The 44,900-nt window shown below is 27.0% G+C and carries 35 protein-coding genes and 1 pseudogene (1 of these 36 only partly in view); 32 read left to right on the forward strand and 4 right to left on the reverse strand.

From position 1 onward, the window contains the following. Positions 1 to 344: the start of a CPBP family intramembrane glutamic endopeptidase gene (locus tag KYD98_RS15740; RefSeq protein WP_219781003.1), read on the reverse strand. Its footprint begins 505 nt before the window's first position; the window shows 344 of its 849 coding nt (coding positions 1-344); the start codon lies at positions 342 to 344; its stop codon lies beyond the left edge, outside the window. A 211-nt stretch (positions 345 to 555) separates the two neighbouring features. After that, entirely contained in the window at positions 556 to 1,053 is a 498-nt protein-coding gene (locus tag KYD98_RS15745; protein WP_219781004.1) for a MogA/MoaB family molybdenum cofactor biosynthesis protein, read from the reverse strand. A gap of 433 nt (positions 1,054 to 1,486) precedes the next feature. Between KYD98_RS15745 and KYD98_RS15750 the strand changes: the two genes are divergently transcribed. From KYD98_RS15750 to KYD98_RS15835, 17 genes are all read left to right on the forward strand, one after another. Further along, on the forward strand, positions 1,487 to 2,701 hold the full coding sequence (locus KYD98_RS15750; protein ID WP_219781005.1) for a molybdopterin molybdotransferase MoeA: 1,215 nt from the start codon (positions 1,487 to 1,489) through the stop codon (positions 2,699 to 2,701). A 409-nt stretch (positions 2,702 to 3,110) separates the two neighbouring features. Beyond that, positions 3,111 to 3,461, forward strand: coding sequence for a Na-translocating system protein MpsC family protein (locus KYD98_RS15755; protein ID WP_219781006.1), 351 nt, complete (start codon positions 3,111 to 3,113; stop codon positions 3,459 to 3,461). Between the two features lie 134 nt (positions 3,462 to 3,595). Continuing rightward, positions 3,596 to 5,731, forward strand: a complete 2,136-nt coding sequence (fdhF, locus tag KYD98_RS15760; RefSeq protein WP_219781007.1) for a formate dehydrogenase subunit alpha — start codon at positions 3,596 to 3,598, stop codon at positions 5,729 to 5,731. Between the two features lie 241 nt (positions 5,732 to 5,972). Then, positions 5,973 to 7,187, forward strand: coding sequence for a molybdopterin molybdotransferase MoeA (locus KYD98_RS15765; RefSeq protein ID WP_219781008.1), 1,215 nt, complete (start codon positions 5,973 to 5,975; stop codon positions 7,185 to 7,187). Then, entirely contained in the window at positions 7,162 to 8,514 is a 1,353-nt protein-coding gene (fdhD, locus tag KYD98_RS18455; RefSeq protein ID WP_308462466.1) for a formate dehydrogenase accessory sulfurtransferase FdhD, read from the forward strand. The genes KYD98_RS15765 and fdhD overlap by 26 nt, the downstream gene beginning before the upstream one ends. 32 nt (positions 8,515 to 8,546) lie before the next feature. Continuing rightward, the gene (locus tag KYD98_RS15780) at positions 8,547 to 9,131 is read left to right on the forward strand and encodes a 4Fe-4S dicluster domain-containing protein (RefSeq protein WP_219781009.1); all 585 of its coding nucleotides are present in this window, start codon (positions 8,547 to 8,549) and stop codon (positions 9,129 to 9,131) included. Between the two features lie 34 nt (positions 9,132 to 9,165). Beyond that, on the forward strand, positions 9,166 to 10,548 hold the full coding sequence (locus tag KYD98_RS15785) for a [FeFe] hydrogenase, group A (protein WP_219781010.1): 1,383 nt from the start codon (positions 9,166 to 9,168) through the stop codon (positions 10,546 to 10,548). A gap of 43 nt (positions 10,549 to 10,591) precedes the next feature. Beyond that, on the forward strand, positions 10,592 to 11,164 hold the full coding sequence (locus tag KYD98_RS15790) for a 4Fe-4S dicluster domain-containing protein (RefSeq protein WP_219781011.1): 573 nt from the start codon (positions 10,592 to 10,594) through the stop codon (positions 11,162 to 11,164). A 225-nt stretch (positions 11,165 to 11,389) separates the two neighbouring features. Next, on the forward strand, positions 11,390 to 11,983 hold the full coding sequence (mobA, locus tag KYD98_RS15795) for a molybdenum cofactor guanylyltransferase (RefSeq protein WP_219781012.1): 594 nt from the start codon (positions 11,390 to 11,392) through the stop codon (positions 11,981 to 11,983). A gap of 7 nt (positions 11,984 to 11,990) precedes the next feature. Then, complete coding sequence (gene moaA, locus KYD98_RS15800) at positions 11,991 to 12,947, forward strand: GTP 3',8-cyclase MoaA (RefSeq protein ID WP_219781013.1); 957 nt, start codon at positions 11,991 to 11,993, stop codon at positions 12,945 to 12,947. 2 nt (positions 12,948 to 12,949) lie between these two features. Next, a complete protein-coding gene (moaC, locus tag KYD98_RS15805; protein ID WP_219781014.1) occupies positions 12,950 to 13,417 on the forward strand; it encodes a cyclic pyranopterin monophosphate synthase MoaC in 468 nt (155 codons plus the stop codon). 162 nt (positions 13,418 to 13,579) lie between these two features. Then, positions 13,580 to 14,020, forward strand: a complete 441-nt coding sequence (locus KYD98_RS15810) for an MOSC domain-containing protein (protein ID WP_219781015.1) — start codon at positions 13,580 to 13,582, stop codon at positions 14,018 to 14,020. A gap of 242 nt (positions 14,021 to 14,262) precedes the next feature. Beyond that, on the forward strand, positions 14,263 to 15,075 hold the full coding sequence (gene modA / locus KYD98_RS15815; RefSeq protein WP_219781016.1) for a molybdate ABC transporter substrate-binding protein: 813 nt from the start codon (positions 14,263 to 14,265) through the stop codon (positions 15,073 to 15,075). Positions 15,076 to 15,330: 255 nt separating this feature from the next. Next, positions 15,331 to 16,176 (forward strand): ABC transporter permease, encoded by an 846-nt coding sequence (locus KYD98_RS15820; protein WP_219781017.1) that lies wholly within the window; start codon positions 15,331 to 15,333, stop codon positions 16,174 to 16,176. A gap of 450 nt (positions 16,177 to 16,626) precedes the next feature. Then, positions 16,627 to 21,912, forward strand: a complete 5,286-nt coding sequence (locus KYD98_RS15825; protein ID WP_258049871.1) for a CehA/McbA family metallohydrolase — start codon at positions 16,627 to 16,629, stop codon at positions 21,910 to 21,912. 248 nt (positions 21,913 to 22,160) lie between these two features. Further along, positions 22,161 to 23,366 carry a YibE/F family protein gene (locus tag KYD98_RS15830; protein WP_219781018.1) on the forward strand — a complete coding sequence of 402 codons (1,206 nt, stop codon included), beginning with the start codon at positions 22,161 to 22,163 and terminating at the stop codon, positions 23,364 to 23,366. A gap of 211 nt (positions 23,367 to 23,577) precedes the next feature. Then, on the forward strand, positions 23,578 to 25,017 hold the full coding sequence (locus KYD98_RS15835; protein ID WP_219781019.1) for a cell wall-binding repeat-containing protein: 1,440 nt from the start codon (positions 23,578 to 23,580) through the stop codon (positions 25,015 to 25,017). A 342-nt stretch (positions 25,018 to 25,359) separates the two neighbouring features. On the opposite strand, the gene KYD98_RS15840 is transcribed toward KYD98_RS15835, so the two are convergent. Further along, positions 25,360 to 26,052: a 5'-methylthioadenosine/adenosylhomocysteine nucleosidase gene (locus tag KYD98_RS15840; protein WP_219781020.1), complete on the reverse strand. Its 693-nt coding sequence runs from the start codon at positions 26,050 to 26,052 to the stop codon at positions 25,360 to 25,362. A 650-nt stretch (positions 26,053 to 26,702) separates the two neighbouring features. Between KYD98_RS15840 and KYD98_RS15845 the strand changes: the two genes are divergently transcribed. From KYD98_RS15845 to KYD98_RS15915, 15 genes and pseudogenes are all read left to right on the forward strand, one after another. Further along, entirely contained in the window at positions 26,703 to 27,461 is a 759-nt protein-coding gene (locus KYD98_RS15845; protein WP_219781021.1) for a tRNA threonylcarbamoyladenosine dehydratase, read from the forward strand. A 623-nt stretch (positions 27,462 to 28,084) separates the two neighbouring features. After that, on the forward strand, positions 28,085 to 28,246 hold the full coding sequence (locus KYD98_RS15850) for a carbon storage regulator (RefSeq protein WP_219781022.1): 162 nt from the start codon (positions 28,085 to 28,087) through the stop codon (positions 28,244 to 28,246). 241 nt (positions 28,247 to 28,487) lie between these two features. Then, entirely contained in the window at positions 28,488 to 29,915 is a 1,428-nt protein-coding gene (locus KYD98_RS15855) for a flagellin N-terminal helical domain-containing protein (RefSeq protein ID WP_219781023.1), read from the forward strand. Between the two features lie 344 nt (positions 29,916 to 30,259). Beyond that, the gene (locus KYD98_RS15860; RefSeq protein ID WP_258049872.1) at positions 30,260 to 30,589 is read left to right on the forward strand and encodes a hypothetical protein; all 330 of its coding nucleotides are present in this window, start codon (positions 30,260 to 30,262) and stop codon (positions 30,587 to 30,589) included. A 190-nt stretch (positions 30,590 to 30,779) separates the two neighbouring features. After that, complete coding sequence (locus tag KYD98_RS15865; RefSeq protein WP_219781024.1) at positions 30,780 to 30,950, forward strand: hypothetical protein; 171 nt, start codon at positions 30,780 to 30,782, stop codon at positions 30,948 to 30,950. Positions 30,951 to 31,619: 669 nt separating this feature from the next. Then, positions 31,620 to 31,956: pseudogene (locus tag KYD98_RS18515) on the forward strand (phage replisome organizer N-terminal domain-containing protein); the annotation flags it as partial. A 1,194-nt stretch (positions 31,957 to 33,150) separates the two neighbouring features. After that, entirely contained in the window at positions 33,151 to 33,369 is a 219-nt protein-coding gene (locus tag KYD98_RS15875; protein ID WP_219781039.1) for a hypothetical protein, read from the forward strand. Positions 33,370 to 33,479: 110 nt separating this feature from the next. Beyond that, the gene (locus tag KYD98_RS15880) at positions 33,480 to 33,971 is read left to right on the forward strand and encodes a hypothetical protein (RefSeq protein ID WP_219781026.1); all 492 of its coding nucleotides are present in this window, start codon (positions 33,480 to 33,482) and stop codon (positions 33,969 to 33,971) included. Positions 33,972 to 33,988: 17 nt separating this feature from the next. After that, complete coding sequence (locus tag KYD98_RS15885) at positions 33,989 to 34,282, forward strand: hypothetical protein (RefSeq protein WP_219781040.1); 294 nt, start codon at positions 33,989 to 33,991, stop codon at positions 34,280 to 34,282. Positions 34,283 to 34,601: 319 nt separating this feature from the next. Beyond that, complete coding sequence (locus tag KYD98_RS15890; protein ID WP_219781027.1) at positions 34,602 to 36,185, forward strand: AAA family ATPase; 1,584 nt, start codon at positions 34,602 to 34,604, stop codon at positions 36,183 to 36,185. 204 nt (positions 36,186 to 36,389) lie between these two features. Continuing rightward, positions 36,390 to 37,826: a tetratricopeptide repeat protein gene (locus tag KYD98_RS15895; RefSeq protein WP_219781028.1), complete on the forward strand. Its 1,437-nt coding sequence runs from the start codon at positions 36,390 to 36,392 to the stop codon at positions 37,824 to 37,826. A gap of 351 nt (positions 37,827 to 38,177) precedes the next feature. Further along, on the forward strand, positions 38,178 to 38,582 hold the full coding sequence (locus KYD98_RS15900) for a universal stress protein (RefSeq protein WP_219781029.1): 405 nt from the start codon (positions 38,178 to 38,180) through the stop codon (positions 38,580 to 38,582). Positions 38,583 to 38,985: 403 nt separating this feature from the next. Continuing rightward, a complete protein-coding gene (locus tag KYD98_RS15905; RefSeq protein WP_219781030.1) occupies positions 38,986 to 39,933 on the forward strand; it encodes a GNAT family N-acetyltransferase in 948 nt (315 codons plus the stop codon). 297 nt (positions 39,934 to 40,230) lie between these two features. Continuing rightward, positions 40,231 to 41,082, forward strand: coding sequence for a BglG family transcription antiterminator (locus KYD98_RS15910; protein WP_219781031.1), 852 nt, complete (start codon positions 40,231 to 40,233; stop codon positions 41,080 to 41,082). Between the two features lie 240 nt (positions 41,083 to 41,322). Further along, a complete protein-coding gene (locus KYD98_RS15915) occupies positions 41,323 to 42,972 on the forward strand; it encodes a PTS transporter subunit EIIC (protein WP_219781032.1) in 1,650 nt (549 codons plus the stop codon). Between the two features lie 508 nt (positions 42,973 to 43,480). On the opposite strand, the gene KYD98_RS15920 is transcribed toward KYD98_RS15915, so the two are convergent. Continuing rightward, positions 43,481 to 43,981 (reverse strand): PTS sugar transporter subunit IIA, encoded by a 501-nt coding sequence (locus tag KYD98_RS15920; protein WP_219781033.1) that lies wholly within the window; start codon positions 43,979 to 43,981, stop codon positions 43,481 to 43,483. Positions 43,982 to 44,900: the final 919 nt, after the last annotated feature.

The following is a 44,900-nucleotide window of genomic DNA, read 5'->3' on the forward strand; positions in this document are numbered from 1 at the left end:
TCAAAAAATATCCTATATCCTAAAATTAATAAAGCTATAAACATAAAATCTCTTTTTGAAAATTTAAATTTACTATTTTGTGTATTAGTAGGATAAGAAAATATTTTATTCATTATAAGTATTGATATTGATGTAACTACTATAGATAAAATTATTTTTATTAATGAATAAATACCACCGTTAAGTTCTTTTAACTTAAATATAGGGATAGAAATTATATCGTTTATTATAATGAAGAAAAGTACAATTGATAGACCTTTGAAAAAGCCTGATTCATAAAAAGAAATTTTGTCGTATTCTAAATTGGTTATGGGTTTAAAGAAATTAAGTTTTGAAAAGTTCATAGTTATTCTCCTAATTTTAATAGTATATTTAATATAATATATTTAAATAAAGTTAAATTTTATTAAAAATAAATCTAAGAATGCAATATTAGGCACATGAAATAAAATAGACCAGCATACTGGTCTATTATTTTTTTTGAACGTGCCTTAATATTAAAAAATTAATTATGCTGTAAAGAATCAAATAGTAAAGCAAAAAATTTTGTTCTTCTTATTTTTTAGGTGTTGCACATTCAGTTGCATGTCCTGTTAGTATATCAATGCCATGAGGAATAGCATCTAAAATTACTTCTAAATTTTCAGAAGCACCTTTAGGACTACCAGGTAAATTTATAATTAATGTTTCATTTCTTATACCAGAAATACCCCTTGATAACATAGCTTTAGGTGTTATTTTTAAAGAGGCAGCTCTCATTGCTTCACCAAATCCAGGGACTAATTTTTCAGATACTTTCAATGTTGCTTCAGGCGTTACATCTCTTTTAGAAAATCCAGTACCACCATTTGTAAGAATCAAGTTAACTTTTAAATCATCACAAAGATAAATTAATTCTTTACTTATCAAATCAATGTCATCAGGTAGTACTTTGTAATAAGTTATAGAATATTTATCTTTTGGAAGAATATTTTTAATAGTTGGTCCTGTAATATCTTCACGTTCACCAACATGTCCTTTATCACTCATAGTAAGTATAGCTGTTTTTATCATAATCATATCTCCTATCAACAATTTTCATATATATTTTAATACACAAGCTATAATCATTTTACATCTAAATAATATTTAAATTAAAACTTACTATTATGTAGAATAATAGAGCAAATAATACCTAATTAGAGTTATACATTTCTACAATACAAATATGGTAAAAAATTAAGAATTATTAAATTAAATTGTTAGATTAGATTCTCTTTTAAAGATATTAATAAATTTAAAATTATATAGTAAAGAGCATTATAGAATTAATTAAAAGGATTTCAATAATATAGGTTGAATATATACATTAGTAAATATATAGAAAAATATGTATTATAAAGTATATATTTAGCAATAAATAATGTTCGAATAAAAAAGTTTATTGCAATATAACTTATAAAAATTTGATCTTATTTATTAATATTTAATAAGAAGGGGATTTGAGATGATTAATATAGAAGAAGCACTAAATATAATTAATAAGGAAACAAAAATACTTGGAATAGAAAAGAGGGATTTATTAGATAGTGTTAATAGAGTTTTAGCAGAAGATATATACTCTAAGGATAATTTACCACCATTTAATAAGTCCTCAAAGGATGGATATGCTATAAAAAGTAGTGATACATTTAACTGTAGTAGAGAGAATAGCTGTAAACTTAAGATAAAAGGTATTATAAAAGCAGGGGATTTTATTGAAGATACTTTAAAAAATGGAGAAGCTTATAAAATAATGACAGGGGCACCAGTACCTAAAGGGGCAGATGCAGTTATAAAAATTGAAGATATTGAAACAGAAGATAATAATCTTTTAATTTTTGAGGAAATAGAAAAGGATAATAATATAATCAAATTTGGTGAAGAAATTAAACTTGGTGATTTAGCAATTAAGAAAGATTGTGTTATAAGACCAGTAGAAATAGGAGCATTAGCATCACTTGGGTACAGTAATATTAATGTTTACAAAGCTCCAACTGTAGCATTAATTATTACTGGTGATGAACTTGTTGATATAAATTCAAATATTGAAAAGGGCCAAATAAGAAATAGTAATGAATATTCATTGAAAGCATTAGTGACAGGTTTAAATGCAGAAGTTTTATCTTTAGGTATTGTTTCTGATGATAAAGAGAATTTAAAAGAAAAAATGAAATATGCATTAGAAAATTCAGATATTGTTATTACTTCAGGAGGAGCATCTGTTGGGGATTATGATTTTGTTAAAGATATTTTAAAAGAAATAGGAGCTGATATTAAATTTTCAAAAATAGCAATCAAACCAGGAAAACCAGTAACATTTGCTACATTTAAGGAAAAATTATTTTTTGCACTTCCAGGGAACCCATCATCTATAATAACAACATTCCAAAAATTTGTTAAACCAAGTATTGAAAAAATGATGGGAAAAGATAATTTTGATTCAGAAGAATTTCCTGTTAAATTAATGTATGATTTTCATGATGAAGTGGGTAGAGAAAAATATGTGTATGTTCAAATAAAAAAGGTAGATGGAAGTTATTGTGCATATAAAGTAGGATCACAGTGTTCTAATCATCTAATGACTATGAGTAGAGCCAATGGAATAGTTATTGTTCCTAAAGAAATTGGAGATGTAAAAGCAGGACAAGTACTTAATGGAAAATTTATATTTAGAAAATAATAAAGAGATATTCTTTCAAAATTATGAATAAGTGTTGAATTTTTAAATAATCACAAAGATAAATTCACTCTCTACTATACAAATTAATATCATCAATTAAGTACTTTATAATAAGTTATATAATATTTATAAATGGTATAACCAACTAGTTTAGTAAGGAACTTATATATTTTAAATAATTTGTCTGTTAAAATTATAGTACAATTAAATAGTTTTTTGAAATAGGTCGTATTTATATTTAAAAATTATCATTATATAGAATGATAAAGAAAATCATGTGCTATTATAATAATATAGTGGAAAATTACAGAATATAGTCGAAAAAGATAAAATATTTATTTGACTATTAAATTTTGTCGGGTTAAAATGGTATTTATAAATACCATTATTATGGCATTGAGGTGTAAGTTTGCTTAGTGAAGAGTTAGAATTACAAGAGAAAATAAGAAAACTATCGATAAAGATTGTTAAATATTATAGAGGAAAAGGTCCTGATAATGTTAAAGTAAATATAAAGGGAAATCTTATAATTATACACATTAAAGGAATACTTTCTAATTTATCTGAAATTTTAGTTAATCAAGGGGCTTGCAATGAAGTGAAAAAATATTGGAAATATATAAAGCCACATCTTGAAGAGGAATTTTTAGATGAAGTTCATAATATTATTGGAAAAGATTTTGATTATGATTGGGAAATATATAATTTAGAAAATAGAGATAGGGAAATAGTAATAAAAATTAATAGAAAAATGGTTTGATTGAAGAGAAAGAAATATCTTAGCTTTTTGATAAGCCAGTACTTTGTGTTAGTAGACACTTTGTACTGGCTTTTTTTATTTTTACAAATATAGTTAAAAAAACAAATATTTTAAATTAAAGGAGAATTTTTTATATGGAAAAGAAAGTGTTAACGGTATGTCCATACTGTGGAAGCGGATGTCAGCTTTATTTAGTAGTAAAAGATGGTGAAATTGTTAGAGCGGAGCCAGCTAATGGAAGAACTAATGAAGGTAAATTATGTTTAAAAGGTCATTATGGTTGGGACTTTTTAAATGATCCTAAAATATTGACTGCTAGAATTAAGCAACCAATGATAAGAAAGAACGGTTTATTAGAAGAAGTATCATGGGAAGAGGCAACTAAGTTTGTTGCAGAAAAGTTAACAGCTATAAAAGAAAAATATGGTCCAGATGCTATTATGGGAACAGGGGCAGCAAGAGGTCCAGGAAATGAAGCTAATTATATAATGCAAAAATTTATGAGAGCTGTAATTGGAACTAACAATGTTGATCATTGTGCAAGAGTTTGTCATGGTCCATCAGTAGCAGGATTATCTTATTCACTAGGTGATGGAGCAATGTCTAATTCTATTGAGGAAATAGAAGATACAGATTTAGTATTTATTTTTGGATATAATGCAGCAGATACTCATCCAATTGTAGCAAGAAGAATAGTTAAAGCAAAAGAAAAAGGAGCAAAAATAATTGTTACAGATCCAAGAATAACTGAAACTTCAAAGTTTGCTGATCTACATTTACCTATAAAAGGTGGAACTAATATGGTATTAGTAAATGCTTTTGGTAATGTATTAATAAATGAAGAGTTATATGATAAAGAATACGTTAGAAATTATACAGAAGGATTTGAAGAATATAAAGAAAATGTTAAAAAGTATACTCCAGAATATGCAGAAAAAATCACTGGTGTTAAAGCTGATGATATAAGAAAGGCTATGAGAGAATATTCAAAAGCAAAAACTGCAACTATTCTTTATGGAATGGGAGTATGCCAATTCTCACAAGCTGTAGATGTGGTAAAAGGATTAGCTTCATTAGCACTTTTAACAGGAAATTTTGGAAAACTTAATGTAGGAATTGGCCCTGTTCGTGGTCAAAATAATGTTCAAGGTTCTTGTGATATGGGAGCTTTACCTAATGTATATCCAGGATATCAAAAAGTTACAGATAAAAAAGTTAAAGAAAAATTTGAGAAAGCTTGGGGCGTTAAGTTATCTGATAAGGTTGGATATTTCTTAACAGAAGTACCTCATCTAGTATTAAAAGAAAATAAATTAAAGGCTTATTACATATTTGGAGAAGATCCAGTACAAAGTGATCCAAATGCAGCTGAATTAAGAGAAGCTTTAGATGAAATGGAATTAGTAATAGTTCAAGATATTTTTATGAATAAAACTGCACTTCATGCTGATGTAGTTTTGCCAGCAACTAGTTGGGGTGAACATGATGGAGTTTATTCATCAGCAGATCGTGGATTCCAAAGAATTAGAAAAGCTGTTGAACCAAAAGGCAATGTAAAAACAGATTGGGAAATTATATGTGATATAGCAACAGCCATGGGATATGAAATGAGTTATAAGAATACAGAAGAAATATGGGATGAAATGAGAAGTTTATGTCCAGATTTTGCAGGAGCAAGTTATAAAAAACTTGATGAACTAGGTGGAGTTCAATGGCCATGTCCTAATGAACAACACAAAGGAACTAAATATTTATATTCAGGAAATAAATTTTCAACTGATAATGGAAAAGGAAAGTTATTTGCTTGCGAATGGAGACAACCTATGGAAGTTCCTGATAAAGACTATCCATTAAGTTTATCTACAGTTAGAGAAGTAGGACATTATTCAGTTAGAACAATGACTGGAAATTGTAGAGCATTAAGAAGTTTAGCAGATGAACCAGGTTTTATTAGTATGAGTATTGAAGATGGTGAAAATCTTGGAATAAAAGATGGAGAGCTAGTTAGAGTAACTTCAAGAAGAGGTAGTGTTATATCTAGAGCATCAATAAACGAAAGAACGAAGAAAGGATCTACATTTATGACATATCATTGGTGGATAGGGGCTTGTAATGAGTTAACTAATGATTCTTTAGATCCAATATGTAAAACTCCTGAATTTAAATATTGTGCAGTTAAAGTAGAAAAAATTGATGATCAAGATTGGGCAGAATCATATGTAAAAGATGAGTATGAAAAAATAAGAAGAAAAATGAATATAAAAGAATAGAAATTTTATACACATTTATACACGAAAGAAAATAATATAGGAAAAATGTGTGTTATCAAGTAAATATCAGTTGAGAGTGGAGAGTTAAGGGAAAAATTCCCTAATGGAATTTTAAAATATATATTTTTAGAAAGTCTTTAAGACTTTCAACTAAAACTCTAAACTCTCAATTATCAACTCTCAACTAAAAAAAGTGTGGTGTAGCCACTTTGTTCTATTATTGTTTGAAAGGAATTTTAATATGATTAATATAGATGATGCACTAAATATAATTTGTAAAGAAACAAAAATACTTGGAATAGAAAATAAAGATTTATTAAGTAGTATTAATAGAGTTTTGGCAGAAGATATTCATTCTAAAGATAATTTGCCACCATTTAATAAATCAGCTATGGATGGATACGCTATAAAAAGTAATGATACATTTAACTGTAGTAAAGAAAATATTTGTGAGCTTAAGATAAAAGGAATAGTAAAAGCAGGAGATTTTATTAATGATACTTTAAAAAATGGAGAAGCTTATAAGATAATGACAGGGGCTCCAATTCCTAATGGAGCAGATGCAGTTATAGAAATTGAAAAAGTTGAAAGAAAAGAAGATAAACTTTTTATTTTTGAACAGGTAAAGGAAAGTAATAACATAATTAAATTTGGAGAAGAAATTAAAATAGGTGATTTAGCAATTAATAAAAATACTGTTATAAGACCAGTAGAAATAGGAGTATTAGCATCACTTGGATATAGCAGCGTTAAGGTCTATAAGGTACCAACTGTAGCACTTATTATTACTGGTGATGAACTTGTTGATATAAATTCTAAAATCCAAAATGGACAAATAAGAAATAGTAATGAATATTCATTAAAAGCGTTAGTAACAAATTTAAATGCAGAAGCTTTATCTTTAGGGATTGTTTCTGATGATAAAGAAATTTTAAAAGAAAAAATTAAGTATGCTTTAGAAAAAGCAGATATTGTTATTACTTCAGGGGGAGCATCTGTTGGAGACTATGATTTTGTTAAAGATACTTTAAAAGAAATAGGAGCAGATATTAAATTTTCAAAAATAGCAATTAAGCCAGGAAAACCAGTAACTTTTGCTACATTTAATGAAAAATTATTTTTTGCACTTCCAGGAAACCCATCATCATTAATAACTAGCTTTGAAAATTTTGTAAAGCCAACTATTGAAAAAGTTATGGGAAAAGAAAATTGTAATTCAGAAGAATTTCCTGTTATTTTAATGGATGATTTTAAAGGAAAACCAGGCAGACAAAAATATGTGTATGTTGAAATAAAAAAGAAAGATGGCGTTTATTATGCATATAATATTGGTTCTCAATGTTCTAATCATTTAATGACAATGAGTAGAGCTAATGGATTAATAATTATACCTAAAGAATTTGGAAATGCTAAAGCAGGAGAAGTTTTTAATGGAAAATTTATATTTAAAAAATAATAATCCTTTCATTATTTCAATAGTTGCTACTAAGTCTGGAACAGGAAAAACAACACTGATTGAACAATTAATAAAAATTTTCAAGCTTAGAAAATATAAGGTTGGAGTTTTGAAACATGATGCACATAAGTTTGAAATAGATAAAGAAGGTAAAGATAGTTATAAATTTAGTAAGGCTGGAGCAGATAATGTAATTATTTCATCTTATGAAAAATTAGCTATGATTCAAATTCAAAAAGAGGAAAAGAACATAGAGGATATTATAAAATTTTTTGAAAACATAGATATTGTTATTTTAGAGGGATTTAAAAGTAATAAATATCCGAAAATAGAGGTTCATAGAAAAGAAATTGATAATAAATTACTTTATGAAGATATGAGTTTCAATAAAGAGACTTTTTTAGCTGTGGCAAGCAATGAGACATTAAATTTAGATATTCCTATTCTAAATTTAGATGATGCATATTCTATAGCTAATTTTATTGAGAGAAAAATTCTTGAAAAGGCAGAAAAAAAAGAAAATTATACTGAGTTGTTATTTCCTAAAAGCAAAACAACAATAGATAAAGTTTTAAATTGTAATATTACTAAAATAAAGCAAGATGAAGTATTTGAACTAAATGAAATATTAGTTCGTGAATATGCTTTAAGTATTTTTTTAAATTCAAAGAAATTAACAACATTATTTTGCAGTCCAGAAAAGTTTAAAGAATTGACAATTGGTTTTTTAAGAACAGAGGGAATTATCAATTCTAAGAAGGATATAATTAATCTTAATATAGATGAAACAAATGGAACTGCAAATGTAGAAATAAAAAATCAAGATAATATTAAAGAAAGTTTTCATTCAAAAAAAGTTAAATTACAAGATAATAATATAGATTTTTTTGATGATATAAACTGTAAACCAGTAGATAGCAACATAACTTTAAAATTTAATAAGGTCTTTGAATTCATGAAGAAAAATCTTGATTATTCAGAAGTATTTAAGACAACAGGGGGAGTACATTGCGTATCATTATGCGATACAGAGGATATAAGGGTTATTTCAGAAGATGTAGCAAGACATAATGCACTAGATAAAGTTATAGGAGAAGCTATTATAAAAGACATATCCTTAAAAGATAAAATATTAATATTAAGTGGAAGAGTATCATTAGAAATGATACTAAAAGCAGCAAAATTGCAAATACCAATTATTATATCAAAATCAGCTCCTACAAGTTTATCTTTAGAACTAGCTAAAAGGCTTAATATTACCTTAATAGGTTTTGTTAGAGGTAATAAGATGAACATATATGCAAATAAGCAAAGAATTTTATTTTAGATAGATTAAATTAAGAGAGGCGTGAAGAAGTTTTGAAGTCAAGCGGTAATTCTTTTGTTATAAGTGATAATAGTAAGTGTATAGGTTGTAAAGCTTGCGAATTAGCTTGTTTTGCAGTACATAACAAAGATAATAACGTTGGATTAACAGTAGGAACTGTAAAAGTCCCTGTTATACCAAGATTACATATTGTTAAGGTTAATAAAAAAACAGCACCAATTCAATGTAGACAATGTGAAGATGCTCCATGTGGAAATGTATGCCCAGTAGGAGCTATAAGAAAACAAGATAATATTATTTTTATAGATGAAAAAACTTGTATAGGATGTAAGTCTTGTGTATTAGCTTGTCCTTTTGGAGCAATAGAAGTATTGCCATCATATCAAGATGGAAAATCACTAATGCAAAAAGGTTTAAAAGAAAAATCTGATAATGAATTAAAAAATAAATCAAAGGTTACTGCATATAAATGTGATTTATGTATAGAAACTGGAACTCCTGCTTGTATAAAAGCATGTCCTAAGGATGCTTTAAGTTTGGTTAATACATCAGAAGAAAAGCAAAATAAAAAAATTTCAGCGGCTTTAGGATTAAATAGTTTGGTTAATAAGTTCTAGGCACATTCAAAAAAATAGTGAAGGAGATTTTTTGATGTTACAAAATGTAAATGTAATTAATATAGACGAAGAATTATGTACAGGTTGTAGGCAATGTGCAGAAGTTTGCCCTGTTAATGCAATAGAAGGTGAGTTTGGTAATCCACAAAGAATAAATAATGATATTTGTGTTATGTGTGGACAATGTGTTCAAGCTTGTAGTTCTTATGAACAAATTTTTAATGTTAATGATATTAAAGTCCAAGAAAAGCTTAAAAAGAGAGGGATGTTAGAACAAACAACAGAACCACTTTTTGCAGCTTATAATATGGGACAAGTAAGAAAAGTAAAAGAAATATTAAATGATAGTAGTATACATAAGATAGTACAATGTGCACCAGCAGTTAGGGTTGCATTAGCAGAAGAATTTGGACTACCATTTGGTACATTAACACCAGGAAAAATGGCATCAGCACTTAGAGGCTTAAAGTTTGATAAAATTTATGATACGAATTTTGCAGCTGATTTAACTATAATCGAAGAAGGAAATGAACTTATAAAAAGGATTTTAAAGAAAGAAAAGTTACCTATGTTTACATCTTGTTGTCCAGCATGGGTAAAATTTGCTGAACAAGAATATCCAGAATTATTAAGTCATTTATCAACTTGTAAGTCACCTCAACAGATGGCAGGGGCTATATTTAAAACTTATGGAGCAAAAATTGAAGATATAGATCCAGCTAAAATTTTTACTGTAGCTATTATGCCATGCACATGCAAGGGATATGAAAGTGACAGAAAATATATGGATTCAAGTAGATTTAAGGATGTAGATCTTGTAATAACTACTAGAGAGTTAGCTTACTTAATAAAGGATAAAGGAATTGATTTTAGAAATTTACCAGAAGAAGATTTTGATAAACCTTTAGGAAATTATAGTGGTGCTGGTACTATATTTGGAGTTACTGGCGGAGTTATGGAAGCTGCTATAAGAACAGGATATGAGCTAATAACAAAAGAAGAAATTCCAAAGATAGATTTAGAATTTATTAGAGGGGAAGAAGGAATAAGAGATGCAGTAGTTAATGTAGGAGAGTTACAATTAAAAATTGCTGTAGTTTCAGGCTTAAAGAATGTTATTCCAATACTTGAAAAAGTAAAACAAGGTAAGTGCGAGTATGACTTTATTGAAGTTATGACATGTCCTCAAGGATGTATTAGTGGTGGAGGTCAACCTAAGATTTTATTAAAGGAAAATACACAATTAGCTTATAAAAGTAGGAGAGAAGCAATATATAAACACGATTGTGATATTGAAATTAGAAAATCTCATAAAAATCCTGATATTAAAAAATTATATGATGATTTTTTAAATGAACCTTTGGGACACATTTCTCATGAGTTATTACATACCAAATATACGGTGAGAAAAAAATAAAAAAATATATTAATGCTTTAAATATAGATAGGAGAGTTTAATAATGAATAGTTTTGTTATAGGAGATTCTAATAAATGTATAGGTTGTAAAACATGCCAAGTAGCTTGTGTGGCAGCCCATACAAAAGAAAATATGTTTCTAGGTGATCCAAATGATATGGAATTTAATCCACGTTTAACTGTTGTAAAAAAAGCAAATATTACTGTAGCGGTTCAATGTAGACAATGTGAGAATGCACCTTGTGCAAATGCATGTCCAAACGGTTCTATTACTAATGAAAATGGTGTTATTGTAATTAATAAGGAAACATGTGTTGGATGTAAAACATGTTTAATAGCATGTCCTTTTGGAGCTATTGATATGGTAGTGGAATATAAAGATGGAGAAAAGGTAATGCAAAAAGGGTTAAAATCTATGGATTCTGGGAAGTTAAAGTCTATAGAAAAATTAGTAGCTAATAAATGTGATTTATGCATTGGCAGAGAAAATGGACCAGCTTGCGTGGAAATTTGCCCAACAGCAGCATTAAGAGTTGTTAGCGAAGAAGATTTTAAAGAGTCTGTTAATAAAAAAAGAGTAAATGCACTTAAAGATTTAGCAAATTTAAATAGATAAAATATTTTATTTAAAAGTATATAATTTTTAATAAAATTTATTAATTAGCCAACTACTATAAATAGGAATTTATAGATTACTTAAAAGATTTATATTATAGTTGTTATTCATAATTTAATGTAGAAATCTAAAAATTATGAGTAGCACTATTTTAATGTAAAGACATGTTAATATATTATTTTCTTTTATGTATTTAGAATTTAATTTATTTTAAAGAGGTGCAGTATGGAAAAATTTAAAACAGCAGTGATACTCGCAGGTGGCAAAAGTTCAAGAATGGGTTTTGATAAACAATTTTTAAAGATAAATGAGAAGAGATTAATTAATATTTTAATAGATAATTTAAAAAAAGAATTTGAAGAAATTATTATAGTTACCAACAAGAAAGATGAGTATAAAGATTTTTTATGCAAAATAGTTTGTGATGAAATCAAAGGAAACGGTCCGTTAAGTGGAATTCATGTTGGGCTTAAGGAAAGTAGTTCAAAATATGTTTATTTTATAGCTTGTGATATGCCTAATATAAATTTAAATTATATAAAATTTATGAAAGAAAAAATAAAAAATAAAGATGTAGATGCTTGTATAACTAAAATAAACAATAATTTACAACCTTTTAATGGCTTTTATTCAAAAAATGTAATAAAATATATAAAAAAGGTAATTTTTACCGACAAGAAATCTTTGTTTTATTTAGTTAATAACATAAATACCTTGTATATACAGGAAGATGAGGCTAGGAGATATGATAAAAATTTAGATATGTTTATTAATTTAAACAATTATGAGGATTTAAATAATTTTACAGCAGAGAGGTGAATACTAAATGATAGATTCATATGGACGAAGGATAAATTATTTAAGAATATCTGTTACTGAACTTTGTAATTTGAGATGTAAATATTGTATGCCAGAAAAAGGAATAAATAAATGTAGCCATAAGGAAATTTTGAGAATAGAAGAATTTCTTAAAATAGCTAAATCTTTTGTAAATAATGGAATAGATAAGATACGTATAACAGGGGGAGAACCTCTGGTTAGAAAAGGTGTATTAACTTTAATAAAAGGAATATCTAGAATTGAAGGTGTAAAAGATTTAGCAATGACAACTAATGGTCTACTTTTAAAGGAATATGCAAAAGATTTAAAAGAAGCTGGTCTTAATAGAGTTAATATAAGTCTAGATACACTAAATGAAAGTAAATATAAAGAAATAACAAATGGTGGAGATCTTAATAAAGTTCTAGAAGGAATAGAAGAAGCTAAAAAGGTAGGACTTACACCTATAAAGTTAAATGTAGTTTTAGTTAAAGATTTTAATGAAGATGAGATTGAAGATTTTATTAATTTAACTAAAGATCATGAAATAGATGTTAGATTTATAGAGCTGATGCCTATAGGAGATCTTAAATATTGGGCATTAAATAAATATTTATCAAACGATATTGTGTTAGAAAAGAATAAAGAATTGATAAAAATAGAAAATGAGGATAAGTCATCACCAGCAAAATATTATAAGTTACCTAATGGAAAAGGAAGAGTTGGAATTATAAATCCTATTTCATGTAAGTTTTGTGAAAATTGCAATAGGCTTAGATTAACTGCGGATGGAAAAGTTAAAACTTGCCTTCACTCAGATGATGAGATAGATATAGGAAAAGTTTTAAGAAATGGTGAGAATATAGATGATGCAATTGTTGAAATAATAAAAAATAAACCTAAAGAACATAATTTAGAACAAGGTAATTATATAAATAGAACTATGACGGCTATAGGAGGGTAATTATGAAATTCACACATTTTAATGAAGATGGACGAGCTCACATGGTAAATGTTAATGAAAAGAATGACACAAATAGAGTTGCAATAGCAACAGGTAGTATAAAACTGAAAAAAGAAACTGTAGTTTTAATAAAGAATGGAAAAATGAAAAAAGGTGATGTATTATCAGTTGCTCAAGTGGCAGGAATTATGGGTGCAAAAAAGACTTCGGATTTAATACCTATGTGTCATAACATTTTTATAACTGGAGCGGATATTAAATTTGAAATCTTGGAAGATGAAATTAAAATACAGGCGGAAGTATCCACTGTAGGAAAAACGGGAGTTGAAATGGAAGCTCTAACAGCAGTTTCTACAGCGGCACTTACTATATATGATATGTGCAAAGCAGTAGATAAAGAAATGGAAATAGGAAATATAACTCTTATTAAAAAGACTGGTGGAAAAAGTGGAGATTATATTAAAAAATAATAGAATTTATTATTAATAAGGCTATGTTTTTTTTATAGCAATAAATATTGTAGTATAAAGCAAATTTCAATGCCAATTAGCCCTTATACTACAATATTATCGCTTACTTAAAACATATAGTTATCAATAAAAAGTTTAATGAACTTAGGGGGGAATAATTTTATGAGTATAACAGGAAAAGTTGTTGCTGTTAATATTAGCAGCACAAAAGGTGTTATAAAAAAACCTATAGAAAAAGGAATATTTATAGAGGAATTTGGATTAGAAAATGATGCACATGCAGGTAAATGGCATAGACAAGTAAGTTTGTTAGCAAAAGAAAGTATAGAAAAAATGAATAGTTTAGGAGCAAAAGATCTTACATATGGAAATTTTGCAGAGAATATAACTACAGAAGGGATAGTACTTTTTGAATTGCCTGTTGGATCTAGGTTAAAAATAGGTGAAACGTTGCAAGAAGTAACACAAATAGGCAAAGAGTGTCATAAAGGATGCCAAATAAAAAAACTAGTTGGTGATTGTGTTATGCCAAGAGAGGGCATATTTACAAGAGTAATTAAGGGTGGAACAATAAAGCCAGGGGACAAAATAGTAGTTTTATAATATTTTGAATGAATATTAATATTATAGTATAAAGTTCATGGACAGAGGAATTTGTTTTCATAACTCCAAAAATAAATATTAGTCCAATTAATGCATGTTCCCAATCAAAGATTGATGACAAGCAATTAATTGTACAAATATTCATTAGGAGATTATAGAAAACAAATTCCAATGCCAGTTCACCCTTATACGATAATATTAATATTATATTAAAACATAGTATTAGATAGGGGGAATAATAGATGAATAAAATATTAACAAGAAAAAGTATAAAAAATATATGTATTTGTATGATTATTGGTATGTTTTCATTTGGATTAAATGGATGTGCTGCTCAAAAAACTAATGAAAAGTCAGTAACTGTATTTGCAGCAGCTAGTCTTACAGAATGCTTTAATGAGGTTGGAAAAGAAATAAAAAATGACAAAAATATTGATGCTGTATTTAATTTTGCTGGAAGTCAATCATTAGTTACATCAATTGAACAAGGAACTAAAGCTGATGTATTTGCATCTGCTAATATTAAGTATATGGATAAGTTAAAAGAAGAGGATTATGTTTCTGAAAGTGATATATTTGCAGCAAACAACCTTGTATTATGTAAGAACAAGAAGAGTAATGTTGTTATAGATAAATTTGAAGATTTATCTAAGCCTGAAGTTAAAATAATAGCTGGAGATAAATCTGTACCAGTAGGAAATTATTTTCATAAAGCTTTAGATAGTCAATTATCAGATAAAAAAATAAGTCAAGATACTTATACAAATATAATGAATAATATAAAAAGTAATGAATTAGATGTAAAAAGTGTTGTAAGTAAGGTCGCTTTAGGTGAAGGTGATATAGGGATAGTTTATAAAACTGATATAAATGAAAATAATAAACAAGACTTAGACATTATAGAGTTAAAGGAATTTGAAAATTTAAAGGTGCAATATCCTATAGGTGCAATTAATAAATCTGAAAATAGTGAAGTTGCTAAGGAATTTATTGATTATTTAACAAGTGATAAAGGTAAAGAAATATTAAAAAAATATGGATTTAAAGTAGATTAAATATGTTTTGAATGGACAATGGACGATTGACAATTTAGGATGAAATCACTTTGTGATTTCTAAAATATATAGTTTTCAGAAAGCCTGTGGCTTTCAACCACAATTGAGCATTTTCAACTGTCAATTGTCAATTAAAACGTGGTGTAGCCACTTTATTTCGTACCTAAAGGAGAAAATAACAAGTTAAAAATCCACGTAAAATGGACTAGTATTAACTTGTTATTTTTTGACTTATATTATATTTAGGAGAAATTTATGATAGAAAGCAATTGTAGAGAAAGATATATTGTAGATAAACAAAAGTGTAAAATATTTAAAAATCTTAAAATATCAAATTATATATTTTTAATATTAATATTTTTATATGTATGTTTCTTAATAGTGCCTGTAATAGGGTTAATTAAATATTCAGGAATAACAAAATTATTAGAAACTATTAGGAATGTAGATAATATTTATTGTTTAAAATTAAGCATGAAAACGTCATCAATATCAGTATTATTAACATTTGTATTTGGAACGCCTACAGCTTTTTATTTAGCTAAAGTGTCTAAAAATAAAATCACTAAAATTGTAGATATCTTAGTTGAGCTTCCAATAGTGTTACCACCAGCAGTAGTAGGAATAGGATTACTTTTAGCATTTGGAGACAATGGATTTATAGGTAAAATATTTTCAAATTTAGGATACAGTATTACATTTACACCAATAGCAGTAATAATATCTCAATTATTTGTATCTTCTTCACTTTATATAAAGTTTTTAAAAAATTCTATAGAGGATGTACCTAAAGAAATTTTTGAAGTAAGTTATGTATTAGGTGCAAGTAAAATTAAGACTAATATAAAGATAATAATACCTATGCTGAAAAAAACAATAATATCTGCACTTATACTATGTTGGGTAAGAGCTTTAGGAGAGTTTGGTGCTACTTTAATGTTTGCAGGAAATGTTATGAATAAAACAAGAACAATTCCACTTCAAATATATACATATATGCAAACAGACATTAGAATGGCAACAGCATTTGCGGGGATTTTATACGTTTTATCTTTTGCTATGATTTTAATTATTAGAATTTTATTGAGAGATAAAGATTAATATGATTAGCTATGTTTTAAAACCATGTTGATATTGTAGTATAAAGCTCATGGACAGAGGAATTTACTTAAAACATAGTGATTTAATTAGTATATATTTCTAATAAAAAAGTGTAACAAATTCGCTAATATATATTTAGAAGATTATATGTTGTGATAAATAAAAAGAAGAAATAAAATAGATTAAATTTCATTTTATTTCTTCTTTTTTGTAATTATATAAATATTTAAATTCAAAGTATATTAGTATTTTATTTAAGTAAAATGAATTTAATTTAGAGAATATTAATTATAATATATTATTTTTAATTATTTTATAAAAAATAATACGTATTAGTAATAAATAGATCAATTATCTGAAAGTTCTAAATAATGATTTTAATAACATATATTGTATGGTAAACTATAATATGTAAAAGTAAATATTTTACAAGTGGTGGGAGGGGAAATAATGTTAAAGAAAAACAAAAAAATAATTGCTTTACTAATTTCGGTGTCAGTTTTAAGTACATCAGTTGTATTACCTAGTCAAAATACATTTGCTTTAGACAATATAGTTGATTCTATATTAAATGATAGTAAACAAGAAGAAACTAAACAGGATATAACTAATGATAGTACTAATATTACCAAAAATGAAACCGTTAACACAGAGGGAGTTAACACAGGTAAAGAGGAAATAGTAAATAAAGAAGAGTCTAAAAATGATGCGACAATAAAAGATGATCTTAAAGTAGATGAAAAAAATGAGACAAATGAAAATGACAATAAAGATAATTCAGAAAAAAAAGAAGAAAAAGTTGAAAATACAGAAACAGAAAAACCAAAAGATAATATATCAGAAGAAAAACCTATAGGTGATATAACTGAAAAACCAATTGAGGTTCCTGAAGATAAGCCTAATGAAAAGGTAGAAGAAGAAGTTAAAGATGCAGTTAGTGATGCCATAAGTATTGAAGAAGCTAGAAATTTAGAAAAAGGTAAGGAAACTACAGTTTGTGGAGTTGTTTCTTTTAATGATAAAGGTAATACTTTGCATATTCAAGATCAGACTGGAGCAATAGCAATTTATAAGAGTAAAGAATTAAATTTTAAAGAAATAAAAAAAGGTAATTTAGTTAAGGTAACAGGAACAACTGCTGAATTTAATAATTTAAAACAGTTAGAAGTAAAATCTATAGAAGTTATTAATGATAAAGAAGAACTTGAATCAGAAGTTTTAACAATAGCAGATTTAAATACAGGAAAATATACTTCTAAATATATTAAAATAGAAAATGCAGTAGTAGATACTGATAAAAAAACATTAACTCAAGGTAATGATGTTTTAAATGTCTATAGAGATTTTTCAGGAAAAAATTTAAAGACAGGTGATGTTGTAACTGTAGAGGGTACAATGGGGCAATATAAAGATGCGATACAAATATATGTTGACTCATGTAACTTCATTAAAGAAGAACCAACAGAATTTTCAATTAGTCATAGTAGTATCGAAAAAGCCAATAAGAATGAAGATTTAGTAATAGAAGCAGAAACTGTTGCAGGTGAAGCTAACAGTGTAGAACTAAATTATAGAGTTAAAGGTTCAGAAACATTTGCCAAGTTAGATATGACTAAAGGAGAAAATGGAAGATATACAGCTACTATAGTTAAAGAAAAATTAGATTTAAAAGGATTAGAATATTATATATCAGCTAAGTGTGGAGAAAAAGAAGCTAAGACACCTACTTATTCTATAAATGTTACTGATAAAGTTATTAGTGAAATAAGTATAAAAGATGCAAGAAATTTAGAAAGTGGTAAGGAAGCTACAGTTTGTGGAGTTGTTTCTTTTAATGATAGAGGATCTACATTGCATATTCAAGATGAAACAGGAGGGATAGCACTTTCAAATAAAATAAGCAAAGTTCCTTTAAACCATATAAAGAAAGGAGATTTAGTTAAGGTTACAGGCTCAAAAGAAACATTTAATAACTTAGAACAATTACAAGTAACTAAAGTAGAAGTTATTAAACAAAATGAAAAGCTTGAACCACAAGAATTAACAATAGCTGAATTAAACACAGGTAAATATGGATCTAAATACGTTAAGATAGATAATGCTGTTATAGATATTAAAGCTAAGACATTAACTCAAGGTAGTGATGTTTTAAATATATATTATCTTCCAGGTGGATTAAATATAAAAACAGGTGATGTTATAAGTGTAGAAGGTACAATGGGACAATACAAAGATACTATACAAATATATGGTGGTTCATGTACTTTTACGAAGGCACCTGAATTTTCAATTAATCATAAGGCAATTGAAATGGCAGATAAGAATAAAGATTTAGTAATAGATGCAGGAACTATTGCTGGTGATGCTAATAATATGGAATTAAATTATAGAGTTAAAGGTGCAGAAGTATTCACTAAGTTAGAGATGACTAAAGTAGAAAATGGAAAATATACAGCTACTATAGCTAAAGAAAAATTAGATTTACAAGGACTAGAATATTATATATCAGCTAAGTGTGGAGAGAAGGAAGCTAAAACAGATACTTATTCTGTAAGAGTTGTTAATGGCGATTTTAAACCTATAGACTTTTATGATTTACAACCAGCAGAAAATGCTAGAGTTGATATGGAAACGCTTACTTCAATAAAAGCTTCATTTAAATCTGAAGGTAGTATAAATAAAGATTCTATTAAAGTATTTGTAGATGATAAGGATGTAACCACAAGTTCAAAAATAATAGAAACATCTATTGAATATACTCCAACTGAAAAATTAAAATCTGGTACTCATAAAGTGAAAATAGAAGTTAGTGACAACTTAGGTAATATAACAACTAAAGAATGGTCATTTAGAGTAGCAGCTAGTGGAGAAATGAAACATTTATTTGGACAACTTCATGCACATACTGATATTTCAGATGGAAAAGGTTCATTAGATGAGGCTTATAAATGGGTAAAGAAAAATGGAGCTGATTATTATGCAGTAACAGACCACTCAAACTGGTTTGATAATGATACATCAGCAAATCTTGCAGATGGTTCAAAAAGTGAAAAGTGGGTAAATGCTCATAAAATAGCTGATGAATATAATAAAGATGATAACTTTACTGCAATTTATGGATATGAAATGACTTGGTCAGGTTCTACTGGTGGTTGGGGGCATATAAATACTTTTAATACACCAGGATTTGAGACAAGAACTAATAAAGAGATGGATTTACAAAATTACTATAAAACTATCCAAACACAACCTCAATCAATATCACAATTAAATCATCCAGGTAAAACTTTTGGTGATTTTGCTGACTTTGCTTTTTATAGTGAAGGTGCAGATAAATATGTGAACTTAATTGAAGTAGGAAATGGTGAAGGTCCAATAAGAGGATCAGGATATTTTCCAAGCTATGAATATTATACTAGAGCATTAGATAAGGGGTGGCATGTTGCACCAACTAATAACCAAGATAACCATAAAATGAATTGGTACACATCTAATAATGCAAGAACTGTAATTATTGCCGATGATAATTCAAGAGAATCTATATATGATGCTCTTAGAGAAAAAAGAGTATATGCTTCAGAAGATACTGATATGACAATAGATTATACTGTAAATGATGAAGTTATGGGAAGTTCTATAGGAGAAACAGATAAACTTAATTTTAAAATAAAAGCAAATGATCCTACTGATAAAATAAAGAAAGTTTCAATAATAGCTAATGGTGGAGTTGAGGTTACATCTAAGGACTTTAATTCTAAAGATGTAGATTGGAATTTTGAATTATCTCCAGAATATAGCTATTATTATGTAAAAGTTGAAGAAGCAGATAAGGATTTAGCTGTTACTGCACCAGTTTGGGTTGGAGATGCTGTAAATGTAGGATTAACAAATGCAACTGTTGATAATGATATGACTTTCCCTAATGAAAATGTGGGAATAAATGTTGGTGTTTACAATAACAGCGAGAATGATTTAGACGATGTAAAAATAGAATTCTTTAAAAATGAGATCTCTGAAAATAATAAAATAGGAGAATCTAAAATTGATAAAGTAAAAGGAGCAGAAACTAAAAATACAACATTTAATTGGAAAGCAGACAAAGAAGGAGATTATACAATTTATGCTAAGACTACAATAAACCTAGGCAAAAAAGAAAAATCATTTACTACAAGTGTTAAAGTTAAGGTTGTGAATCCTAAAAATTCTTATAAGATTTTAGTTGATGGTGCACATTACAATCAATATATAACAGGTGATTATGCAGGAAAATATACAGCATTTAAAAACCTTTTAAAAGATAGTAATGGAATTACAGTGGTAAATAAAGAACCTATAACTGATAAAACTCTTAAAGGTGTTAAGATATTAGTTCTTACAAATCCTCAAAGCGTTGATAATTCAAAAGCAAGTTTGAAACCAAGCAAATTTGAACAAAGCGAAATAGATGCAATTAAGAGATATGTAGAAAATGGAGGTAATTTAATTTTATCAACTAGAGCTGACTATAAGGATGGAAAAGGTGAATACAGCAATAATAGTCAAATGAACCCTATATTAGAGGCAATAGGCAGTGATTTAAGAGTAAATGATGATGAAGTAATTGATGCAACAAATAATGGTGGTCAAGAGTATAGATTATATTTAACAAAATATGACTCACCAAAATATGATTTAGTTAAAGGAATAGAGGATGGAAAAGATCAATACAGTTTTTATAATGGGGCTTCAGTGATCCTTAAAGATGGTTCAGAAGGAGAAAATGTAGACTTCTTAGTAAAAGGACATGATACTACAACAACTAAGGATGCAGATGGACAAAATGATAATACTCCAGTAAAAATGGGAGAAGTAAATACTGTAGGTGCTGAAATGTTGCCAGGTGGCGGTAAGGTTGTTGTTGCAGGTAGCACATTCTTCTCAGATTTTGAGATTGATGGAACTAATGGAGAGAAATATTCAAATATAAAACTTACTGATAATATCATAAATTGGATGGTACCTGCTAAAGAAACTAAGCTTGTTAAATTAGGAGATATCAGAAAAGATTCTAATAAAGATGGAAAACCAGATTTATATGGACAAACAGTTACAGTTGAAGGATATGTAACTTCTCAATCTGAAGCAGTAGAGCCTAAAAATTCATTCTTTGAAGTTGTTTATATTCAAGATGAAACTGGCGGAGCTTGTGTATTTGGTGTATCTAGCACTAAATTAAAAGTTGGTCAAAAAGTTAGAATAACAGGAACAATTGATGATTATCAAGGAGAATTAGAGCTTGCATTAGCAGATAGAAATTCAGGAACTAAAGTGAATAATATTGAAGCTAAGAATGTTAAATTAATAGATGAAGATATCACTAAAGTAGAAGCAACTAAACTTTCAACAGGAGACAGTATGTTACCTATTAATGGTGGAAAACTTGTTAAGGTACAAGGTAAAGTTGAAAAAATGGATAGTCAAAACCTATATATTAATGATGGTACAGGCATATCAAGAGTATATGTTGAAGGATATATATGGGATGGAATTAATCAAAAAATTAAAGGTAAATGGGATTCAAGAATTAAAGTTGGAGATGAAGTATCAGCAATTGGATTAGCATCATGGGATCCAGAAGGAGGAAGATTAAGAGTTAGAAATACTGGTGAAATAAGATTAGCGTCAGAAGAAAAAGCTGAAGAAGAAAAGACAGTAACTAAGCATTGGGAAAATAATAACTGGACAAGAAAGAGATAGATTTTTTAATACACAATGATTTAAGGAAGTAGTTATATCAACTATAGCTAAAGAATTAAGAAATATACTATGACATAAAGGATATCTAATAATAAGTGCATGTTTTGAAAACGTATTAATATCATAGCGTAAAGTTTAGTGTAATGTTAGATTTTAACTAGATTGCAATATAAACAGTTAATTGAAATATATTAATGATAAAGATATGTTTTGGGATATCCTTTATGTAAAAATAAGGAGCGTTTTCTGTGGAGATTAAAAGGTATAAAAGTGATATTTTATTTATAGTAGTTACAATACTTTTAGGATTGATAATTGTATTTTCTTCAAAATTCATATTTAATGGTGGTTTTGTAGAGGACAAATTAAACAGGGGGGTAAAGTATTATAAAGCAGAAGTAGTAGCAATAGATAAGGAAAAACTTCAAAAGGACAAGTATATAGATGATATAGAATTAGGATATCAACAGATAAAGTTAAAGGTTTTAGATGGGCCATATATAAATCAAGAATTTAATGTAGTTAATAATATAAGCAGATTATATAATACAAAAGTTAAACAAGGTAGCGAAGTTATTGCAGCATTGTATTTTAAAGACGGAGAGATAAATGATATTTCAATATCTAGCTTTAAAAGAAGTCAGGTAATTATAACAATGGGAGTGTTATTTTTAATGGCAATACTTTTGGTTGGAGGATTTAGAGGTTTAAAGGCAATAGTATCATTAATCTTTACAATAGTTTGTGTTATATACTTAATGTTACCTCTTATGCTTAGAGGAATAAGTCCTATATGGGCATCAATTATAGTAGTAGCTATAAGTACGGCAATTACATTAATTTTAGTTGCAGGGATAAATAAAAAAAGTCTTGTAGCAATATCTGGAACTTTAATAGGAGTAATAATAGCTGGAATTCTTGCTTATGCATTTGGAGTTTGGGGAAACCTTTCAGGAATAAATATGTCAGATGCAGAAAGCATAATGTATATATCTGAAAATACTGGTCTTAAGATAAAAGGAATAATGTTTGCAGGAATATTAATATCAGCTTTAGGTGCTGTAATGGATGTAGCTATGTCAATATCTTCATCTATCTTTGAAATACATTCATTAAATAAAAATATGTCTATAAGAGATTTGTTTAAAAGTGGAATGAATATAGGTAAAGATATAATAGGAACAATGGCAAATACATTAATTTTAGCTTTTGCAGGAGGCTCTTTAAATATATTAATATTAATCTATTGCTCTAATATGAGTGCAAATAGATTACTTAATTTAGATATAATAGGAACCGAATTAATTCAAGGCTTAGCAGGAAGTACAGGAATTATATTAACAGTACCTGTTACAGCTTTAATTGCTTCATATTTAAGTAAACGTAAAAATGGAAATAGAACTAGAATAAAAAATAAAAAGAAATTTAAAGTAATAAAAAATGAAAATAGATAATTTAAGTGTTAATTTGAATATTAGGTAATAGAATCTTTTAAGTTACTCAAAAATAAGGTTTAGTTTTAATTGATATTTTATATGCACAAAATTATAAAATTTATAAATTTACAATGTATTTTGGATAATCGTGAATTAAAGTACGGACAAGTTAATTTAATTTAAAACCGTAATAAAATATCAGTTAATAATGAAAGGGGTAGGTTTTATAATGAAAAGCGTTAAGTTAAAGAAAATTGCAGCAACAGTTGTGGCAATGGCTGTGATTATTTCTACATCACCGATGGGTGTATCAGCAGCATGGAAACAAGATTCAAATAATAATTGGAAATATGAAGATGGTGATAATTTAGCTACTGGTTGGAAAATGATTGATGGTAAATGGTATAAATTTAATGAATCAGGAAATATGCAAACAGGCTGGATAAATGATAATGGTAAATGGTATTATGCATTACAAAATGGAGAAATGAAGACTGGTTGGATAAATGACAATGGAGCGTGGTATTATACAACACCAAGTGGGGAGATGAAAACAGGTTGGATAAATGATAATGGAAAATGGTATTACTCATCACAAAATGGAGCGATACAAACAGGTTGGGTAAATGACAATGGGACTTGGTATTACACATCATCAAGTGGAGAAATGAAAACAGGATGGGTAAATGATAATGGAACTTGGTACTATACAGCTTCAAATGGAGCAATGCAAATAGGTGTTGTTGAAGTTGAAAATAAAGTATATTCGTTATCTCAAAATGGAGCAATGCAAACAGGTAATGTTATGATTAATGGAGAAGTTTATAATTTCTCACCAACTGGTGAATGTGTAGGAGATAAAACACCAACTCCTACTAAAGCATTTACTCAATCAGGACAAACTGTAAATAAAGAAGAAACTAATAACAATAAAAATAATAATTCTGGTGATGTAAAAGACAATACAAAAGCTACTGATACTGATAGTTCTAAATCATCTTCATCAAGTGGTTCAAAAAAACATCATAATAACTCGGGTTCATCAGAGTCAAAAGAAGTTATGTCCAAGTTAAATATAACAAATAATGATATTTCATTTGATTATAATGTAGATACTAATACTGAATATAATATCAACTGTGAAATTTATAATGAAAATAATAAAATAATAGATACTATAAAATGGGACAAGGTTGATAATAAAAATGGTTCACAATGTAGTATTCGTATAACAGATATATTAGGAGAGATGAACGAAAATAGTTATATTATTTCAAAAATTACTCCTAAAAAAGGAAATTCAGCAAAAATAACATCTCCTAAAATGCAAGTTTTAAGTAGTAAAGAGATGAATTTAGATTTAGCGAATATTAATGCAAAGGTTGAAAATGCAGATAATTCTTATAAATTAACATTAACAAATACTGAAGATTTCTTACCAGGAACTTATGTAGTATATGGACATGAAAGCAAAGATAGTGCATATGTAGCAACTACTTATTGCCCAGGAAATGTAAAAATATTAGAATTTAATGGATTAAATTATAGATGGGCAAATGGAGAAGTTTCAAAATTAAAACTTGTAAGAATTCATGAAGCAAAACAAGATAGTAATGGAGCAGGTTCTTGCGAAGTTGAATTTACTAATAATTTTGATTTAAGAAAATAATTATATATTAAGCTATGTTTTAAAACAGTATTAATATTATAGTGTAAAGCTCATGGACAGAGGAATTTACTTTAAGAACTCTAAAATAAAGCTTAGTTCAATTAATGCATGCTCCCAATCAAAGATTGTTGACAAGCAATTAATTATAAAACTAAAAGGAAACTCGACTCATGTACATTCGCTGAGTAAGTTCGAGTATCAAAATATAAAATTTTGACTCTCACTTAAGAGTTCTAAAAAGCAAATTCCAATGCCAGTTCGCCCTTACACTAAAATATTACTATTTACTTAAAACATAGCTTTTGTTTCTGCACAGAACTATGTTCTCTCTCTAAACTGAAATTATAGAATTTCAATCATTTTATTTAATATTCTAGTTGAATTTTTAACTGCAATAGGGATAAATTTCTCATAATCTATATGAGCTCCATTGTTAGCATTATCAGATATAGATCTAATAACAACAAAAGGAATTGAATTTAAGTAACATACTTGAGCAATACTAGCTCCTTCCATTTCACAAGAAATAGCTCCAAATTCTTTTTCAAGCCATTGAATCTTTTCTAAATTTGCAACAAATTGGTCTCCAGAAACAATTCTTCCTGTAAAGCTATTTAATTCAGTGATTTCTTCACAAGCTTTTTTTGCAGCAGATACCATATCTTTATCACATTTAAAATCAAATGTATCAAGCCTTGGGATTTGACCGATTTTATCTCCAAATACTGAAGTGTCCATATCATGTTGTACTAAATTTTCAGCAACAACAATATCACCAGGGTAGATATCTTTACCTATTCCACCAGCAACACCAACGTTTATTATTTTATCAACACCATATTCAGAAATTAATATTTGTGTACACACAGCTGAATTTACTTTACCAATACCACAGACAACAGCTACAACACTTTTTCCAGCTAAACTCCCTTTATGAAAAGTCATGTTAGCCTTTGTCTTTTTTTCTTCAAGTGATAAATCTTTTAATAATATTTCTAATTCTTCTGCCATAGCAGCAATTATTCCAATAGTCATGATCTTAAAAATCCTCCTAAGTAAAAGTTTTGTGTTTTAAAACTTTATTAATATTATAGTATAAAGCTCATAGACAGAATTAAAATAGGAAACTTGACTCATTACATTCGTCCAGTAAGTTCGAGGAACAAAATATAAAATTTTGACTCTCACTTAAGAACTCTAAAATAAAGATTCGTCCAATTAATGCATGTTCCCAATCGAAGATTGCTGACAAGTAATTAATTTGACTAATCTTCATTAAGGGTTCTAAAAAGTAAATTCCAATGTCAATTCGCCCTTATACTATAATATTAACATTCAATTAAAACATAGTATTAATTGAATATATAATGCTTTATATTTATACTCTATTTTAATAGTATTCTAATATTAGTTTTAAAATATATCTTAAATTTATTGAAACATAATATTATTTAAAATACAGAATAAATTCAATATTAATTTATAATTAATATTATAAATTAATGCTTATAATATTAATAGTCTATTTTAGGTACATTCACAAAAATAACAAGTTAATATACATCTCATCTTGGACTTGTTATTTTCTTTTATGTATCTTATAATGTTGATAAAAAAACTATGATATAATAATTAATAATTTTAAAACATATATAAAATATAGTATATATAGGAGGAAATTTTATATGTTACAACATTCCTTATCAAGAACGGAACTTTTAATTGGTAAAGATGGATTAGATAAATTAAGAAAAAGTAAGGTAGTTATTTTTGGTGTTGGTGGGGTAGGAAGTTTTACTGTTGAAGCATTAGCTAGAGCAGGAGTTGGAAACTTAGTATTAATAGATGATGACACTGTATGTTTAACTAATTTAAATAGACAAATACATGCTACATATAATACTATAAGCAAATCTAAGGTTGAGGTAATGAAGGAAAGGATTCTTTCTATAAATAAGGATTGTAATGTTATTACTCATCAAGTATTTGTAACATTAGATAATATTAAAAAATTGATTCCAGATGATACTAATTATGTCGTTGATGCAATAGATACTGTTACTGCAAAACTAGGTCTTGTGGAACATTGTTATAAGAATAATATAAAAATAATGAGTTCTATGGGTACTGGTAATAAATTAGATCCAACACAATTTAAAGTAACAGATGTATTTAAAACAAAGGTATGCCCTTTAGCAAAGGTTATGAGACATGAACTTCGTAAAAGAGGAATAGATAAATTAAAGGTAGTATACTCAGGAGAAATACCTAGAAAACCTCAAGTTGAAGATGTTGTTACTTGCAAAACTGGTTGCGTATGCACAGGAGGAACTAAAAAGTGTGCAGAAAAAAGACAAATACCAGGAAGTATCTCATTTGTACCACCAGTAGCAGGAATGATAATTGGGGGAGAAGTAATAAGAGATATTTTAGAGATTAAATAAATTATATTGATATTTAGGATAAAGCTTACTGGACAGAGGAATTTTAAGTATAAAAATAGAGCTTGTATTACAATAATATCTATAAATGAAATAGATTTGACAAAACATAGTATAAATATTCAGCTAAAATCGAGGGAATCCACAATATATTGAAAATGGATAAAAGTTATCCACAACATGTTGTGGATTTTGTGCATAAGTATTAATTGCTATAGTTATAGGATTTGCAATTAGAATTTTATTGTAAATTAACATAAATATGCTATAATTAATAGTGGAAATTATATTTTATATAAAAATTTTACAAAAATATATATTTATGCTCTTACTTAGAAAAAAATTAGAAAAATTTTTTAATTAACTATAAAGTAAATAATTGTTGTTACGATAATAGAAACATAGGATAATTCAGGAAGAATTTTATAGTCTCAGGAAGAGGCTTGTCTTTAAAAATAACAGGATGTTATTTTACTTTAAATATTAGCTTAAAAATTGTAAAGAATACAATAATAAAGCACTCAGGAGGAGCAAAATACCTTATTTATATTAGCAGGAAGCTAAGAAAAAATAGGGATTTGTTTCTCCTTTTTTATTTATATGACAAGCGTTAGGGGGACTGCTAAATGTTAGTGTTGGGACGTAAACCAGGAGAATATATTGTAATAGACGATAAGATTAAGGTTGCAGTAATAAGAAGTGAAGAAGGAAATTTAAGACTTGCTATTGATGCACCAAGAGAAATTAAAGTTGTAAGAGGCGAAGTATACGAAAACATGATTAAATAATATTTTCATATTTATGTAAAATTTAATAATTGTACAAGCTCAGGAGGAGCGATTTTCTTTAGAAGTTAGCAGGAAGCTAATAATCTAAAGGAAGTCGCTCTTTTTTTATTACAAAAAATAAATTTAATCAGTTCCCCTAGTCTGAACTGAGTTAGCAATCCGTAAGGATTTCTATAAATACAAAAAATTAAATGATGGTGGAAAAGGATGTCCACTTTAAAATTCAAGGAGGTATTTTATTATGATAATCAATCACAATATGAACGCAATGAATGCTCACAGAATGATGGGTATGAACACTGTTAATAGTGGAAAATCAATGGAAAAATTAAGCTCAGGTTTAAGAATAAACAGAGCTGGAGATGATGCAGCAGGTCTTGCAATATCAGAAAAAATGAGAGGACAAATCAGAGGTCTTGATCAAGCAGCAAGAAATGGACAAGATGGTATATCAATGATTCAAACAGCAGAAGGAGCTTTAAATGAAACTCATAGCATACTTCAAAGAATGAGAGAACTTTCAGTACAAGCATCAAATGATACTAATATAAGTGGCGATAGAAATGAAATACAAAAAGAATTAAACCAATTAAATTCAGAAATAGATAGAATTTCTCAAACAACAGAATTTAATACTCAAAAGCTTCTTAATGGATCATTAGGTTCAAAAGGAAGTTCATCAGATGCTACAAAGGTAGCAGTTGTTTCAACTTCAGGATTAAAAGCGGTTGTTCCAGGAGTTACTGATTCAGGAACTTATGATGTTAAAATAACAACAGCAGCAGCGAAGGCAAGTTTAGAAGGTAATGCAAATGCAAATGATGTAAATGTAGCTAAAGCTACAGGAGAAGAATTAGTTATAAATGGTGTTAAGATTGATACTACAAATGTAAAGAATACTGCTGATTTAAAAACTGCTATAAATGCTGTTAAGGATAAAACAGGAGTAGAAATGACAGCGGGAGCAGATGGTAGTGCAAAAATAAAATTAGAAGCAACAGAGGAAGGTTCTTCTAAAAAAATATCATTAGCTGGATCTGATGCTAAATGGTTAGAATCGGATATATTAGGTGGATCAACTGCAGGAACTGCAGCTGCAACTACTGCTGGGGTAGATGCAATAGTTGATATTACAGACAAAACTGCAAAAACAACTACAACAGTAACTGGTGTTGGACAAAAAGTTTTATATGATAATGCAGAATTTACTGCAAAAGGAGTTGCAAATGATACAGCAACAATAACTGTAACAACTTCAGGAGCTTCAATGCATATAGGAGCTAATCAAGATCAAACAATGTTAATTGATATGAATGAAATGTCAACTAAAACATTAGGAGATTCAACTAATGGAAATTATTTAAAAGACATAAATGTATTAACAAATGGAGGCGCTGAGAAGGCTATCACTACTGTAGATGAAGCAATTAAACAAGTTTCAGGAGAAAGATCAAAGCTTGGTGCATTTCAAAATAGATTAGAACACACTATAAATAACTTAGGAACTTCTTCAGAAAACTTAACAGCTGCTGAATCAAGAATCAGAGATGTTGATATGGCTAAAGAAATGATGAACTTCTCTAAGAATAACATTCTTAGCCAAGCTGCTCAAGCAATGCTTGCTCAAGCTAACCAACAACCACAAGGAGTTCTTCAATTATTAAGATAAGTGGGAATCTAAATCTTTGATTTAGCTATTCGAACTTACTCAGCGAGCAAAGCGAGTCGAGTTTCCTTTAAAAGGATTTTAGTTTTAACTAAAGTTGTGTGAGTCGCTTACTTATTGAACTGAGTTTCCTTATAAAAAACAGATAAGGATTAATTGATAAACTTATTTTATTGAAATATTAATCAAGGAGTCAGGGTTAAAATCTCTGGCTTCTTTTTAGAATATAGAGAAAATTGATAAAAAAATTATCACAATAACTGAAATTATTAAAATGATTATATTTTATTAAATTGGTTAATACTAATAATTAAAGTACTTAAATTATTAAATGGAGTTGTATAGCTATGGCAAAGAAAAAACTAATTTTGTATCCAAGAGCAATGTATCATTTAACAAGTGAATTTAACCATAAGAATGATATTTTTAGAGAAAAAGAGGAAATAAAACAAGAATTAAAACAGGAACTTATGTGGGTGAAGTACAGACAGAGGATGTTAGATATCATAGAGGAAAAGCTATTTCAAATGAAACAACTAGCAGAAAAAGCTAAAGAAAAAAGTCTTAGTGCAGATGAATCAAAAGAACTGAATGATAGACTAAATAATTTAGCTGAACAGGTTAAAGCACTAGATGAAGAAAGTAGAAGAATAGAAGATATAAGAATATTAGAATAAGCATTCATGGCTAAAGTAATAGCTATGGGTGCTTTTTTCATATTAAAAATTTATTTTATTAATTGATATAATATGATAAACTATGAAAGTATTTAAATGAAATCCGTAGAGATGGGCTACGGTGGTTGTACGTTTACCCACCTTGGGCTATTGGTAGAAATACTATAGCTTAAGGGGGTGGTATTGGAAAATGATTATTGGAATAGCAATTTTATTAGCATTTATTTGGCTAATAGTATTGATAAACAAGGCTTTAAGACATAGTTCTAAGAATTGTAATATAAAAATTAAATTAAGCATTAAATGTTTTGAATTTAGTTTTAATACAACAGAAAAGAACGCCCCATCAAAGCACGATTAAGCGTTCCACTTCTGTTAAAATCTTAAATTTCCAATAGCCCTAAAACTTAAAAACGTTCTAGGATTAGCTTAGTGTTCTCAGCACTAGGCTTTTTCTTATTTATATTATAACAAATTTAAAAGAAAAATAAACATTTATTTTATTAGTGAGATCAAAATAAATAATAAGTACAAGTCTAAATTGGTAGTAAGTCAGTCATAATCATCTGTAATTCAAAATTTTATTGAATATTTAAACAGAAAAGAAGTCAGAGTGAAAGCTCTGACTTCTTTTTTGAAATTTATTTAAAAAATTTTTATATTTTCTTAGAATATTGGTTTCTAATGCATATATATTATTTAGAAGATTAAGTTACATAACTTATATAAAGAAGTGTATTAAATTAATAAATAAAAATTAGGCTATGTTTTAAGTGAATGTTGATATTGTAGTATAAAGCTCATGGACAGGGGAATTTGCTTTAAGAACTCTAAAATAAAGCTTAGTCCAATTAATGCATGCTCCCAATCAAAGATTGCTGACAAGCAATTAATTGTACAAATCTTCATTAAGAGTTCTAAAAAGTAAATTCCAATGTCAGTTCGCCCTTATACTAAAATATCAACACTGTTTTAAAACACAGCGAAAAATTAATGTATATGATAAAAAATTAGAAGGGGTGTTTTTAATATGTCAGAAAGAAAAATAGTAAAATTAAGGGTGGATATGTATAGTGATACTAAATTTAAGATAATTGATACTATGGAGGAGAGGGATGTTATTCATTATATTTGGACTAGACTTTTAACTTTAGCTGGTAAGGTTAATTTAGAGGGGCATTTATATCTTTCAAAAAGTATTCCTTATACAATAGAAACTCTAGCTTTAGAGTTTAATAGAAGTGCTTTAAAGGTGGAATTAGCTTTAAAGGTATTTATGGACTTAGAAATGATTGAATTAACTAAAGGTAATGTTTATAGAGTTAAAAATTTTGTTAAGCATCAAAATATTAAATCTAAGAAAAAAGCTGATATTTTAGAAAAAGAAAAATGTGTTGAGGCAAAATCTAATGAGATTGATTTTGTGGTTAATAAAGAAGATGCGGATAATAAGGACAGTGAAGCAGAGAAATCTAAATGTAATGGAGAAAAATTTAGTAACGGTATTTTTATAGCTGATAAAGAAAGTATAGATAATACAGAAGGTATAGGTAATGAAGACAATGTATTGGATAAATCTAGTTATGTTAATTCTATAATGAATAAAGAAATTATAGAAAATGAAAATAATTATGTTTTAGAAGATAAAGCAAAGGATAAAGATCCTGTAGTTCATAATAAATCTATTAAAACTACAGAAATTTTAGATAGTAAAGATCTTAGAGTGTATGTTAATGATAAATTAGAAAATATTAAATGTGATTTAGATATAAAAAAAGATTGTGAAGTGAAAAATAATAATGAAGAGATTGATAAATGTATAGAATTTACTGATGGAATAAATAAATCTCAATTTGATAATGATGATACAGATAATAATTCTGGTGTAGAAGATAAAAGAGAAGTATTAGAAAATATTAAAAATGAGGTTAATATTAAAAAAGATTTGTATAGAAAAAAAGATATAGATGTTTTAAAAAATTCTTTAGAAACTGAAAATAGTAAACTTAATAATATTAAAGTAATAAATTTTGAAAGTACACCTAAAACTGATATTGATTTAAAAGATGGTATTAGGATAAAGGATAATATGAATATAAAATATGATAATATAGATAATTCAGTTTTAGTTCAAGATATTGACAAATTAGAAAGCACGAATAACACAAAAAGTTCAGTTGATAAATCAAATTTGGACAAGAATTTATTAGGAAATGAAGTGAATTTAGAAGATAAAGTGAATGTAGAAAAGGAATTTGTGCTTAGTAAAGGTAGTAGTAAGAAAAAGAAACGTAAGCCAAAGAAGAAAGATAATGATGTTTATGTTATTTCAGATTGGGAAGATGACGATAATATCGAATTATGTAAAGATAATGATAGTACTGAGTTATGTGAAGATGGTAAGAATAATGAAGAATTATGTGAATTTGGTGATAAAATTCCAGAAGGAGAAGTGATTACTCTATTTAAATTTTAATGAATTACTAGTTCTTTAAAACTTAAATACAGAGATAAGTTTGTGTATTTCTTTTTGTTTTAAGAAAATGAAAGATAGGGTATAATTGAAATATAGCAAGGTAGGTGGTATATTGTCAGTAAGTAATGAAAAAGTAAAGCTTGATGAAGTTTTAAAGTTTTTATTTTCTACTTCTAAAAAGGTTTTGGTTAATTTATTAAATGGAATTTTTAAAGAAAATTTTGATACTGATGAAGTTGAGTTATCAGTAAGTAACAATGAATTTAGGCATATGAAAGAAAATAACAGATTCAAAATGTTATGATTATTTTTCATCAGGCAAGGAAATCAGATTAACCTCATAGCAAGTCTATTAGGTCAATCTGTTGACGTAGCATGAAGGAAAATAGGCTTGGCAGATGGATTTGTTATTTTTTGAATATGCCTTTTATAATGGACACATTTGATACTTTAAGAGGAGATGTATTTTTTGATATATTAAATAATGAAACAAGCAATAAAGTTAGTTACCATTTAGAGTTTCAAACTAAAAATGATAGTACAATGGTAATAAGAATGTTTGAATATGGATTTAAAAAAGGTAAAGAACAAGCTGGAAATAGGGATGACTTTAAAACTATATATTTTCCTAAACAAAAGGTAATATTTATTGAGCGTAATAATAATATAAAAGGTGATATAAAGTTAAAAATAGTTTTATCTGATAAACAGAGTTTTATTTATTCTGTACCTGTAATGAAATATTGGGAATATACTGATAAGGAACTTATAGAAAATAAGATGTATCCTTTGTTGCCATTACAATTATTTAATTTAAGGAAAGAATTAGAGTATTTTAGAAGAAAAAATGATATTGAAAATATAAAAAGTTATCAATTAAAGCAAAGGACATTGCATCAAAGATAGCAAATGAATCAAAGGATTTGTTTGAAAAAGATGAAATAGTAGGTGAAGATTTTCATAAGATGTTGCTTGCAATTCAAAATTTAATTGAATATTTAAATAGAAATTATTTTAATGATAAAAGATTAGAGGAAGAGGTGACAATGACAAAAACATTATATGATCCAATAGTAGAGAAAAAAAGAATTGAAAAAAAGGCAAAAGAAACAGCAATAAAGGCAATAAAAATGGGAATGACTAATGAAGTAATAAATGAATTAACTGGATTAAGTGATAAAGAAATAAATGATATAAGAAAAGAGCAAAGCCATTAATAAAATTTGATAAACTTATACTATTTAACTATTAATTGAGAAGTCAGAGCGAAAAGCTCTGGCTTCTTTTTTTTAATTTATTTAAAAGTTTTTATATTTTTTTAGAATATTCGTTTCTAATGGATATATATTATTTAGAAGCTTAATTTACATAACTTATATAAAGAAGTGTATTAAATTAATAAATAAAAATTAATGTATATGATAAAAAATTAGAAGGGATGGTTTTTAATAATAATCAGTATTATGTTTAAATAAATTTATCTATGGTAGAATATAGGTATAGAGTGACGGAAAGAAAAAAGGAAGTGATTTTGCCATGGAAAAGGAATTTAATATAACTGGAACATGTATACCAAATATGCATTACATGGTTGATATATCTAATAAATTAGATGGTGTTATTAAGTTAATTAAAAAAGGAAAGTATTTTATAATAAATAGACCTAGACAGTATGGAAAAACCACTACTTTATTTTTGTTGAATAATAAATTAAAAGAAACAGAGGATTATTTACCAATAAAAATAAGTTTTGAAGGTATTGGAGATTTAATTTTTGAAAATGAAAATAGCTTTTCAAAAGAATTTTTGCAAATATTAGCAGATACTGTATTATTAAATAATTTAGAGTTGGCTGATTTTTTGGAAGAACAAAAAAATAATGTATGTAATTTTAGTGGTTTATCAAGAGTTATAACTAAATTTATTATTAAATCTGATAAAAAAGTGGTATTAATGATAGATGAAGTTGATAAAAGTAGCAATAACCAGCTCTTTTTGAGTTTCTTAGGTATGCTTAGAAATAAGTACTTACTTAGAAATGAAGGATTAGATTATACTTTTCATAATGTAATTCTTGCAGGGGTTCATGATGTTAAAACTTTAAAAGTAAAGATAAGACCTGATGAAGAGCATAAATATAATAGTCCATGGAATATAGCTACTGATTTTGATTTGGATATGAGTTTTTCTGTAGAAGAAATAAAAACAATGCTTGATGATTATGTGAAATATAAAAAAGTAAACTTAGATAAAGATTATTTTTCAGAAAAAATTTACTTCTATACTTCAGGATATCCATTCTTGGTAAGTAAACTTTGTAAGATTATAGATGAAAAAATAATGCCAGAAAATGAGCTGAAGTGGAATAAAGAATATATTGATATGGCAGTAAATCAGTTATTAAAAGAAAGTAATACTAATTTTGATAGCCTTATTAAAAATATAGAGAATAATAGTAAACTTAAAGAACTTATAAAGAAGATAATTTTAGATGGTTATGAGATTAGCTATAATCAGGATAATCAAGTTATAGCAATAGGAATAATGTACGGAATATTTAAGAATTATAATGGAAAAGTTAAAATTCATAATAGAATATATGAACAAAGAATTTATAATTATATGAGTTCATTAATAGAGACTTCGATAGATTTAGGAGCTTATAATGAAAGAAAAAAATTTATAAAATCTGATGGGGATTTAGATGTAGAAAAGATACTTATAAAGTTTCAAGAGTTTATGAAACATGAGTATTCAAAGAAAAGAGAAGGATTTTTAGAAGAGGATGGACGATTAGTTTTCTTAGCATTTATAAATCCAATAATAAATGGAGTAGGTTTTGCTTTTAAGGAAGTAAAAGGTGGAGAAGAAAAAAGATTTGATATAGTAATAACTTATAATAGAAAGATGTATATTTTAGAGCTTAAAATCTGGAGAGGAGAAGAGTATCGTCAAAAAGGTTTAATTCAGTTAGGCCAATATTTAGATCAATATGAATTAGACGAGGGATATCTTCTAATATTTGATTTTAGAAAAACAGAAAATAATATGGGAAAGATAGATAATGATGTAGTTGAAATTAATGAGAAGAAAAAGAAAATAACATCAGTATATTGTTGAGGAAGTTTGCTTAGTGTTGTAATCACTAAGCTTCTTCTTTATGTGATACCGAATTTAAAATAAAAATTTAATTTCATTATAGAATCAGATCGGATATGGTTTTAAGTTTAATCTATTTTTATTTTAAGAAAAAGTATTATAGTTCGAAAAATAATAGGAGAGTTTAATTTATAACATATATAAATTATGAATGGACGTGAGATAGTGAATGATAATATAGATTTATTAAAAAAGCAACTTAAGGAAAATATAGAATTACTTATTGATAATAACAAATTTCAAGAGGCAATAAAGATAGTAGATGAATATTTAAGAATATCTCCTAATGATGCTGATATGTATTCTATTAAAAGTGTTATTTTTATTATGCAAGGTTTCTTAGGTCAAGCAGAAGCTATTTTAAAAGAAGGTATTCGTAAGAATAATGATAATTTTGATTTACTTTATAACTTAGGTTATATTTATGAGCAAAATAAAAATTATAATGAAGCAATAATTATTTATAAGGTAGCTAAAAGAGCAACTAAAGATATTAAATTAAAACAATTAGTAAAAGAAAAGCTAATAGAACTTAATGAAGATGAAAAAAAATATAGAGTAATTTTATATGGAGATTATAATAATGCCTTTAATTTAAAAAGTGAGTTATATGAATGGGAGATTATTGGAATATGCAGTGAAAATAATTTGGAAGGTAGTATTTCTGTACATAATTTAAATAACTATGACTATGATTTTCTATTTGTTGTAGATGAAATAAATAAAACAAATAGAATAAGTATTCAGCATATTATGGATATTGCTAAAAATAAAAATATTTATTTTATAGAAGACTATAAAGTTTCTGTAATTGAAGGACTGGATTACAAGATATCAAAATTAATTGGACAGAATAATATAAATGGACTTGTTATGGGATTGTCTTATGGAGAAGTCGGAATAAAAGCAGAATCTTTATTAGATAATTTTATTAATTTTTCATTATCATCACAGGATTTATATTATGATTTTTTATTATTAAAAAAATTATATATGTTTAAGCAAGTAAAAGATAATTTAAAGTATGTAGTAATAAATTTAGCATATTATTCATTTGATTATGATATGACACAAACAATATCTAAAAATAGAATTCATAGATATTTAGATTATTTTAAGGAATATCATAATAATAATGACATTATTAATGTGGATATAGAGAAATATTTTTATGAAAAAAGAATTACTTTTAATGATTATATAGAGATGCAAAATTTAAAACAAGAATCAATATTAAATATTAATGATCCTAATGGACAACATGAAGCTAAGAAAAATTTAACTATGAATTATATAAATACAAGAAATGAATATGAAAATATATTTGATGAATATATAAGGTTTTTAATTGATAATAATATAAAACCAGTAGTAGTTATATGTCCAACTAGCAAGTATTATAGAGGATGTTATGATTATAGAAATAAAAAAGAGTGTTTTTATGATATATTAAATAGATTTAGATTAAAATATGAATTTCAAGTAATTGATTATTTTGATAGTGAATTATTTGAAGATAATGATTTCTGGGATTATTCTCATTTGAATGATAAAGGAGCGGAAAAATTCACACAAATATTAAATAAACAAATTAATTGGTAATATTAGATTAATTATAAAACAAAGAAGGAACAGTAGATAGTTTTGTGAAAAACCAAAATTGTCTACTGTTCTTATAATATTTAAGAATAAAATTATTGTTATAGTTCAAATAAAGCAACCAATAGCTGAATATATTTATAGTAACGATATATAAGGTGCATTTCAAAAATAATAGATCTGTATGCTCGTATATTTTGCGTCATACTGCGTCAGCAAATTTAGCTAATAGTTTTTTATTAACTGAACTTGTTTTCTTGTTAGATTAATAATATACAACGCCTCTTTGGTTTACTATTTTATTTCATGTGCCTAAATATATTGAGTTATAAGGGGGAAGGGGTTGGCTTTACTATGAAAAAAATATTAGTACCAATTGATGGATCAGAAAGAAGTATGAAGTCTTTAGAATTTATAAAAGGATTATTTCCAAAGGATACGATTGAATTAACGATAATGCATGTGCAAGAATTAGTTTTTATGAATGGAATGATGATAATTAATGAATTTGAAAATTCTAAACAATTAGGTCAGAGGATAGTTGATGTAGCATCAGAAAGAATGAAAGAATATTCACCTAAAACTTATTTGAGTTTTGGATATGCTGGAGAAGAAATTATAAAGAAATCGAGAGATGATGATACTGATATTATAGTTATGACAAAATCAACTAAAAGAGGATTAACTAAAATGATAGGATCAGTAGCGACTTTTGTTGTAAAGCATACTAAATGTATTGTTATGATTATACCTGAGTAATATTAAAATTATATAGTTATTTGATTTATTGGATAATTTTTATTGAAATATATAATGAAGGCAAGTTAACAACAAGTTATTAATTATAAATAAAACTATAAGATAAAAGTAGTTATTTAAATAAAGGATTTAGAAGAAATAATAATTTGAAGCATTAAATTTTGGAGTAAAATAGTGAGTATTAACAATGGAAAAGATTGTATGAAAATATTATAATAATATATGATAGCACTTTCATTAATTATGATGTAAGTGCTATTTTATATAGGAAGAACCTCTACTTTATTTTGGGTCAATAGTTTAGACGTAGACTAATGAAAAATAATCAAGGTATTTTGGACTCGTTATTTTCGTTCATATGCCTTATAATAAGTAATATTATGTGAATTAGGAGAAACGATTAATGGAATCTAATTTTAAGGTAAAAATAGAAGCGAATAAATTATCAAAGATAGAGTATATAATAAAAGATAAATCTGATATAACAATAGGAAGATTTTACATACTAGAGTTAGATGATTTAATTAAGAAATGTGATATAAAGCTTAAATTTTATAAAACATATGAATATGAGTTACTTAAAGAAGCATTAAATCTTATTCTTAAAGCTGTGTTTAAAGATTTAAATATATTTAAGGTTAATGTTAAAGCCACAGAGGGGGTAGATATTAATCCGTTTCTAGATTTGGGTTTTACTTTAGAAGGTGTTTTTAGTCAAAATGAATATTATAATGGTGAATATTTAGATGAACTATCATTTGGGATAACACGTATAGAATATAACAATAAGACTAAATTTTCATTTATAGAGTTACAAGGAGATAATATAGTATTGAGAAATTTAACTCCAGGTAATGCTGAAGAGTTATTAGATTATTATATAAGGAATAAAGAACATTTAGCACCGTTTGAACCTACTAGGGATAATAATTTTTATACACTAGAATGTCAGAGAAATCTTTTAAATGAAAGTTATAGACAATTTTTAAATGGATCTAGTATTGAAGTTGGGATTTTTAGAGACGATAAATTTATTGGAAAGCTAAAACTATCTAGTATAGTATGTGGAGTTTTTAAAAGTGGTATTTTAGGCTATTCAATTGATAAAACTGAAGAGGGTAAAGGATATATGAAGGAGGCAGTAAATATGTTTCTTAAATATATTTTTGATGAAGAAGGACTTCACAGGGTTGAGGCCTCTGCATTAGTAGATAATGACAGATCTAAGGGTGTGTTAAAGAAATGTGGATTCAAAGAATTGGGATTAAATGAAAAATATTTACTAATAGATGGAAAATGGAAGGATCATTTGACGTATTATATTATAAAAGAAGAATTTTATAGAAAATAACTTTAATTATGGGATATACAAGTCTTATGTAAGTATGATAAAATTTTCATATAAATGTTGTGATACAAGTTCCACAATTCAAATTATTTTAATAAATGTAGAATTTAAATTACAATTAGAATACTTATAGTATTATTATTAATTAAAGATAATACTATAAGTGGTAGTATAAATAATGTTAACTTTAAGCTTATTATCGAATAACTAAAAACTTTATTTATAATTTAGAATAAATATATAGTTTATATTAATTAAAAGGCATAATAAACTGTATATATATTAGAAGGAGAAAAAAGGATGATGGTAATACTTAATAAAAATGAAGTAGTATCAAAGGTATTTAATAATAATATAGTTTTAGTTAATTCATCTGGAAAAGAAAAGATACTTTTTGCAAAAGGTATAGGCTTTGGTAAGAAACCTGGTGTAATTATACCTAAAGGTACAGAAGTAGATAAAGTATTTACTATAGAAAATAAACAAAATATAGAAAATCTTAATAATATAGTTAAAAAAATTAATGATGATTTCTTTGCAGTTTGTGAAGAGGCTATTTATGAAATATCTAAACAATTAGATGATGAATTAAATGAACACATACATGTTGGACTTATAGATCACTTATATTTTTCAGTTGAGAGATTAAAAAATAAAGAAGTAATTGAAAATCCATTTTTAGTTGAAACAGAAACTTTGTATCCTAAAGAGTTTACATTAGCTAGGATAGTTGCTCAAAGAGTAGGAGAATATTCAAAAGTAAAGATACCTGATGGTGAAGTAGCATTTATTGCACTTCATATACATTCTGCTTTAAATGATGGAAAAATTTCTAATACAATTAAAAATACATTTTTAAGTAGTACTATAGCAGAGCATGTTGAATATAGATTGGGTATAAAAATAGATAAAAAATCTTTAGATTATGCAAGATTTTGTACTCATATAAAATTTGCTATACAAAGAATAATGGATAATTCATGTGTTCATAATGATTTATCTAAAGTAATTAAAAATACTTATAAAGATTCATATTCTATAGCAGAAGAAGTTTGTGAAATTATTGAAAGTGAACTTGATGTAAAAGTTAAAAGTGATGAGGTAGCATTTTTAACAATTCATATTGAAAGATTTAAAGGAACTACAGAATAGAAATCAAACTTTTACAAAAATAAGTTTTTATGTTATTATAAAACCATAAAATTAAGGTGTAACTGGTAATGCAGGCAAGACTTAATATAGGCAAAGAAAAATTTATTATTTATACAGGATAAATAATAGGTTTTTCTGGGCTTATATCTAAGTCTTTTTTATTTTGAAATTTTTAAGTTAGCCGACTTAAAGTAATTTCATTTACATTTTTATTATTTATAAAGTAGGAGGAATAAGTTTATGCTTAAATATTTACAAAGAATAGGTAAAGCTATAATGTTACCAATCGCAGCATTACCTATAGCAGGAATATTACTTGGTCTTGGTGGCGCATTATTAGGAATAAAAGGATTAGATAATCCACCATCTGTTTATCAACCATTAATAGCATTTGTTAGTATACCATTTGTTACGGCTATATTAACAGTAATGAAAAATATTGGAGATATTATTTTTGGTAATTTACCAGTATTATTTGCAGTAGGAGTTGCAGTAGGTTTAGCTAATAAAGATAAAGGTACAGCAGCACTAGCTTCAGTATTTGGATTTATAGTAATGAATAAAGTTGTTTCAACTTTACTTATTTTAGGTGTTACTCAATTAGGAGTTGTTACACCTGATAATGTTGGAATTTATAAAACATATGTAACAGAAAATTTAGGTATATTTACATTAAATATGTCAGTGTTCGGCGGTATTATAACAGGTATAGTTACAGCAATATTACATAATAAATATCATGAAATTCAATTACCACAAATTATAGGATTCTTCTCAGGATCAAGATTTGTTCCAATTGTTACTTCAGTAGTAATGGCATTAATAGGTGGAGTTTTAGCATTCGCATGGCCAATCGTTCAAGATGGTATTGCACACATAGCAAATTTTGTTAGAGATGCAGGTCCAATAGGAACTTTCTTATATGGAGTAATTGAAAGAGCATTAATACCATTTGGTTTACACCATGTATTCTATACACCATTCTGGTTTGGATCATTTGTTGATGCTCAAGTATTAGTTAATGGATCATGGCAATCAGTAGCAGGAGCTAACACTGGTTACTTTGCACAATTATCAAGTATGTCAGATTTAGTAGGTGCTTCATCAGATACTATGTCTACAGTAGTTTCAGGTACAACAAGATTTATGGCAGGTAAATTCCCATTCATGATGTTTGGTTTACCAGCAGCAGCACTTGCAATGTACAAAACAGCAGCACCTAGCAAGAAAAAGGTTGTTGGATCGTTATTATTCTCAGCAGCTGTTACAGCATTATTAACAGGTATAACTGAACCATTAGAATTTACATTTTTATTTGTTGCACCAGTTTTATATGGAATACATTGTTTATTAGCAGGATTATCATTCTTCTTAATGGATATACTAAATGTATTCATAGGTATGACTTTCTCTGGTGGGTTAATAGACTTCACATTATTTGGTTTACTTCCAGCAGGAGCAGGCGTTCCAACTAACTGGATAAAACTTATAATCGTTGGAATAATCTATGCAGTTGTTTACTACTTTATATTCTTATTTGTTATTAAGAAATTTAACTTAAAAACACCAGGTAGAGACGAAGATGAAGGAGAAACTAAATTATACACTAAGGCTGATTTCCAAGCAAAAGGTGGAACAAAAGGTGAAATAGCTGAAAAAGCACCAGCTGTACTTGAAGCTTTAGGTGGAGAAGTAAATATAGTAAGTGTTGATGCTTGTATAACAAGACTTAGAGTTGAAGTTAAAGACAAATCTAAGGTAAATAAACCAGAATTAAAAGCATTAGGTGCATCTGGTGTTATGGAAGTAGGTAACGGAATACAAGCTATATTCGGTGTTAAAGCAGACGGATATAAAAATGCAATTAACGATATTTTAGGTAATAGATAAAGATTTATAAAAAAATTAGAAAAAGTGAGCTATTTGTAGCTCACTTTTTTTCTTTATATATAAAATGGCTTAGATAATCTATTTAAAAACAAAATGTAGAATAGAAAGAATTTCAATGATTTTATAGTTATGTAGTTTTTTAGTGATTGAACATACTTAAGAAATGTATATTAAGATTCTCAGTTGAATCATATTGAAGATATTTATTATATAGGTAGTATTTGCGATTCTATAATCTTTATATATTTATAGATAATATTTAGACACATTCAACAAATAATAGAACAGTATGATTATTCTATTTTGTCTGATACTGCGTCAGCAAAATATACAACGCCGTTGAGCTATTAATTTATGTGCCTTAGTAAGAAGTTTAGAGAAGACAATATGGTATGTTGAGATGCTTGCTTATATTAAAAAATTAAAACATGTCCCAAAATTAATATGGCTCAAAATGATTTTAATATCATTTTGAGCCATATATAGTAATTGTATATATATTAGAATATTAGATTGTATATTCTAATACTGTAGTATCTCCGGCTGTAGTATCTATGTTTTCTACAGGTTTGATTGAAGAAAGTATATCAGGGTTTGTTATTAAAACAGGAGTTGTTAAAGAAAGACCTTTTCCAGTAATAAAATCTCTATTAATTTTAATTATAGGAGTTCCAGCCTTAACTTTAGTTCCTTGTTCTGCTAATTGCTCAAATCCTTCTCCACCTAATGAAACAGTATCAATACCTATATGAACTAAAAGTTCTACACCATTTTCTAATGTAAGTGCAAAAGCATGTTTTGTATTAAATACTAAAGTTAATTCTCCATCAGCAGGTGCAACAACAATATCATCAGTAGGATTAATTGCTAGACCATCACCAGCCATTTTTTGAGCAAAAACAGGATCTGGTACTTCAGATAGAGGTATTGTTTTACCAGTTATAGGTGCTATTAATTTACAATCATTATTTTTAGGTTCAACTTTTTTCTTTTTTAAAAATCCAAACATAGTTTATATCCTGTCTAAACAGGATAATTCACATCCTTTCTTTCTATATACAAATTATTAAGTTGTTTACTGATCTTAAATCAAAAACTTTAAGAATAGTTTCTATTCTAAAATATAAAAAAAGGCATAAGCTTTTCAAATAAAACTTATGCCTGATTTAACAGTAACACGTATAACAATATTATATAGTCGATATATTTCGCTGTCAATAATGTTATATGAGTTATTTAATTGTTATCATAAATAAAATCAAAATTTTTAATAAATATGATGAAGTCTATCCATAAATATGTAAAAAAGTAAAATTTAATTAAGGAAATCGATAGTTTTTAATACATTGGTATTAATTAAATTTAGAATTATTAGTTTTATTAAGGTAAAGAATAGGTTAGAAAACTAAGCTTGGAGATTAATATAGTGTTTTGAAGGGCAAATTTTAAAATATAACGCTTTTATATAAGTTATAAATCCAGTATTATGAAGAATACTAACCCAAGCGTATCAATAGTAATATTATCAAGGGAAAAAGAGGAAAAGTTAGAATCTATAAGTTAAACTTAAAAGATCATACAAAAATAAGGGATTATAAATTAAGTATATGATAAGATAAAACACGTCGCTGAGGCAGAAACAACTTAGAAAAAACTTCTGAAAAACAGAGTTTAAAATTTCTTAAAAAAAGTTGTTGACACTGAAAAAAACAAGTGATATACTGAGTAAGTCGCTTGAGGGCGACAAGTTAAAACAAAAGCTGACAACGGAAGTTGAAGCGAAAGAAAATGGTCTTTGAAAATTGAACAGAATATAAAAAATACATTTAAGTAAACCAGCAATTCTTTTTGAAAGTAAGCTAAGATTAAACTTTTTTATGAGAGTTTGATCCTGGCTCAGGACGAACGCTGGCGGCGTGCCTAACACA

Origin of the sequence: Clostridium weizhouense (assembly GCF_019431045.1) — a bacterium.
Classification (GTDB): Bacteria; Bacillota; Clostridia; order Clostridiales; family Clostridiaceae; genus Clostridium; species Clostridium weizhouense.

Coding starts and splice junctions, on each gene's coding strand:
- KYD98_RS15750 (WP_219781005.1), top strand. CDS start 1,487: ATGATTAATATAGAAGAAGCACTAAATATAATTAATAAGGAAACAAAA.
- KYD98_RS15915 (WP_219781032.1), top strand. CDS start 41,323: ATGCTTAAATATTTACAAAGAATAGGTAAAGCTATAATGTTACCAATC.
- moaA (WP_219781013.1), top strand. CDS start 11,991: ATGATAGATTCATATGGACGAAGGATAAATTATTTAAGAATATCTGTT.
- KYD98_RS15855 (WP_219781023.1), top strand. CDS start 28,488: ATGATAATCAATCACAATATGAACGCAATGAATGCTCACAGAATGATG.
- KYD98_RS15835 (WP_219781019.1), top strand. CDS start 23,578: ATGAAAAGCGTTAAGTTAAAGAAAATTGCAGCAACAGTTGTGGCAATG.
- KYD98_RS15860 (WP_258049872.1), top strand. CDS start 30,260: ATGGCAAAGAAAAAACTAATTTTGTATCCAAGAGCAATGTATCATTTA.
- KYD98_RS15890 (WP_219781027.1), top strand. CDS start 34,602: ATGGAAAAGGAATTTAATATAACTGGAACATGTATACCAAATATGCAT.
- KYD98_RS15820 (WP_219781017.1), top strand. CDS start 15,331: ATGATAGAAAGCAATTGTAGAGAAAGATATATTGTAGATAAACAAAAG.
- KYD98_RS15845 (WP_219781021.1), top strand. CDS start 26,703: ATGTTACAACATTCCTTATCAAGAACGGAACTTTTAATTGGTAAAGAT.
- KYD98_RS15745 (WP_219781004.1), bottom strand. CDS start 1,053: ATGATAAAAACAGCTATACTTACTATGAGTGATAAAGGACATGTTGGT.
- KYD98_RS15765 (WP_219781008.1), top strand. CDS start 5,973: ATGATTAATATAGATGATGCACTAAATATAATTTGTAAAGAAACAAAA.
- KYD98_RS15920 (WP_219781033.1), bottom strand. CDS start 43,981: ATGTTTGGATTTTTAAAAAAGAAAAAAGTTGAACCTAAAAATAATGAT.
- KYD98_RS15825 (WP_258049871.1), top strand. CDS start 16,627: ATGTTAAAGAAAAACAAAAAAATAATTGCTTTACTAATTTCGGTGTCA.
- KYD98_RS15905 (WP_219781030.1), top strand. CDS start 38,986: ATGGAATCTAATTTTAAGGTAAAAATAGAAGCGAATAAATTATCAAAG.
- KYD98_RS15810 (WP_219781015.1), top strand. CDS start 13,580: ATGAGTATAACAGGAAAAGTTGTTGCTGTTAATATTAGCAGCACAAAA.
- KYD98_RS15785 (WP_219781010.1), top strand. CDS start 9,166: ATGTTACAAAATGTAAATGTAATTAATATAGACGAAGAATTATGTACA.
- KYD98_RS15850 (WP_219781022.1), top strand. CDS start 28,085: ATGTTAGTGTTGGGACGTAAACCAGGAGAATATATTGTAATAGACGAT.
- KYD98_RS15900 (WP_219781029.1), top strand. CDS start 38,178: ATGAAAAAAATATTAGTACCAATTGATGGATCAGAAAGAAGTATGAAG.
- KYD98_RS15865 (WP_219781024.1), top strand. CDS start 30,780: ATGATTATTGGAATAGCAATTTTATTAGCATTTATTTGGCTAATAGTA.
- KYD98_RS15790 (WP_219781011.1), top strand. CDS start 10,592: ATGAATAGTTTTGTTATAGGAGATTCTAATAAATGTATAGGTTGTAAA.
- modA (WP_219781016.1), top strand. CDS start 14,263: ATGAATAAAATATTAACAAGAAAAAGTATAAAAAATATATGTATTTGT.
- fdhF (WP_219781007.1), top strand. CDS start 3,596: ATGGAAAAGAAAGTGTTAACGGTATGTCCATACTGTGGAAGCGGATGT.
- KYD98_RS15840 (WP_219781020.1), bottom strand. CDS start 26,052: ATGACTATTGGAATAATTGCTGCTATGGCAGAAGAATTAGAAATATTA.
- fdhD (WP_308462466.1), top strand. CDS start 7,162: ATGGAAAATTTATATTTAAAAAATAATAATCCTTTCATTATTTCAATA.
- mobA (WP_219781012.1), top strand. CDS start 11,390: ATGGAAAAATTTAAAACAGCAGTGATACTCGCAGGTGGCAAAAGTTCA.
- KYD98_RS15910 (WP_219781031.1), top strand. CDS start 40,231: ATGATGGTAATACTTAATAAAAATGAAGTAGTATCAAAGGTATTTAAT.
- moaC (WP_219781014.1), top strand. CDS start 12,950: ATGAAATTCACACATTTTAATGAAGATGGACGAGCTCACATGGTAAAT.